Source organism: Methylophilus luteus (assembly GCF_042676265.1).
GTDB lineage: Bacteria > Pseudomonadota > Gammaproteobacteria > Burkholderiales > Methylophilaceae > Methylophilus > Methylophilus luteus.
In genome coordinates this window covers 343,657-401,055 of sequence record NZ_JBHTKB010000002.1, presented here as the reverse complement: position 1 = coordinate 401,055, position 57,399 = coordinate 343,657, and the positions used below count along the sequence as shown (strand labels likewise).

The following is a 57,399-nucleotide window of genomic DNA, read 5'->3' as shown; positions in this document are numbered from 1 at the left end:
CACGGTCAGCGCGAACAGCCCGACATAAAACAACAGAGAACGTAGATACAGCAATGCATGACGCATCATCTGTCCCCCGCGATGATATCCTGCACCGCTGCTGCCAGGTCGGCCACCACTATGGTATTAGGCGGCACGGTTGAAAGGTTATTGGTTTCTTCACCCTTGCCGGTGCGCACCAGATATGGCTGGCAACCGGCCTTGGCAAAGGCCTGCAGATCACGCAGGGCATCACCGACACCGGGGACTTTGTTGAGCTCAAGATTAAAGCGCAAACCTATCTCTTCTATCATGCCGGTTTTCGGTTTGCGGCAGTTACAATTGTCATCGGCCGCATGCGGGCAATAGAATACCGCATCGATACGGCCACCCACCTGGGCCACGGCTTTGTGCATTTTTTCGTGTATGGCATTCAGGGTAGCCATATCGAAATAGCCGCGTGCGATGCCGGACTGGTTGGTGGCGACAGCCACGCGGTAACCGCGCTGGTTCAGCAAAGCGATCGCTTCCAGGCTGCCGGGGATAGGGATCCACTCGTTGGGATTTTTAATAAAGGTCGCACTGTCCTGGTTAATCACACCATCGCGATCAAGGATAACGAGTTTCATCTGGGCTCTCCGGCATTCCCGCTGCACGGGAATGACTTACATTAACTGGCTAATTTCGACAGGTCTGCCACGCGATTCATGGCCTGGTGCAAGGTCGCCAGCAAGCCCAGCCGGTTCGCTTTCAGGGCCGGGTCATCGGCGTTGACCATGACCTGGTCAAAGAAAGTATCCACCGGTGCTTTTAGCGCAGCCAGCGTCTGTAGCGAAGCGGCGTAATCGCCGGCCTCAAATAACTGGTCGGCTTTTGGCTTGCTAGCGGCCAGCGCCTGATGCAGTGCCTGTTCGGCGGCTTCCTGCAGCAGTTCTGCCTTCACTTCGGCTTTGACTTCGCCTTCGACTTTTTTCAGGATATTGCTGACGCGTTTGTTGGCAGCCGCCAGCGCCGGGGCTTCCGCCAGGCTGGCGAATGCCTGCACCGCTGCCAGACGGCGCGGTACTTCTGATAACTGTGTGGGCGACAGCGACAGCACGGCATCGACTTCCTGCGCACTGGCACCCTGGTCACGCAGGTTCACCGCCAGTCTATCAAAGCAGAAAGTCTGGATAGCCGCGGCCACTTCAGTATTCCCATTGGCATTGAATACGCTCAGGGTCTGCGCGATCAGCTGGTCAAAGGCCAATGGCAGATCGGTTTCCATCAGCATGCGCAAGATACCCAGTGCCTGGCGGCGCAGGGCGAACGGGTCTTTATCGCCAGTTGGTTTTTCACCTATGCTGAACAGGCCGACCAATGTTTCGAGCTTATCGGCCAGTGCTACCACTACACCGACCTGGCTGCGCGGCAGCTCATCGCCGGCAAAGCGCGGACGGTAATGGTCTTCAATCGCATAAGCCACATCATCAGCCAGGCCTTCGTGTTGCGCGTAGTAACGTCCCATGATGCCTTGCAGCTCGGGGAACTCACCGACCATATCGGTCAGCAGATCCACTTTAGATAAACGTGCCGCTTGCGCCACTTTAGCGACAAACCCATCGCCACCAATGTGCTGCGCAAGCGCAGAAGCGATAGCCACCACCCGCTCGTTACGCTCACCTTGCGAGCCTAGCTTGTTGTGGTAAACCACTTTTGCCAGGCCAGGCAAACGGCTTTCGAGTGACTTTTTGCGGTCCTGATCAAAAAAGAATTTGGCATCGGCCAGGCGTGGACGTACCACGCGCTCGTTGCCGCCTATCACCTTGCTGGCATCCGCAGGATTGATATTGGAAACAATCAAAAATTTATTGGTCAACTTGCCACTGGCATCCAGCAAGGGGAAATATTTCTGGTTGGCCTTCATGGTCAGGATCAGACACTCTTGCGGCACCGCCAGAAACTCTTGTTCAAATTGGCCGAGCAACACGTTGGGGCGTTCCACCAGCGCAGTTACTTCATCGAGCAAGGCATCATCTTCGATCGGCTTCAGGTTCTGTGCCGCCGCTGCTGCCTGCAGTTGCCTGACGATCTCGGCACGCCGCGCATCAAAGCTGGCGATCACCGCGCCCTCGTCCGCTAACTGTTGTGCGTAGCTGTCGGCAGAACTGAGCGTCACCACTGGATTCTTTGCCTCAAAGCGGTGGCCCTGCGTGGTGTTACCCGCCGTCAGGCCCAGGGTGGTGACAGCCACCACTTCAGCACCGTGCAAGGCGACCAGGCCATGCGCCGGGCGCACAAAGTTGACACTCTGCCAGCCATCGTTGATCTGGTAAGTCATCACTTTAGGAATAGGCAATCTGGCCAGCGTTTCATCCAGGGCTTTCTGCAAGCCTTCCTGCAGGCTGGCCCCAGCCTGGGTCACATCCAGAAACAGGATATCAGCCTTGCCATCATGCTCTTTGCGAAGCCTGGCGACCGCAGACTCATCCTCACCCAGCGCCTGCAATTTCTTTAACAAGGCCGGGCTGGCCTGACCATTAACATCCAGGCCTACCGTGGCAGGCATCAGCTTTTGCGCGACCTGCTTATCGGCCGCTTTGGCAGAGACATTCTCAATGTGTGCAGCCAGGCGGCGCGGCGAAGCAAAGGTAGTGACGACAGCACCTGCAGCCAGCAAGCCGGAAGCCTGCAGGCTTTCAGCCAGTACGCCGCTGAAAGACTCTCCGAGCTTGCGCAGCACTTTAGGCGGCAGTTCTTCTACAAATAATTCAACTAACAGGTTGCGGGTACTCATGCGGCGGCTTTCTTGTTTTGTTCGGCTTTATCGCTGGCCAGTTTTTCTATGACTTCATCGGCCCAGGCTTTTGGTGCCATGGGGAAACCCATGCGGGCGCGGCTATCCAGGTAGCTGGCAGCCACTGCGCGGGCCAGGTTACGAATACGGCCTATATAGGCAGCGCGCTCGGTCACCGAAATAGCGCCGCGTGCATCCAGCAGGTTAAAGGTGTGTGCGGCTTTCAATACCTGTTCATAGCCAGGCAAGGCCAGTTTTTCTTCCATCAGGTGCTTGGCCTGTTTTTCGTGCGCGTTAAAGGCGGTGAGCAGAAAATCGACATCGCTATGCTCAAAGTTATAGGCAGACTGTTCTTTTTCATTCTGCAAGAACACGTCGCCGTATTTCACGCCGGGCGAGTATTCAAGGTCATAAACGTTTTCAACGCCTTGCAGGTACATGGCCAGGCGCTCCAGGCCATAGGTGATCTCGCCGGTGATAGGCTTGCAATTGATACCACCCACTTGCTGGAAATAGGTGAACTGCGTGACTTCCATACCGTTGAGCCAGACTTCCCAGCCCAGGCCCCAGGCGCCCAGGGTAGGGTTTTCCCAGTCATCTTCGACAAAACGGATATCGTTCTCTTTGAGGTTGAAACCCAAAGCTTCCAGCGAACCCAGGTATAGCTCGAGAATATTGGCGGGTGCCGGTTTCAGCACCACCTGGAATTGATAGTAGTGCTGCAACCGATTGGGGTTCTCACCATAACGGCCATCCTTGGGGCGGCGGCTAGGCTGTACATAGGCGGCTTTCCATGGCTCGGGGCCTAAAGCGCGCAGGAAGGTGGCAGTGTGGCTGGTGCCGGCACCGACTTCCATGTCATAGGGTTGCAGCAAGGTACAGCCTTGTTTATCCCAGTATTCTTGTAGTTTTAAAATGATTTGTTGAAAGGTCAGCACCATTTTGCCTGATCCGATGAAATGCAAAAGGCAGATTTTACCTGAATAAGGGGCAGGTACGAAATGATTCGCCCTGCCGCAGTAGCGGATCAGCTGCCTACAACAGCAGGTGCAGCCTGATGCCGGCTGGCGGCGACTACCCCTGCACTACAGCGCGCCATGGCTATTGTTTAGCGCCCGCTCGCTGACCATGTACTTTATGCCTGGTCTTTGTAACGAAAGGCGACAGCCAGCCCTATCACGCTCAACAGGATAAACAGATAGTTGCCCCAGCGCACATAGGGGGTGGTGCCCTGATAACTTTGCGCCTTGCCAACCAGGATCAGGCCATCATCGTGTGGCGCATGCTGCCTGACTTGTCCATCGTGGCCGATAATGGCAGTGGCGCCGGTATTGGTGCTGCGTAACACCATGCGCCCGGTCTCTATCGCCCTCACCTGGCTGAACTGCATATGCTGCTCTGCCGCAAACGACCTGCCATACCAGGCGTCGTTGCTGATATTCACCAGCAATTCAGCCTCTGGCAACTGGAGGGCGATCTCTTCGCCAAACACATCTTCATAGCAGATATTGACCCCGACTTTTTGCCCGGCGATCTGCAACGGTTTTCTGGAAGTTCCGCGTGACAGGTCACTGAGCGGCATATGCAACCAGTCCTGGTAGATCCAGCCGAACACGCTTTTTAGCGGAATATACTCACCGAACGGCACCAGATGGCTTTTAGAATAGGCTTGCCCGGGAGAGGAACCTATGCTGATGGCACTGTTGTAGTAACTGTTATTTTTAGCCTCGACCACCCCGAGCAAAATATCGCCGTGCTGACTCAGCGCATGCTGTTCCAGCGCGGCCATATAAGAAGGATCGACCTGCTCGGCCAATATGGGTAATGCGGTTTCCGGCAGCACGATGAGCTTGGCTTGCGCCATGCGCACCATATCCAGATATTGCCTCAGGGTGCGCTCGGCCTGATCAGGTGACCATTTAATGGTCTGGCTGATATTGCCTTGTAACAGTGCGACAGCGATGGGCTGGCCGACCGGGTGGCTCCATGGAATAAACGCCAACAGGCTGCCACTCACCAACAGCCCTACCGTCAGCAGCAATGCGTGCAGACGCTGTGCGGCATTCAGCCAGGCACAGACCAGGCTGGCGGAGATGCCAGCTGCTAATGCCGACACCCCATAAACACCTATGACAGGCAGAAACCCCACCAAAGGACTGGAGGGCGCCTGCGAGTAACCCAGGGTCAGCCAGGGGAAGCCGGTAAATATCCAGCTGCGCACCCAGTCTGAAACTGCCCATAACACCGGCGCGGCCCACAACAGATTGCCCAGCCGTTTTGCCAGGTAGCCCGCCAGGGCCGGAAACAAAGCCATAAAGGCACACAGGCAAAAGGTACTGAAACCGGCAAACCACCACGGCATGCCGCCAAAATCATGCAGGCTGATATAGATCCAGTAAATGCCTACGCAATACAGCCCCAGGCCGAAAGCCAGGCCTATCCTGAACACCTGGCCTGAGGTCGGGGCCACTTGCCACAAGCCCAGCAAGCCTGCCAGTGTCAGCCATGGCAACCAGAACAGATAATAAGGGGCAAAGCCCAATACGGTCAGCGCGCCCAGCAAGATGGCCAACATAGCGCGCTGCCAGAGTGGCGCATGCTGCGCCCAATGTAGTAATGTTTTAAATGGCACTGGATTAGATGCTGATGGATTTAATGCAGGTGGATTCAATGCGAGCCTTTCACGGGCTGAATATCGGCTTGTGCTAGCCAGGTTGAAAAATCCGCTGATTGCATGACTTGCCACTCTATGACCCTGGCGCTGGCGATGGGGTCACTCTCATCCACCAGCTCTGCCGGCATCGCCGGATGGCACATCAGCACCGGCGGCAGGCTAGCTGCGCTGGCAGGTGCCAGCTGCTTTAATTGCCTGGCCCAGTGCAGCCAGTGCGCCTGATAAGCCGCAGCATCAGCCTGAAAATCGTAGACCCCGAGCAGACGCGGCGATACTCTGAAGCCCAGTTGCTCGGCTTTTGCACGCAACGCGCCTGCGCCCAGCCAGTGGATCACTCGCGCCTTTAAACCGCTGCGCTCAGGCGGGCTGGAGATGCGTAGCCAGGGCCGCTGCGGCGCAGGCAACCTGGCATAGCGCTGCTGCATTTCTGCCAGCAGCTGCTCGCGTATGCCGGCCAGCTGATGCACATGTAAATGCCCATCCACATAATCGGGCGGCGTGCCCAGCGCCTGCTCAAACGCATCCAGTTGCTGGCGGATATTATCGCGGATAGCGCGCTGATCAAGCAGCCCGAACAAACTGCGTAACACCAGTGCCGGATGCGATAAGCGTATGGTCTGGGAGAACTGGGTGAAGTCGAGGTGCAAGCCTATATCTGCCCGGGCACGGATCTCAGGGCTTAGTTGCGCGGCACTTTGCGGCCAGGCAGGGCTGAGCGTCATGCAGGAAGTCGCGGTCAATACCCCGCGTGTGATCAGATCCAGGATGGCGGCATCGATAGCGGCTGACTGTGCATAATCATCGGCACAAATAATGACTTTAGCCATGCCTGCTCCTATCCATGCCCGCCTTAGCCATGATGAAAAGCCCAGAAGCGGCTGAGCAGCCAGGTGCTGATCGCCACCAGCACCATCACCACGCCCAACACCAGCCAGAAAGGCAATGGCGTGTAAGTGAGTGCCAACCACAATAGCAGCTGGTTAGCGAAAAACCCGAGCAGGGCCACAGCGAAAAACCTGGGGAAAGCCTGGCGGTGATTAGCCAGGGTGCCGCGAAACGACCACCATCTATGGCCTATATAACTGACAGGAAAAGCCAGCAGAAAACCCAGCCAGTTGGCATTGGCCGGCTGCCAGCCCAGGGCATGCGCCAGCAAGGCGACCACATAATGTACGCCGGCGGCCAATGCGCCTATGCTGACAAATCCTAATAGCGAAGCCTGCATGCTGGATCAGGCGTCACTGGCCGGTTTACGGCGGCGTGGCGCTGGTTTTTTTACTAATGTCGGGCTTTTTACTGGCGCAGACTGGCTGTCGGCAGAGGTGAGCGCGGCTGTTTGCGCGGCAGAGGCCGCTGACGGTTGCACCACATCAGCCACAATAAAGGGCGGCCGCCCTTTTACTTCATCATAGACGCGCGCCAGGTATTCACCGAGTATGCCTATAAACAGTAATTGCACCCCCGCGAAGAACATCATGCTGGCGACCACGGTAGGCCAGCCCGGAATAGATTCGTGGAAAAACAGGGTATCGACCACCACCACCGCGCCATAAGCGAAGGCGATCAGCGCCAGCACCACTCCGGTCAGACTTGCCAGTCGCAGCGGCAGTACCGAAAAACTGGTGATGCCAGTCCAGGCCAGTGCGATCAATTTGAGTTTTGAGTAGGCGCTCTCGCCATGTAGCCTGGGCAAGGGCGTATAAGGGATACCGACAGACTTGTATCCCACCCAGGCATAAATACCTTTCATAAAACGGTTACGCTCAGGCAAGGCACATAAGGCGTCGACCACTTTGCGGTCCATCAGGCGGAAATCACCGGCATCGCGCGGGATCTCGATATGACTGCTGGCACTCATCATGCGGTAAAACGCGCGCGAGCCCCACAGTTTGAAAGAGGACTCCTGCTCGCGGTCCTGGCGCACCGCATAGACCATGTCATTACCCTCGCGCCATTTTTCCAGCATGCTCAACATCAGTTCAGATGCGTGCTGGCCATCGGCGTCCATACAGATCACGCAATCGCCCTTAGCATAGCTCAGTCCGGCGCTGATGGCGTTTTCCTTGCCAAAATTCCTCGAGAACCTGACCAGGGTGACATGATGGATATCCACCAGCGTCTGCACCACTTGCGCCGTGTGGTCACGGCTGCCATCATCGACCACGACGATATCCCAGTGCGGCGACATTTGCTGCAACACGGCACTGATATTCTGCAGTGTGCTGGCGATATTCTTTTCTTCGTTATAAGCCGGCACCATCACCGTGATGTGCGGCTGGGCGGTTGGGCGTGCTGAATCTATGATAGTCATGGCATTACATCTGGTAATGAACTGATGGGATTGTAGCGGATTAAGCTAGTTTTTGGCGGGTGTCGCCAACCTATCCTTGCCTTGCAGCTGGCGCCGGTCTTTCACCACCGCCAGCGACATGCCCTCGCGCTGGATATTGATGATCACTTTGCCCTGCATGACTTCATGGCAGTGCATATTGGTGGTGGACAGGTAAAAATCGGCTTCTTCCCACTTGCGTGTGACGCTGAAACGGCCGTCCAAGTATGGCTCTATCTGTGGCGTATCCACGCATGCGCCTACCCAGTAAGGTCCGGGTCGTGCCGGCAATTTCATATCCAGCAACTGATCGGCCGCTGCCCGCAGGGCGCTGGACCAGTAATCGTCTTCCCACTTGAACTGCGCCTGCTTCTGGTCGCCTGCCAGCCGGTTGAGCCGCACATATTCATATGGATGCAGCTGCACGATATCGACCAGGGTGACCAGCATCAAACCCGTCAGCACCCCTGCCCACAGCCCCTGGTAAATGGCACGGCCTGCCATCCTGCTATCGGCCAGCGCCTGCCAGACGGCCACCAGCGCCCAGGCGGCGAGGATAGCCAGCAACGGCAGCAGGAAAGTGAAGTGGCGCACGCCGTTGTAGAGCGCGGGCTTGTCGTTGAGCACAAAGGCCAGAGGAAACCCTATGCCTAATAACAGCGTGTGCAAGGTGATGCGCGTTTGCATATCTGCCGCTGTGCAAGCTTTGCGGCATAGCAGCCACAGCGCAGGCAAGGCGGCCAAGCCCAGCAAGGCGGCTTCCGGCAGTTTCACCGCCAGGTACTGGAACAGATAGCTGCGCGGTACGTCACCGATGTTGTACATGACGCCGTTAGCCATGGTTTGCATATTGAAATCAAAATGCGAGAACGACTCAGCGGCTTCCAGCATATTGTCTACATCGATCACGCTCCAGGGCCAGCAGATGGCCATAAACACGAACGCCAGCACTGCGGCTGGCAGCAACACCAGCACCATACGCAATAAACGCGAGAATACCGGCGAGCCGTTGTGCTTATGATCCAGCCAGGCGCGCCACACCACCAGCAGGATCAGGTAGATGACAGCAAAGGCACCACCCACGCGCAAGCCCAGGGCGCCGCCTACGGCAAACCCGAGCAACACGATGGCTTTGCCACTGACGTTTTCCATATCGCGCACCACCAGTGCCGTGGCATACAAGGCCCACAGCATGCAGGTGGCAAATGGCACATCCTTGGTATGGGTGAACATGGTGCCAGACCAGGAGACGGTCAGCAGCAACAGCGCCATAGCCAGCAAAGCCAGGCGCTGGCCGCCCAGCAGATGGGCAAATCGGGCAACACCATAGAAACCAAGCAGGCCGAACAAGGCGGAGAGCAGGTGGCGTATATCCCAGATCATGATCGGGATATACGGGTCCAGCGCGGCGGCGATGATATCGAACAGGCCACCATACAGGTAAAGATTGCGGTAATGAAACGCGTCCTGGTCAGTAAAGCCGGAGCGATACCAGTCCAGCAACATCTGGCCGTAAGTATGCTGCACATACTCGTCGTTACTGATGCCATGCTGCCTGAAGGTCAGCGCGACCCAGCCTATCAAACCCAGCCAGAACAGACGCGTCAGCCAGGTCAGCGTAGAGGCAGAAAAAAAGTGGGCAGGCGCAGGTTTCATAGGCACGACGAACATGAAAAACGAACTCGCAAGCGTATCACGACGCCCGGCCTTAGGATAGAGCGCGCCCACCGCTACACCCAAAATTCATTTAAACAATGTGGGCGGCAGGCGGTTTTACTAGTTGCCGGGGTCTGTGTGTACCGAAAAGCGGTAGCCCGAGCCACGCACGGTTTGTATCATGTCCTGATGGTTAGACGCCACCAGTGCATTACGCAGACGACGGATATGCACATCGACTGTGCGGTCTTCTACAAACACGCGGTCACCCCAGACTTTATCCAGCAACTGGGTGCGGCTGTGCACGCGTTCAGGGTTGGTCATGAAAAAGTGCAGCAATTTGAACTCGGTCGGGCCCAGCGGGATATGCACATTGTGGCCGGTGACGCGGTGGGTGGTAGGGTCCAGGTGCAGGCCGGCGATCTCTATCGGGTCATCCGTCATCTGCGGTGCACGTCTACGCAACACCGCCTTGATACGCGCATTCAATTCACGCGGGCTGAACGGCTTGGTCACGTAGTCATCAGCGCCGACTTCCAGGCCGCGCACTTTATCAAACTCGTCGCCCCTGGCGGTGAGCATGATGATGGGCACTTCCTTGGTCAGGCTGTCGGATTTCAGGCGGCGCGCAAACTCTATGCCGCTCATGCCTGGCAACATCCAGTCGAGCAGGATCAGGTCCGGCATGGTTTCGCGCAATAACATCTGCGCATGTTCAACACTGGTTGCACGAATCGCGTGATGTCCGGCCTGCTTGATGTTCAATGCAAGCAATTCCTGAATCGCCGGCTCATCTTCTACAACCAAAATATTTGCTGCTGCCATGACACTCCCTTTTAAGCAATATTCAACAAAAGTACTTCTGTATTTGCTCGCCAGTTTATGAATGTATTATGACATTTTAATGACATACTCACATAAATTTAAATTCTGCCGCATTGCCTTTTGAGCCAAACTGTAACAAGATGTAACCGCTAAAAATTTAAGGGGTGTTTCATGTTGTTTAATCTGTCAAAAGAACATATCACGGCAGGTAAAGGATTCAATCGCTGGCTGGTACCACCAGCCGCGTTAGCAGTACATTTATCTATAGGCATGGCATATGGTTTCAGCGTGTTCTGGAAACCGCTGGGCACCGCCCTGACTGGGCCAGATGGCGCCCCTCTCGCGGCCTGTGCCGCAGGTGCCACGACCTTTGCCGATAAACTGGCTGGCACCGGCGAGGCGCTGTTTGCCACCGATTGCAACTGGACCCAGTTCGACCTCGGCTGGATGTATACCCTGTTTTTCGTGCTGCTAGGCTGCTCGGCGGCGTTATGGGGTGGCTGGCTGGAACGCGCAGGCCCGCGCAAGGCCGGCCTGGTCGCCACGCTTTGCTGGTGCGGTGGCTTGCTGATCTCGGCACTTGGTGTGTATCACCACCAGTTATGGATGATGTGGCTGGGCAGTGGCGTCATAGGGGGTATAGGGCTAGGCCTGGGCTATATCTCGCCGGTGTCTACCCTGATCAAATGGTTTCCTGACCGTCGTGGCATGGCCACCGGCATGGCCATCATGGGCTTTGGCGGCGGCGCCATGATAGGCTCACCACTGGCGACCAAGCTGATGAGCATATTCGCCACGCCTAGCGCGCCTGGGGTCTGGCAAACCTTTGTCGTGCTCGCCATCGTCTACACCATCTTCATGACTTGCGGCTCTTTAGGCTACCGCATTCCGGCCGCCAACTGGAAACCGGAAGGCTGGACACCGCCGGACCAGCAGCATAAACGCATGGTGGTGAACAAGCATGTGCACCTGAAAAACGCGCATAAAACACCGCAATTCTGGCTGCTGTGGCTGATCTTGTGCATGAACGTGTCGGCGGCGATAGGCATCATAGGCGCCGCCGCGCCCATGTTGCAGGAGACGTTTGGCGGCAAACTGATAGGACAGCCAGACTTGAGTTTTGCCGATATCAAAGCCGATGAAACGCTGACGGTGGCCGCTGCGGCAGTAGGTGCTGGCTTCGTCGGCCTGATCTCGGTGTTTAACATTTTTGGCCGCATAGGCTGGGCCACTTCTTCAGACAAACTCGGGCGGCGCAACACCTACTTTATCTTTTTCGTGCTTGGCGCATTGATGTATATCACTGCCACTTATGCTGCCAACCATCATCAGCTGGCGCTATTCCTGGTCGCCTTCTGCGTGATCGCCTCCATGTACGGCGGCGGTTTTGCCACTATCCCGGCCTATCTGGCTGACCTGTTCGGCACCCAGTTTGTAGGCGCTATTCATGGCCGCCTGCTCACTGCCTGGTCCACCGCCGGCATCGTCGGGCCGGTGATCGTCAACTATATGCACGATGTGCGCCTGGAAGCGAAAACACCGTTTGCAGATATTTACGCACCTATCTTCCTGACACTGGCCGCGCTACTCGGCATAGGCTTTATTGCCAACCTGCTGGTGCGGCCGGTCGCCAGCAAATACTTTATGACTGACGCCGAGCTGGCAGCCGAGCAGTCGCTGGGCAAAGCTAAAGAAGTGAATACAAAAGTAGTTAAGCTTGCCGCCGATGGCAAACCCAGCCCGGCATGGCTGGTGGGGCTGGCCTGGCTGGTGGTACTGATACCCATCACCTACGGTATCTGCATGACTGTGCAAAAGGCCTGGGCGCTGTTTGCCTAGCGCAAACCACCCTAGGGCTTGATAGCATACCCGGTCTGAAAAGTGCCGCCCAGGCACACTTTTTAGACCGGCCTGCATACAATCAAACGCGAGCTGGGCCGTTTGGGTTAAAATAGCGGTTTCAAGTTTTAGCCCACGGATTCCCAAGTGAACAAAATCTCCCCAAATCTGGATGGTACCGGCAAAAAAATCGGCATCGTTCTCTCCCGTTTTAATGACAATATCGGTGCCGGTCTGCTGCAAGCCTGCGAGCAGGAACTGCTGAAACTGGGCGTGAAAGCTGAAGATATCACGCTGGCAACAGTGCCAGGTGCACTGGAAACGCCGCTGATATTGCAACACATGGCACTGACCGAGTCGTATGACGCCCTGATCGCACTGGGTGCTATCATCCGCGGCGAAACCTATCACTTTGAAGTGGTTTCCAATGAATCCGCACGCGGCATTTCTGAAGTACAGCGTGACACCGGTGTACCGGTCGCCAATGCCATACTCACTACCGAAAACGATGAACAGGCCGAAGCGCGTATCGCAGTTAAAGGCGCTGAAGCAGCACAGGTCGCGATCGAAATGACCAACCTGGTAAATGCACTATGAGCCAGGACCAGACCCCAGCGCCAGATAATCCACAAGCGTCGGCTAAACCACAAGAGTCGGCTAAACCACAAGCCTCGGCGAATAAGGGCAAAGGCAGCAAGAACCGCCGCAAATCGCGCGAACTGGCGCTGAAAGCGCTGTATCGCAACCGCATGAATGCCGGCGATGTGAAACAACTACGCCTGGATAGCCTGGATGACCCGGATTACAACAAGGCAGACGAAGGCTACTTTAAACAATTGCTGACCGGTGTACTCGACCACACCGCTGATGTAGACAATATGATCAGCCAGTTTATAGACCGCCAGCTGGACGAACTCAGTCCTATAGAACATGCCATTCTGCGCATTTCTGCTTATGAGCTGATGTTTGATGTCAGCATCCCCTACCGCGTGGTGATCAATGAAGGCGTAGAGCTGGCCAAGACCTTTGGCGGCATCGATGGCCACAAGTATATCAACGGCGTATTGGACAAGATCGCCGCGCAGGCCAGGCCCCAGGAGTTTGGTCAGCAACTGCGCAAGTAAGGTAGTAAATGCAGTCCGCAGTGTGCATGCTGCAAAATGACGCAAAAAAAAGCGCCCACGGTTAACTGGGCGCTTTTTTTTAATTGAGCCTGGCAGTATTTGCCTCAGCCCTACAATTGCAATGTGACCAGCGCCATGCCTTCATCGTCCAGGCGGCAAACAACGGCGCTGTCATGCCAATCACCCAGCACCCAGCGCTGGCAAGCATGCCCATCCACGGTGAGCGCATGTATCTCCGGCCTGTGCGTATGCCCGTGTAGCAACACCTCAGGATAGTCATTTTCACGCACCAGCTGCAGCACTGCGCTTGCATTCACATCCATGATCGCTAGTGGCTGCATGTTTTTGTTTTGCGTGCTCTGGCTACGCGCCTGCTCGGCGAAAGCGATACGGGCAGCCAGCGTTTGTGCCAGAAAAGCCTGCTGCCACTGCGGGCTGCGCACCTGGCTGCGAAACTGCTGGTAAGCCACATCATCAGTGCACAAGGCATCGCCATGCGACAGCAGTATGCGTTTTTCACCAAACTTTATCATGGTGGGGTCGGCCAGCAATTGCAGGCCACAGGCTTGTGCAAACTGTGCGCCTATCAAAAAGTCGCGGTTACCGTGCATGAAATACAGTTTGACGCCGCTGTCTGACAGGCGGCGCAAGGCGGCTACCACTGGCCGGAATTCGGCGCCATGTTCAGCGTCATCCAGCACATCGTCACCCACCCACGCCTCAACAAAATCGCCTAGGATATACAGTGCTTCAGCCTGCATCACCTCAGTCTGCAGCCAATGCAAAAAAGCCTGCGTTACCGCAGGCCTTTGTGCGCACAAGTGCAGATCTGAGATGATCCAGGTAGCCATCAGGCCAGGACCACTGCCTTTTCAATGATCACAGGCTCAACCGGCACATCCTGGTGACCGGCACGGTTACCGGTGGCAACGGTCTTGATCTTATCAACGACCTCAGTGCCTTCAACTACTTTAGCAAACACACAGTAGCCCCAGCCCTGGGTAGTCGCCGAGGTGAAATTGAGGAAATCATTGTCTTTCACGTTGATGAAAAACTGCGCAGAAGCAGAGTCAGGCACCATGGTGCGGGCCATTGCCAGCGTGTATTTGTCGTTAGATAAACCGTTATCTGCTTCGTTCTTGATAGTGGCATCGGTTGCTTTTTGCTTCATGTTGACATCAAAGCCACCGCCCTGGATCATAAAGTCATTGATCACGCGATGAAAGATCACGCCATCGTAAAAGCCTTTTTCAACATAGTTTAAAAAGTTAGCCACTGTGATGGGTGCTTTGTCTGCAAATAATTCGATAGTGATATCGCCAAAGTTGGTAGTGAGTTTTACCAAAACATTCTCCGTTAATTGATTTGAATAGCCGCTTTAGTGCCGTGCTGCAACACTTAAGCGGCTTGAATAGAGTGAGTTACTTGCCGCTGACTATGGTCGCGCGCTTGATGATCACAGTGCGTATAGGCACGTCAGACATACCACGCTGGTTGCCGGTAGGCAGATTGCTGATCTTGAATACCACGTCCATGCCGGAAACTACTTTACCAAATACGCAATAGCCTATCATGCTGGCTTCCGGGCTGGTGTAATTCAAAAACTGGTTATCAGCCACATTAACAAAAAACTGCGCCGTGGCAGAGTTAGGGTCCTGGGTCCTGGCCATGGCTATGGTGCCGGTCTGGTTGATCAGGCCATTGTTGGACTCATTGACGATAGGCGCGCGGGTAGGTTTTTCAACAAAATCACGGTCAAAACCGCCACCTTGTACCATAAAGCGGCTGATCACCCGGTGAAACACCGTATTGGTATAAAAGCCTTCTTTCACATATTGCAGAAAATTCTCTACCGTCTTCGGCGCTTTGTCGGCATAGACTTCCACCGTGAAATTGCCCTGGTTGGTTTCAAATGTGACCTGCGTGGCAGCAGTCGCGGACGACATCGCTGTCATGGTACACAGTAAAAATAAACCTATCAGTTTATGCATCAGGCTGACCCTTCATATAAGATTTTCCATTGGCCGTTTTCCTGCACCCAGTACTGGCGTTTTTTCATGACGTTGCGTAAAGCCGGGCTGATATATTCCTGCTCAAAATCGACCACCACCATGTTTTTGGCCGAATTAGGATAAGTAAACATACTGACTTCTGACAGGTTGACACTTACCTTAGGCTTGTTCGCCTGTATCTGCCGCTTGTAACCTGACCACTTGCTTAAGCCACCCTCTGAATAAAAGAAATCGCTGGCATAATGCGCCAGGTAGGCATCGGTGTCCTGCGACACCCAATCCTTACGCCAATTTTCCAGTGCCACTTTCAAGGCAGATTTTGCCTGCGCCTGCTGTTTGAGCGACTCTGGGCTGATCCACTGAAAGTCTACCCCTATCACCACCGGCGTATTGCCCAGCTGCAAAATGTCCTGCAAGGCTTTCATATCCGGATTGGAAAGCACCACACAACCATCACTGGCGCGTGGCGGGCGACTGTAAGTATCACGCGGCGTGCCATGTATCCAGATGCCGGAACCGGTCTTGCGTTCGTAGCTGTCGATCTCGTTCGGGTAGTTGAGCGGGTAAGCAGCGTCACCGTATAGATCAGGCAAAGGACGATTAAGTTTCCGCGAGGCGAAGTAAACGCCTATAGGGGTGCGTTTATCGCCCTGGTCTTTTTTACCTATGCCGTTCTTGCCGATAGTGACATAGTAATCGGCCAGATACTTGAGTGTGTCTTTGTGGCTTTTTTCGTAGACATACAAACGCGAGCGCGCAGTATCAACGAATAACACATGTGTTTGCTTTTCAGACAACTCTACCAGCAGGTTAGGCTGGGTCAGGCCGCGATTCTGGTCGAAATAATTGCGGATGCGGATCTCGGCCTCATCTTTGAGGTCCTGTATGCGATTGAGATTGGCCGCATTCGCATCACCAAAGCCATTGAGTATGCGTGCTTTGGCAGAGAGCAGGTCGCCATGTATGAGGTGGGCAAGCGCGAAGTTCGGTGAGATGGCCAGCAACTGGTCAACGTAATCCAGCGCCTGCTGCAGGCGGCCTTCCTTGATGGCCTGCAGGGTTTGCACCAGCATGCGTTCTACGCTGCCGGTGTTTTTATTTTGTATGAACAGGCGCGTGGTCAACGCCTCATGGTTCACCGCGGTTGCGTTCCACGGCAATAGTGCAGCGCTTACAAATGCGATACAGCAATATTTTCTCAAACTTCTCATGCCGATATTATACATTCGTTAATTCAAAAACTGCGCGCAACTCGCTGAATTCGCTGGAGATTCCTGTTTTTTACCTCTTAATTCAGCGCACATATGCCTTAAAACTTGCCTACCCGCTCCTGCTTGATCAACCAGCGTGAACCTTCTTTGACCAGATTAAGGGTCTTATTGGAGTTGGCATCCAGGCCAGTCGCCTTGTAAATCTGCCTGAAAGTGACTTTCGCCGCAGTCTGGCTTTCCATTTTCACAGAAATATTCTGCAATTTCACCGAGATCTTGGCCGGACGGCTGACACGATCACGCCTGGTGGTTTCCCACTGTTTGCGCGTCTCACCGGCTGGTGTTTTGAAATCGCGGGCATAACTATCCAGGTAGCGGTCCACGTTTTGCGCTGCCCAGGCATCTGCCCAGGCATTGACTGCCTCTATGACAGCCTGCTCCTGCTGGTCCACAGCTGGTTTGGATTCAGCTGGTTTGGACTCAACCGACTTGGTTTCAACCGGTTTGCTTTCCACCACGGCAGGTTTTTTGCTCTCGACCACAGCCGGCGGGGTGGTCACCGTTGGCGCCGTATTCGCTGGCGGCGTCACCGTCGGCGTGCTGCTACCCGGCGGCATGACAGGGGCGCTGGCCGCTGGCGGGTTGCCAGGCACGGCGGTGGCCGGACGGGCCACGGCACGCTTGCCACCGAACAGATCGGTGATCATGGCCAGTTTATTTTGTGCACGGCTGTTGGAAGTATCCAGTTTGAGCGCCTTGTCATACGCTTCAGAAGCCATGCGCGCATAGATATCACCCAGGTTCTCATGGGCAGTGGCATAGCTGGGGTGGGTTTTTATGGCAGACTCAAGTGCTTTACGCGCTTTGTCATACTGGCCCTGGTCAGCATATAAAACGGCCAGGTTATTGTAGGGTTCCGGCAGGTTGGGGAACTTCTCGGACAGGTCTGTAAATGCTTTGATGGCCTCATCACGCTTACCCAGTTCGACCAGAATGACGCCGCGCATAAACATGGCTTCAGCATTCTTGGGATTAGCCGACAGGTAGGTGTTGACTTTATCGAGTGCCGCCGCCTGGTTACCCTGCTCTGAAAGCTGATTGATTTCGCGAAGTTCGACGTTGGTTTGACCGGCCATCACTACATGCGACACAGCGGCCTGACTGAAAATGACACTGAATACCAGCAAGTATTTTTTTAATGTTGCATTCATGAGTTAATTACCTGAGCAATCGTTGATTTTTAGCAGTATGTTATACTTGAATTGTACAAGAGACAGTGCAGATTTAGGTGATTATTACGCAATGATTTCTATATCTATTCGCGTTTTAACCATTTGCCTGACAACAAACAACCGGATTGTCACAATGTTAAGCCAGGCACAAAAAAACATTTGCTTAACGCTGGCCGGACACTCCCTTATTTCAGCTGATTTTATCACGCATTCACCTCATTACATTTGTTAGCATGTTAAAACTACACAACACCCTGACCCGCAGCAAGCAAGAGTTCCAGCCTATCCAGCCCAATAAAGTACGCATGTATGTCTGTGGCATGACTGTGTATGACTTTTGCCATCTGGGCCACGCACGGGTGATGGTGGTGTTTGACATGGTGGCCCGCTGGTTGCGCGCCAGTGGTTACGAAGTGACTTATGTGCGTAACATCACCGATATTGATGACAAAATCATTAAACGTGCCAGCGAAAACAACGAATCCATACAAAGCCTGACCCAGCGTTTTATCACCGCCATGGACGAAGATTCAGCCAAGCTGGGCATCATACGCCCGGATTTAGAGCCGCGTGCCACCGAGCACGTGCAAGGCATGCTGGATATGATCAGCCAGCTGATCGCCAAAGGCTTTGCCTACCAGGCCGACAATGGCGACGTGTTTTACAAAGTGCGCAGCTTTAATGATTACGGCAAATTATCCGGCAAGACACTGGATGACCTGCGCGCCGGCGAGCGGGTAGACGTGGACGGCCACAAACACGACCCGCTGGATTTTGTATTGTGGAAATCAGCCAAAGCAGGCGAACCTTACTGGGAGTCTCCGTGGGGCAATGGCCGCCCGGGCTGGCATATAGAATGTTCGGCCATGAGCGCCGAGCTGCTGGGCCAACACTTTGATATCCATGGCGGCGGCCAGGACCTGCAGTTTCCGCACCACGAGAATGAGATCGCGCAATCCGAAGCCACCCATGGCTGCACCATGGCTAACTACTGGCTGCACAATGGCTTTGTGCGTGTAGATGACGAAAAAATGTCCAAATCGCTGGGCAACTTTTTCACCATCCGTGAAGTACTGGAAAAATACGACCCTGAAGTAGTGCGCTTTTTCATCCTGCGTGCTCATTACCGCAGCCCGCTCAATTACTCTGACAAACATCTGGACGATGCCAAAGCTTCATTGACGCGTTTATACACTGCTTTGCGTGGCCTGCAAGTGCCATCCATAGACATAGACTGGCAACAGCCACCAGCCGCCAGATTCAAAGCTGCCATGGACGATGACTTCAATACCGCTGAAGCACTGGCTGTATTGTTTGAACTGGCCAATGAACTGAACAAGGACAGATCGCCGCAGACCGCCGCATTACTGAAACAATTAGCCGGTATCGTCGGTTTGTTGCAACGTGACCCGCAAGCGTTTATGCAGGGTGATATACAAGGCGACGATGCAGCCGGCGAACTGGATATAGACAGCCTGATCACGGCGCGCATCAACGCCAAAAAAGCCAAAGACTTTGCCGAAGCCGACCGTATCCGCAAAGCCTTGTCCGACGCAGGCATAGTACTGGAAGATACCGCACAAGGCACCACCTGGCGCCGCGCCTGACATGATTAAAACCCTGTTCTTTTGAGAGTGAAGGAAAACGGATGCCCGTTAAATTAAGCGCGCCGCTGGCGCAAGACCTATTAGCTGTTGCAGGTGTACAACTCGGTTTCACGCAAGCACATATACGCAAACCCAACCGCAAGGACGTGCTGGTCATCACCGTGCCTGAGGGCAGCAGCGTATCCGGCGTGTTCACCCTGAACCGCTTTTGTGCCGCACCGGTGACCGTGTGCAAAGAGCATCTGCAGCTGGGCAACGGCATACGCGCCTTACTGGTGAACACCGGCTGTGCCAATGCCGGCACCGGCCAGCAAGGGCTGGATGATGCGCGCGCCAGCTGTATCGCCGTCGCCCAGGCACTGAATATCAGCCCCACCCAGGTATTGCCATTCTCGACCGGGGTGATCCTGGAAACCCTGCCTATGGAAAGATTACTGGCCGGCATCCCCAATGCAGTGGCGAATCTGCAAACCGATAACTGGCTGAATGCTGCCGAAGCCATCATGACTACAGACATCGTCGCCAAAGGCAGCTCGCGTACACTCACTATAGGCGGCAAGTCGGTGACCATCACCGGCATCAGCAAAGGCTCAGGCATGATACATCCCAACATGGCCACCATGCTGGGTTACATCGCGACTGACGCTGCCATCAGCCAGGCTACCCTGGACAACATCATCCAGCACGCGGTGAATAAGTCATTCAACTGTATCACCGTTGATGGCGACACCAGCACCAACGACAGCCTGATCCTGATAGCGACCGGCCAGGCCGGCAACGCCGAGATCACTGAACAAAGTGCCGACTTCAGCAGCCTGCGCGATGCACTGACAGAGGTAGCCACAGAACTTGCACAAGCCATAGTGCGTGATGGCGAAGGTGCGACCAAGTTTATGACTATTCAGGTCCAGGCAGGCAAAGACGAAGAAGAATGTCGCAAAGTCGCTTACGCCATTGCACACTCGCCGCTGATCAAGACTGCGTTCTTTGCTTCTGACCCTAACCTGGGGCGTATCCTGGCAGCCATAGGCTATGCCGGAGTGGATGATCTGGATGTGAATACCCTGCAGCTTTACCTGGGCGATGTACTGGTCGCGGAAAAAGGTGGCCGTGCGGCGGCCTATGTGGAAGAACAGGGCGCAGCGGTGATGAAAGAAAGCGATATTCTGGTGCGTGTAGTGCTGAATCGCGGACCGGCAGATGCCACGGTATGGACATGCGATTTTTCGTATGACTATGTCAAGATCAATGCGGATTACAGATCGTAATCTTTATTCTTTAAATTGTATTTAAGCTGGGGGCTTTTTGCCTGTAGGCGGGTTGATTTTCCTGACTTGCCAAAAGTGGCCGACCTCGCAGAGTGAGGAATGCACTATCTGCTTGTGAAGTTCTAATCGGTATTTCTTTGGGTGGTTTAGTGCTCTGTTTCAGCGCTTTCTTTCGCCTCTAGGCGAGTTACTTTTCTTTGCTTGCCCAAAGAAAATGTAACCAAAAGAAATGCACCCTAGCTTCCGCTTGTTTCCTGCGTTGCTCGTCAGCGTGGGCGTCTAACGAAACTCGCCCTGACAAGCCACACAGAACGTGGCTTGTTGCGGAACTCGGACAGACGCTGGCCGACCCCTCCCACGCTGACTGCGCTACTCGGCGCGTCAGATAGGGGCCCAAAGTCAACACCACCACGATGAGTCATTAGTGAACCGCCATGTGCAGTGGGCCGCTTAGTAACTTAGTATTTGTATTATTGCGCCAGTCGAGCGGGATACGACGTGAAAAGACCCACCTAAACCACCGCGTAGTGCCTTTCCGGGTCCCCTATCTGACGCGCCGAGTAGCGGAGTCAAAATAAGGAGGAAGGGAGCGACTGTCTGAGCTCCGCGGTGGCCTGCGTCCTGTGCAGGCCGCTAGGGCGAGTTTCGCGACCGCTTATTTTGACGAGCAACGCAGGAAACAAGCGGATGCTAGGGTGCCCTTTCTTTTGGTGTCTTTTCTTTGGGCACGCAAAGAAAAGACACTCGCCTACAGGCGAAAAGCAGCTGAGAAATCATCCAAAGAACTACCTAAATTACATCTCCAGCAAGTGCATCATTCGTCTGCACGAGTCCGTCAGTTTGGACAAGCAAAGGAAAAGTAACCCGCCAAGTGGCGAAAGAAAACGCTGAATCAGCGCGCAGAACTACCCAAAGAAATACCTATTAACTACTCATCCAGCCAGGCACGCATCAGCTTTCGCAAAAGCAATCTCAGGCGATTCAGCACAGGATTTATTGCTAATGATCCTCAACCACTTTCCCGCGCCCCCGCTTGATCTCCCCCCGCTGCAACTTTCCCGCCACCCTACGTTTCTGTGAGGCCCGCGTCGGCCGCGTCGCATACCTCGTGGCATGCACATGACAAGCCGCCTCCACGATCGCCTGCAAGCGAGCGATCGCATCCTTTTTATTCGCCTCTTGCGTACGATATTGTTGCGCCTTGATCACCAGCACCCCTTCGGCGGTGATGCGCTGGTCTTTACTATTGAGCAATCGGTGTTTCACCGCATCACTCAGGCTGGAGGCATGGATATCAAAGCGCAGGTGGATGGCAGAGGATACTTTGTTCACGTTCTGCCCGCCCGCGCCTTGCGCGCGGATAGCGGTCAACGTGTACTCATTTGCAGGCACTATCAGCATGTCTGAATCGGGGCGGATCAACCAGCAGGTGGGTCTTCAGCTACGCGCTCGAAAAATGCCTGCACTTCATCCAGTTTTCGGGTGCGTTTGAAAGGCGGCAGACTCTGCCAGATGCGTCGCCCGTAAGGTTTATCTACCAATCTCGGATCGCAGATCACCAGTACGCCGGAATCGCTCTCGTCGCGGATCAGGCGCCCGGCACCCTGTTTGAGGGTGATGACGGCATAGGGTAGCTGATATTCCATAAAGGCGTTTTTGCCTTCGGTGTTCATTTTATCTATGCGCGCTGACAGCACCGGGTCATCTGGTGGTGCAAACGGCAATTTATCGATGATGACGCAGGAGAGCGCTTCGCCACGCACATCTACGCCTTCCCAAAAACTCTGTGAGCCAACCAGCACCGCATTACCATGTGCGCGGAACCTGTCCAGCAGCTCGGTACGGTTGCTTTCGCCCTGCATCAGCAACGGATATTCCATGCCCTGCTCGGCAAAGGCCTGTTTGAGTAAGGCATGCACTTCGCGCATGGCGCGCAGCGAGGTGCACAGCACAAAAGCCCGCCCACGGCTGGCTTGCAGCACCGGCAAGGCGATGGCGGCCACCGCGGCCGGGTAGGCGATGCTGTTGGGTTCGGGCATGCCTTCGGGCACATATAAAAGTGCCTGGCGGTCATAATCGAACGGGCTTTGCCAGTGCCGGGTTTGCGCAGCCAGCAGGCCCATCTGGCCCTGGTAGTGATTGAAATCGTTTTTTACCGCCAGAGTGGCGGAGGTGAAGATCCAGGCGCGTGGCTGCGCGTTCAGCTGCTTGCCAAAGCCGTCTGCCACACTGAGCGGGGTCGCATGCAGTTGTACGCTTTGGCTGAATACTTCTACCCAGCGCACCAGGTTTGCCTGGTTGCCTTTGTGCCAGGCTTGCAGCAAGGCGAGCAGGGCCTCGCCACGTTGCCAGCATTTTTCCAGCAAGGGGTCGCGGGCGGCCTGGGTCTCGAGCACTTTGGTCAGCGTCGCTAGGGTTTCCAGCATGTGCTGATAGGCATCAGCGAAATTCTTCAATGCCTGGGCTTTTTGCACCGGCATGCGCGCGCCTTCAAACTGGAATACCAGGCGGAAATCGCGGCAGGCTTTTTCCAGCGGCGTCACCGCTTCAGCCAGGGCGACACAATCCTTGACTATGGTCAGATAGGCCATCTGGCTATCCCTGGCCAGGTCCATCAATTGCGAGGTGGAGATATCCTCGCCAAAGAACAGCCCGGCCACTTCGGGCAACTGGTGCGCCTCGTCGAAGACCACGGTGTTGGCACTGGGCAACAGTTCTGCCACGCCTTCGTCCCTGAGCATGACATCGGCAAAGAACAGGTGGTGATTGACCACCACCACATCGGCCGCCAGCGCCTGTTTGCGCGCCTCCATGACAAAGCATTGTTTGTAGAACTGGCAATCCTGGCCTACGCAATTGTCGCGGGTCGAGGTCACCTGTTGCCAGACCGTCGCCTGCTCCGGCACTTCGATCAGTTCGGCCTTGTCACCGCTGGTGCTGTTCTCGGCAAAACTTTGCAGAATGGGGATATATTGCGCGTCTTCGCGCGATTGAAAACGGCCTTCCTGGCTGGCGCGTAACAAATGGTAATGGCAGATATAGTTGGCCCGGCCTTTAAGCATGGCGACAGAGACCGGCACTTTGAGTGCTTCGCGCACGGCTGGCAGGTCGCGCTGATAAAGCTGGTCCTGCAAGGTCTTGGTGCCGGTGGAAATGATCACTTTGCCACCGGACAACAGCGCTGGCACCAGATAGGCATAGGTTTTACCGGTGCCAGTGCCGGCCTCAGCCACCAGCTGTTGCTGCTGCTCAATGGCGTCGGCGATCGCCTGCGCCATTTCCTGCTGTTGCGGGCGGCTTTTAAAGCCCGGCATGGTCTGTACCAGACTGCCGTGCTCTGAGAATGCTGTCGTGACTTGCTGCATTAAGGACATCTGATAATTATCCCATGAGCGCCCCTAAATGATGCAGATTTTTAATCATGGCCTGGCGGGCGCTGCGTATAAAAATAGCTGAAAACTTGCATCTGCGATTGAAGTATGGCAAGGTTTAGGCCGTAATACATATCTCTGACACAAAAATAACCTAAGCCAACCTTTTGATTGAGATGAATAAATCAGTTCTTAGCTTTGCTGTAATCATGATCAGCACACTGCTTTACCAATCGCAAAGCCTGGCTGCGCCTGGTGATGACAAGCGTTGGCAGAACGCCTACAGCTATACGCAGGAGCAGGTGCTGGAGAACCAGTCCGGCCTGTCCGGCACATGGTCTGAGAAAGTGGAAGAGATCATGATACGCGCGCTCAGCCTGACCGGCGTCGGCTATAAATATGGTGGCCGCAGCCCTGAAACCGGTTTTGATTGCAGCGGTTTTGTGCAATATGTGTTCAAGCATGCGGCACAGATCTCGCTGCCGCCTTCTGCCCGCACCATCAGCGAACTCGGCGATACCGTCAAACGTGACGACCTGCAGCCTGGCGACCTGGTGTTTTTCAACACGCTGAAATCAGCTTTCTCGCATGTGGGTATCTACGTAGGCAATAACCAGTTCATTCATGCGCCAAGAGCCGGGGCTAAAGTGCGCATTGAGAATATGGACGAGCGCTACTGGAGCAGCCGTTATAACGGTGCCAAGCGCATGGAAGTCGAAGCCGCCAATTAAAACTGTTGGCTCACCGCTACAACCAGCCTAATCGCCCGCACTCTTAACCGGGCTGTCACTATGCCCCAGCGAACGTTGCGGGTCGATTAAATCTCTGATCAGCTGCTTTAACTCTTTGGCTTCAGGAAACCGCCCTGCCTGCTTGCGCGAAAAGATCAGCTGACCATCACAACGCACTTCCAGGACCCCGCCGGTGCCAGGCACCAGGTTGACCGAGCCTAGATCAGTGTCAAAAGTCGTCAATAACTCTTGTGCCAACCAGGCGGCACGCAGCAGCCAACGGCACTGTGTACAAAACTCGATTTCTACGATAGGCTTTTGCATATTGCACTCTAATAACTTATTTGCGTTGAGAGTATAGTCAATTTTACTGAAATAGCGGAAAATGAACTTAACACTATACTTTCCACTCTCTGAAAACAGGCTGTCATCAACAGATGCAACTTGACTCTGAATACAGTAATATCCCAACTGTAATCTTCTTCGCTTAATTGATCACAAGGCATTGTATGCGTTCCAAATTTGAAAAGTTCAGCTTGCTTGGTGCAGGCGTGTTTGTAGGTATTCTTGTAAGTATCAATATTTCTGCCTGGGCTGACCGCACTTCGGTCTCCCAATTACCGATTGATGAACTACGCGTTTTTGCCGAAGTGTTTGCCAAAGTCAAATCTGACTATGTAGAACCGGTTGAAGATAAGAAACTGATCAACGAAGCACTGGCCGGCATGCTGCAAGGCCTTGATCCGCACTCCACCTTTATGGATGCCGATGCCTATAAAGAGTTGCAGGCCGGCACCCAGGGCGAATTTGGCGGCCTGGGCATAGAAGTGGCCATGGAAGATGGCCTGGTCAAAGTAGTGACGCCTATCGAAGACAGCCCGGCTTACAAGGCAGGCCTGAAATCCGGCGACCTGATCATGAAACTGGATGACACCCAGGTGCGTGGCCTGACACTGAACGATGCCGTAAAACGCATGCGTGGCGTGCCGGATACCAAGATCACGCTGACCGTGGTGCGTAAAGGCGAGGACAAACCGCTGACCTTTACCCTGACCCGCGCCATCATCAAGGCGCAAAGCGTGAAGAACAAGCTGATAGAGCAGGATTATGGCTATGTGCGTATCACCCAGTTCCAGGAACGTACCGGTGAAGATCTGGCCAAGGCACTGAAAACCTTGCGCGCTGAGAACAAAACACCATTTAAAGGTCTGGTATTAGACTTGCGTAATAACCCTGGTGGCCTGCTCGATGCCGCAGTGGGTGTGTCGGCTGCTTTCCTGCCTAAAGATGACCTGGTGGTGTACACCGAGGGCCGTGTGGCGGATTCTAAAATGCGTTTGAATGCGACGCCTATGGATTATGCACGCCGTGGCAAGTCTGACTACCTGAAAGACCTGCCGGAAGAGTATAAATCTGTGCCTATCGTGGTGCTGATCAATGCAGGTTCTGCCTCGGCTTCTGAGATTGTGGCCGGTGCACTGCAAGACCACAAACGTGCCACCATCATGGGTATACAGAGTTTTGGCAAGGGCTCGGTGCAAACCATACTGCCTATGAACAATGGCAGTGCGATCAAGTTGACCACTGCACGCTACTTCACGCCTAACGGCCGTTCTATCCAGGCCAAAGGCATAGTGCCTGATATTCAGGTCGACGATGGTTCAGACCCTAGCCTGAGCCTGCACGAAGCAGACCTCAAACGCCATTTGTCTAACCCTAGTGACATTGCAAAAGCCAACGCCGAAAAAGCGACTGAAGATGCAAAAGCACGTGTAGGCGGCGATAAACCTAAGGATGAGAAATTCGCCGAGACGCGCGGCCCTATAGAACCGGCCAGCAAAGACGACTTCCAGTTTGTGCAGGCGATGAACCAGCTGAAAGGCTTGCCAGTGCAAAAAGCACCCGCAGCTGTAAAAGCCAGTGCCGACAAACCGGCTGGGTCTGACAAAACGACTGGTTCTGAAAAACCAGCTGCAGAAAAACCTGCTGACAAACCAGCAGTGACTGATAAACCAGCAAAAACCAAAAAACCATGATGACCATGCCACTGCCTGCATTATGCACAAGCGCCTGCAGGCAGTGGCCATTCACCGGGAGTAAGCAATGACTTTGCCACCACTGACACTGGACAAGGCGATTGCTGTGCTGGACATGGGCTTACGCACGGTGTTCAGCCAGGCGATCCCTAGCCGGCCTTATCCGCAGGCAGAAAGCGCAGACGATAGCACCCTGTCTGACAGCGAGCGCAAGCACGCCGCCGCGCTGATGCGCATCAACCACGTAGGTGAAGTCTGTGCCCAGGCCTTATATAGTGGCCAGGCGCTGGTTTCACGCGACCCGGCCAATGTAGCAGCGCTTAAACAAGCCTCGCGCGAAGAAGTCGATCACCTTGCATGGTGTGAGCGACGCATAGGCGAGCTTGGTGGCCGTAAAAGCCTGCTCAACCCGTTGTGGTTTGGCGCCAGCTTTGGCATGGGCGTGACGGCGGGCCTGCTGGGCGACAAATGGAACCTGGGTTTTCTGGCCGAAACCGAGCACCAGGTTTCCGCGCATCTGGGCGATCATTTGCATGAACTGCCTGCGCAAGACCACGCTTCACGTGCCATAGTCACGCAGATGAAGCAAGATGAGGAGCACCATGCCGAGACGGCGGAACATCTGGGTGGCGCTACGCTACCGGCCCCGGTTAAACTGGCTATGCGGCTCGCTTCCAAAGTGATGACGCGTACCGCGTATCATTTATAGTATTCCCATATAGTATTCGAAGTCACCTAGAGTCAACCATGCAAAAATTTAGTGATAACTTACTCACCCTGGACAATGCCGATCATGTGAAACGCATTGAGCTATTCGATGAGAAAAGCCAGCCTGCGGGCCAGATAGAGAACAAACCCGGCACCCAGGGTTCTATCAAGGTCTACCACCATTTGTTCAAGATCTACGGTGAGATCAACAGCGATGCCGCTGTTGAAGGCCTGGCCCTGTATGCAGAACATACTGAAGACGCCGAGAATCATCCTGGCAAACATCCCAACATAGACCGCTTGCTGACGGTGCTGGATAAAGAACAGACACTTTCCATCAAACTGGTCACCGACTAAGTACAGATAGTCAAAAAAATAGCCTCCATCACGGAGGCTATTTTTTTGGCAGCGCATGCTGTTCAGGCTATCAGTTCAGACTATCAATTCAGGCCTGCGCTGACGGCAGTGTGCGGGCGATCGGCGGATGGTAAATAAACTCCAGCAGATGCCCTACGCTATCCAGGCAATAAAAACCGCGTGAGCCATCCCTGTGTGTTTTTGGTGCTTCGGTGATGCGTACGCCATGCGCTTGCATATGGCTGAACCAGCCATCTACGGCCGCCTGCTCGGTCAGGGCAAAACCGATATGGTCCAGGCGTTGCAAAGGGTCGGCCTTATAATCGACCCGGTGCAATGCAAATACATCGCCATGATTGCTGAGGTATACATTGTCGGGGTCAGGTTGCCATTCGATATGCATGCCGACCACGCGCGTGTAAAAATCTATCGCAGACTCCAGGTCCTGGATAAACAGCGCCACATGGCGTATCCCTATCATGCCGGCTGGAATGGTCATCGCTTACTCGGTAGTGGGCGTTCTGATTTCGAAATCGTGCGTAATCTCGCAGGCTTTTTGCAGCATGATGCTGGCAGAACAATATTTTTCGGCCGACAGGCTGACGGCACGCGCGACTTGCTGTTCGTTGAGGTTTTCACCAGTGACCACAAAATGCACGTGGATCTTGGTAAATACTTTGGGGATAGTCTCGGCGCGTTCAGCGGCGATTTCAGCCACACAATCGACGATAGGCTGGCGTGATTTTTTTAAAATCGTCACCACATCGAATGCGGTACATGAGCCCATGCCTATCAGCAGCATTTCCATAGGCCGCATGCCTATGTTACGGCCGCCATTTTCCGGCGCGCCATCGAGCACCACCGCGTGACCGGTTTCAGACTCGCCGACAAAGCTGACGCCGTCTATCCATTTCACTGTGACTTGCATTGTGACTTTCCCATCGCTTTATTCAGTTGTTGCGGTGCGTATGCGCAAAAAATTCTACGCATACGCATGCTGATCTTTATTTGACGTTGAGCAGCTCAACATCAAACACCAGGGTCGCATTCGGCGGGATCGCACCACCGGCACCACGGGCGCCATAACCTAATTCAGAAGGGATGATCAGGGTACGTTTGCCGCCTATCTTCATGCCTTGCACGCCTTCATCCCAGCCTTGAATGACCTGGCCACCGCCGAGGAAAAAATTGAACGGCGAGTTGCGGTCCAGGCTGCTGTCGAATTTCTGGCCTTTGAAGTCTTTTGCATTGGCGTCGTACAGCCAGCCGGTGTAATGCACGGTGACGTTAAAGCCGACTTCGGCTTCGCGGCCATTACCGACAACGGTATCGATTTTTTGCAGTTCGGTGATATTGGCAGACACTGGTGTATTTTCCTTAGTGTTAGTTGAGTTTGATTGCGCCTGGCAACCGGCTATCGCCAACAGCAACAGCATGCCCAAGCTTATTTTTTTCATTCCTGATTTCACATTAGCTCCTAGAAAACGACCATAATCATACGCGTTTTTGCGTAAAAACACTTGTTAAAATACTGGCGGCCGCGGCTGCTAGCGGCCTTCTATCACTGCCTTGATCAAGCCATCCTGGATAGCGCGCGAGGCGGCTGCCTGCGGATGATTCACCAGCATGACCACCACATAACGCTTGCCCTGGGTGTCCTGCACATAGCCGGCAACACTGCTGACGCCTTCCAGCGAACCGGTTTTCAGGTAGGCCATGCCCTGGCTGGCCGGGTCTGGCAGACGGTTTTTCAGTGTACCATCCAGGCCCAGCATAGGCAGCGAAGCCATCAGCACCGGCATCAGCGGACGCTGATAGGCTGTGATTAGCAATTGTGCCAGATGTTCCGCACTGATGCGTTCATTGCGCGACAGCCCGGAACCGTTCTCCAGCACCAGCTCAGCAAACGACAGGCCCTGTTTTTGCAATACTTGCTTTAGCGCCAGGGCACCACGGCTTTCATCCACGGGCGTGTAACCGGCCTGCATGCCTATGGTCAGCATCAGCTGCCGCGTCATGACATTGTTGCTCCATTTATTAATGTCACGCACCACCGCATCCAATGGCGCGGACCACCAGGTAGTGACCAGACTGGCGCTGGCGGGCAATACTGCGGCCTGCACCTGGCCATCCAGCCGCCCGCCCAGTTGAGCCCACAACTTTTTAAAGGTGTAGGCCGCATATTGCTGCTGGCTAAACACACTTAACTCAAGGTAGCGTTCATCGCATTGTTCCGGCAGGCTGCCGCTAAAAGTCACCGTTGCACCGTCAGCGGTGGCAGCCACCGCATACTGCAAGTTGCTGCGCCAATCTGCGCATGGGCCTTTGCTGACCTGCACTGTATTCACCAGTTTGATCTGCGGCAAGTCGAATTCCGGCGTGATATTCACCAGCGGCTTGCTATCTTGTTTGACTACGCCAAACCTGAAACTGCTATGTGCGCCATTCACCAGCAACGCATAGGGATTGACGTTGTAAGCGCGCCATGGCTCGTCATCCAGTATGGGCCGCTGGCTAAGCTCAGGCACATACACGCTGGCGTCCAGCAGCAAGTTACCTTTGATATGCCTGACCCCCTGTTGCTGCACCTGCTGCAACAAACGCCAAAGCTCGGCATTATTCAGGGCCGGGTCGCCATAACCTTTGATGATCAGGTCGCCTTCCAGCACGCCCTGCCGGACTGGCCCGTTGCTGTAAACCTCGGTTTTCCAGCGATAGGCGGGGGTCAGTGCTTCAAGCGCGGCATAGGTGGTCACCACTTTCATCACACTGGCCGGGTTCATGGCCTTGGCCGGGTTATGGCTGATCAGCGGCGGCTCACCGCTCAGCGGCTGGACAACGATGGCGACACTATCGAGCGGCAATTGTGCTTTGCTCAATGCTTGTTGCAGCGAAACCGGCAAAGCCGCCTGCACTACAGCTGCCCACAGGCTGCACAAGAACAGGCATCCCAATAACAGATGACGGCGTAGATCTAGCTGCATGCGAGCGTTTCCAGTATGGTGGTTTTTGTCGCCTGCAGCAGATGGTCTATCTCTGCCGCCTCCAGACAATAAGGCGGCATCCAGTACACGGTGTTGCCTATGGGGCGGAGCAATAAACCATGCCGCAATGCGGCCGCATAGCAATCGCGGGCGAAGTGCGGATTGCCGCTATCGACCTCAAACGCAGTGATCATGCCGCGCTGGCGTATATGTTGCAGCGGCAGGTCATAAGCCTGTACTGCGGCCCAGAGCTGCTGCGCTGTTTGCTGGTTACGGCCCAGCACATCAGAGCTCTCGAACAGCGCCAGCGTCGCCAGTGCCGCACTGCACGCCAGCGGGTTACCGGTGTAACTGTGGCTATGCAAAAAACCTTTACCGGTCTGCTCATGGTAAAACGCCTGGTAAACCTGATCGCTGGTGAGCACCGCGGACAACGGCAGATATCCGCCGGTAATGCCTTTGGAAAGGCAGATAAAGTCAGCGATATCACTGACCTTGCCACCCGCCTGCTCACAGGCGAACAAGGTGCCGGTGCGGCCAAAACCCACCGCGATCTCATCGGCGATCAAGTGCACGGCATATCGGCTGCAAACCTCGCGCGCTCTGCGCAGGTAAAGCGGATGGTACATAGCCATGCCTGCTGCCCCCTGCACCAGCGGCTCGATAATGAATGCCGCCAGTTCGGCATGGTGTTCGGCAACATAGGCTTCCAGCGCTTCGGCGCAGCGCAAGGCATAGGCCTCTGCAGACTCCCCCGCTTCAGCCAGGCGGCTATCGGGGCTGGGCATCTGTGCCGACTGGCAGATCAGCGGCGCATAAGTGTCTTTGAATATCGCCACATCGGTGACGCCCAGCGCGCCCAGGGTCTCGCCGTGGTAACTGTTTTGCAGACTGATGAACCTGGTTTTGTGCGGCTGGCCATGATTGCGCCAGTAATGAAAACTCATTTTGAGTGCGATCTCAGTCGCACTGGCCCCATCCGAGCCATAAAAGGCATGGCCCAGGTCAGTCAGTGCAGACAGCTTTTCTGACAGCTCCACCACAGGCGCATGGGTGAACCCGGCCAGCATCACGTGCTCCAGCTGGTCTAACTGGGCTTTGATCGCGTCTTTGATCGCCGGCTGGTTATGCCCGAACAGATTGACCCACCAGCTGCTGACGGCATCCAGATAGCCTTTACCGTCACTATCAAACAACCAGGCACCTTCACCGCGCGCGATAGGCAGTAGCGGTGTGCGTTCGTGATGCTTCATCTGTGTGCATGGGTGCCAGACCGCTTGCAGGCTGCGTTGTAATAAATCCTGATTTCCGTTCATGCCGCTATTTTAAACCAAGCGCAAACCGCATGCTTGGTTTAAAATAGCGCCTTAAATCAAGTTGTTACACTGTATATAGCCCCTCTTTCATGCAAAAGACCCGCAAACACCTAGAACTGCTCGCCCCGGCCAAAAATGCTGATTTTGGCATAGAGGCCATCAATCACGGTGCCGATGCCGTGTATATCGGCGGCCCGGCATTTGGTGCGCGCGCCAAGGCACCTAACACGGTGGCGGATATCGCCAGGCTGGTGCAGCATGCGCACAAGTTCCATGCCGAAGTGTTTGTCGCGCTGAATACGATTTTTCATGACAACGAGTTGGAGGGCGTACGCCAGCTCGTGCATCAATTGTATGACTCCGGGGTAGATGCGCTGATCGTGCAGGACATGGGCCTGCTGCAACTGGACCTGCCGCCTATACAACTGCATGCCAGCACGCAAACCGATATCCGCACCGTGCAAAAGGCGCAGTTTCTTGACCAGGTAGGGTTCAGCCAGATAGTACTGGCGCGCGAGCTGGATATCGCCACCGTGAAAAAAATCGCCGATGCCACCGCTGCCAATCTGGAATACTTTATCCACGGCGCCTTGTGCGTGGCCTTTAGCGGGCAGTGTTTTATCAGCCACGCGCACACTGGCCGCAGTGCCAACCGCGGCGAGTGTTCACAGGAGTGTCGCCTGCCCTACACGCTGGAAGACCAGAAAGGCCGTATCCTGGGTAAAGACAAACATTATTTATCCATGAAAGACAACGACCAGAGCGCCAACCTGCGCGCCCTGATAGCCGCCGGCGTCAGCAGCTTTAAGATCGAAGGCCGCTACAAAGACTTGCCGTATGTGAAAAATGCCACCGCACATTACCGCCTGCTGCTGGATGAGATTCTGCAGGAAATGCCAGACTACGCGAAATCTTCTGCCGGGCATGCCAGCTACACCTTTACACCACAACCGGAAAAAACCTTTAACCGTAGTGCGACCGACTACTTCGCCAATGGCAGACAGGCAGATATCGGTGCCTTTGATACGCCAAAGTTTTCCGGTGAAGAGCTGGGAAAAGTGCGTAAGGTGGGTAAGGACTTTATCGATGTAGCGACTGACATACCCTTGCATAACGGCGATGGCGTCTGTTTTTTTGATGTGCATAAAGAACTGGTCGGCCTGCGTGTGAATACGGTACAAGCGCTGGATCATCATACTCAACGCCTGTTCCCGAATGAGATGCCTGCGGATATCCGCAACAACACCCAACTTTACCGCAACCGCGACCATGCTTTTATGCGCTTGCTGGAAAAAGATTCAGCCGCACGCAAGATCGCACTGGATGTTGTGCTTTACGAGACTGCTGATGGCTTTGCACTGACACTGACAGATGAACAAGGCTTTAGCGCGACCACCCTATGCGTCGCCGACAAGCAGACTGCCAACGACGCAGAAAAGGCCGCGGTATCGCTACGCGAAAATCTGGCAAAACTCGGAAATACCGATTTTATAGCCAGAGAGATCAGCCTGGAACTGACCCAGCCGTGGTTTATGCCCGCCTCAGTTGTGAATCAGTTACGCCGTGATGCCGTGCAAGAGTTGATCGCCATCAGAACCTTAGGCTATGACCGCCCGCCATTACGCGCAGCTGTAGAACCACCTGCGACCTATCCGCAAGACAGCCTGAGTTACCTGGCCAACGTTTACAACCAGAAAGCGCGTGATTTTTATCACAAGCACGGTGTAAAGCTGATCGCCAGCGCTTATGAAGCCAACGAGACCCTGGACGAAGTGCCGGTGATGATCACCAAACATTGCCTGCGCTTTAGCCATGGCTTGTGCCCCAAGGAAGCAAAAGGGGTGATAGGCGTGCAGGGCACAGTCACCGCCGAACCCATGACCCTGATCAGCGGCAACGACAGATACACACTCAAATTCGACTGCAAACCGTGCGAGATGCATGTGATGGGCAAAGTGCGTAAAAATATACTGCAAATGGCACCACCGCAGCCGATCGCATTTTTTGACAAGCGTCCGGCATAAACGCGGTAGCCAGTGCAAATTGCCAGGGCGATCTTTTTCAGGCAATCTCTGCAACCAGGACTGCTACTAAAAAGTGATGGCCATGAACGAATATACCTACCTGCTTAAAGTCGCGATCGCCCTGCTGGCCATCGTCAACCCCATAGGCAGCCTGCCTATATTCATCAGCGCCACCAGCGGCTGGAGCAAAGCCGAACGCGCGCGCACTGCACGCACAGTGGGTACCACAGTCATGATAGTGCTATGCGTTTCGGCGTTTATCGGCGACAAAGTGCTGGATTTTTTTGGCATCACCATCCCCTCATTCCAGGTCGGTGGCGGCATCTTGCTGTTACTGATCTCCATCTCCATGATGCATGGCAAGCAAAGTGGCACGCGCCAGACCGTAGAAGAAGCGCAAGACCTTTCCGAACGTGAAGTGATCGCCATCGTGCCGCTGAGCATCCCCTTGCTGGCCGGGCCAGGCGCGATCTCCAGCATGATACTCACTGCGCAACAACACCCCGGTTTCTGGGGGCATCTGAGCCTGATCATCCCGGTCGCGCTGATTTCATTGTTTATTTGGGGCCTGTTATTGCTGTCTGATGCCATCACCGATTACCTGGGCGTCATAGGCATCAATATCGTCACCCGCCTGATGGGGCTGATCCTGGCGGCCATGGCGGTGGAATTTATTGCGCACGGATTGACAGGCCTGTTTCCGCAGCTGGCAGGCTGAAACATACCAACAGCGACCTATGGCTTAACTTTAAGTTAATTACCGCAATCAATCACTTAGCGTTAAAATAGCGCTTTTAACGAAACCCGCGCATGTTGAATTCTCCCGCCTCTTCCAAGTCATCCCTGCAGTGGAAACCCAATGTCACCGTGGCTTCTATCATAGAGCTGGAAGGCAAGTTCTTGCTGGTGGAAGAAACCACAGAGCGTGGCAACCGCTTTAACCAGCCGGCCGGTCATCTCGAAGAAAACGAGACCATCATTGCAGCAGCGATCCGTGAAACGCTGGAAGAAACTGCCTATGATTTTACGCCGCAGGCCCTGGTAGGCATCTACCACTGGCAACATCCGGTCAATGGCATCACCTATCTGCGTTTTGCCTTTAGCGGCCAGCTTGGCGCTCACCACCCGCAGCGGCAATTGGATGACGGCATACTGCGCACAGTGTGGAAAAGTGAAGCCGAGATCGCCGCGGATGGTGAGCTGATGCGTAGCCCGCAGGTGCTGTTATGCGTGCAGGATTATCTCGCGGGTAAACGTTATTCTTTAGACATTTTGCAACATTTGGGCCAGGTATTATGAGTAAGCCACATGTGATCGTCGGCCTGTCCGGCGGCGTTGATTCTTCAGTCACTGCTTTGCTGTTAAAACAGCAAGGCTACCAGGTAACCGGTTTGTTCATGAAAAACTGGGAAGACGACGACACCGATGAATACTGTTCTTCCAAGCAGGATCTGATCGATGCGGTGTCTGCTGCCGACAAGATAGGCATAGACATCGAGGCCGTGAATTTCAGCGAAGAATACAAAGAGCGAGTATTCACTAACTTTTTGCAGGAGTACCAGGCCGGCCGCACCCCCAACCCGGATATCCTGTGTAATGCCGAAATCAAATTCAAAGCTTTTCTTGATCACGCCATGAGCCTGGGCGCAGATCTGATTGCCACCGGCCACTATGCGCAGGTGCGTGAAAACCCGATTCAAGCGGGCAATTACCAGTTGCTGAAAGCCGATGATGGCACCAAGGATCAAAGCTATTTTCTATCGCGCCTGAACCAGGCACAGTTGTCAAAAACGCTGTTCCCGCTGGGCACTTACCTTAAGCGTGAAGTGCGTGAGATCGCACGTCAGCATGGCCTGGCCAATGCCGAGAAAAAAGACTCTACCGGTATTTGTTTTATCGGCGAGCGGCCGTTCCAGGAGTTTTTGCAACGCTACCTGCCACGGCAGCCCGGCATCATGCGCACGCCGGAAGGCAAAGTGGTCGGTGAACATGAAGGCCTGATGTATTACACCTTGGGTCAACGTCAGGGCCTGAAGATAGGCGGCAGCCGCGACAGCAACGGCGAGCCCTGGTTTGTCGCCGCCAAACTCATGGCAGAAAATGAACTGATAGTCGTGCAAGGCCACGACCACCCGCTGCTACAAAGCGATGGCCTGGTCGCCGGGCAGTTACACTGGATCAGCGGCCAACAGCCACGCACCAACTGGGTCTACGCGGCGAAAACCCGTTATCGCCAGCCTGATGCGCCATGTGAAGTCGATGCAGTCAATGACGAAGAAGCGACCATACGTTTTGGCCAGCATCAATGGGCGATCACGCCTGGGCAAAGCGTGGTGGTTTACGAAAGCAATGTCTGCCTGGGTGGTGGTATCATTAATGGCGCAATTTAACTAACCCAAAGGTATAGTTATTGCTTATATTTTCCTAATAAACAATCACTCACTGCGAAGTGACAAGGAATGACACCTGATGGCCTATATACTCAAAAATAAAGAAGGTGCGATTATTGCCGCCAGCCCGGATACGCAAGTCTCCGCTGACTGGGTACTGATAGAAAATTCAGATACCGAGTACCTGAGCTTTCTCGACGAAGAACTCAAAAAGAATCATACCTTCCGTGAGAGTGATATCCAGTTAGCCCGGGTGCTGGAAGACCTGATCAGCATACTGATAGAACGCAGCCTGATCAGCTATACCGATTTCCCGAGTGCGGCGCAAAAACGCCTGAATGAACGCCAGACTTTACGTCACAAAAACAATCTGCACACCCTGCTAGGCGACGATGATATCGCCCAGCTTTAAACCTGCCCTCCATTAAAACAATAGCTGGCGCCGGACTTTTCCAGTGCCAGCGATTTAACACGCCGCGGCAAATTCGCCAGCCACAGTTCACCAGCCAATAGTGCGCCAACCATTTGTAATCACTCACTGATACAGCAGGTTTATTGCTAGCGATGCCCGCTCATGCTATAGCGGGTGTTTAGTACGTCATCTCAACAAAAAATTTGATATTCCTACCTGCAGCAAACATACCAAGACCGCCAAGTGAACCAGCATCCAGGCGATATTGTTTGTTCGTCAGGTTTTCAGCGATCAATCTCATGCCTACGGTGGGTGCCGCTTGCCAATGTACTCCGGCACTCCAAACTTCATATCCATCTTGCGTACCAAAAACAAAAGGCGAAATTGCGCTAGTTCGGGTTGCAATAACTCGCTCACCAACTTTTCGATATGTAAGATTCACATCTAATGTCTTAGTGAGTTCTGTCCCAATATTAATATTCAATGTATTACCGGGAACGGTATACAGAGGCACAAATGCACCACCATCGAATAACTTACCATTGATCCTAGAATAAGACCCTCGCATGAACCAACTGTGGTACTGCACAAAACTCTCAAACTCGACACCGTTACGTCTTTCCCAGCCATCTTGAGTAATTGTGCGATCAGCATTTTCACGTAACGAGCTCAATAGATGTGAGGTATAGATATGATAGAAATTCAGCTTACTCGTTATCCCTAGATCAGTATTCAACAAATGCGGGTTTTGATAACTGATTCCTGCTTCGGTAGATTCTGAGGTTTGTGGCTGATAAAGATCCCCACAGATACCAGATGCGGGGCCGTCTGCCATAGTGATCCCCGGGATCAAAACAGAGGATCTTAGGCATCTGGAGAATGACCTCGGACCTTGCGAAAACACCTCGTCAATCAAGGGAGGACGAAACCCTTGGCCATAATTGCTATACAAGGTTAATTGCTGTGCACTAGCACGTGGGAAAAAGTCATACGCCAGGCCTAAACTCAGAGTTTCTTGCGTAAATTCGTAAGTACTGGATTGATTAAAGGGACTAAGTAAAGCTAATGTCTGGCCGGCCGCCTCCACTTTATAATCATCCCGGCGGTAGCCAGGCTTGATACTCACCTGACCCAATTGAAAGTGAGGCTGCACATAATAAGCATTGTATGACTTTGTTCCTGGTGGGGCACCTGGATTAAAACCGTTTGGAAAACCTGCAGCTTGTGGGCTGTTTGGATCATCAAAAAAGCGCTCTATTGTTCGCTCGCTCTCATTGTACTGATAGCCCGCTAATAGCGAGACTTGTGTAGACGCCGACTTATACAAAACAGAGGTGTTATTTAAATCTATGGTTTTAGTTTTGTAATTATAGTAATCATTCAAATTGCCTGGACAAGGTGAAGATGGCGTAGGCGTGCATACAGGATTTATAGATGACATACCCGGTTTTATCAGATCGTGTAGTTTGGTATGACCTCCGCCAGCGGTTGCTTTAAAATTAACCCACGGATGATCGGGTCTGTACGCGAATGTTTGCGTCCAACTAAAGTCATCTATACTACGAATCACATTGCCAAAAGTCCCCGGCTGGCCCCCAGTTGTGTCGTAAGGCTGCAAACCAGTATCATCAAACGAAACCAGCGAGGTACTCAGTTCGATATCTTCAGTCGGGAAAATACTGACTTTCAATAATTTCGATATTGATTCAATTGCTGAACTATCTAATTTAGTACCATCAGCCAAGGTAATGTTATTAGACTGGCGATTTGAATAGTTATATAAAATGTCTATCCGTTCATCTGGTCTAGCGAACAACATGTAGGAACGCGAATATTCATCGTTATTATTGCCATAACCAAACTTGGCTTTGGCACCTACGGTTTGACCTGGCTTCAGAAAGTCGGCTGCGTTCTTTGTCTGAGCAATAATTGTCCCCCCCAGTGAGCCTGAACCACTGGTAATTTGCGGGCCACGTTGAATTTCAATACTTTTCAATAGCTCTGGCTCAACAAATGTGCCGCCCATACGGTACTTCTCAAAACCCTTTTGAGCACCGTCTACTCTTACCATCACATCTTCGTTGTCAGAATATCCACGTATACTAAAAGTCATCCCGCTCGCACGAGGCCCTCCGGTAACAGAAACACCCGGAGCTGATTTGACCGCTTCAAATATATTACTTGATTGACTACGCTCAAGTTGTTCCGAAGTAATAGTCGTAATCGGCAATGCAGGATCGATACCAGATTCTTCTTTAACCCTTTTATCAGTCACTGAAACCTCAGGCAAAACATCAGCATCTTCGGCATCTGGCTTTGTTTTTTGTGAGGCTTGTTTATTTTGTTTATCGGTTGATTCAGACGCAACAGGATGCGCTTGAATATCTGCTTCACTGGTTTCGTCTGCCGCTTGCGTATTACGTCCGCATATCATAAAAGATATAAACAAAAGAAATGCCAACGCCTTACCTACCTTAGATAAGGAGCAATACACTTTTCTTGTTGTGTGTAACCAGACGCGGTCAAAGCCTGCCATTTTGACAATTCTATTTTGGATGAAGATATATAGGACAAAAGGGCTTATTCAGCCCCTTTGTTATGAACATGCTGTCTGATTAAGCTTGATTTTTTCTGGAGCGACGAGCAACAAAAGCCATCAGACCTAAACCTAATGCCATCATGCTATAAGTTTCTGGCTCTGGAACAGCAGTAACAGCTACAGTTGCCAACGCCAGTTGATCAAGACTCATGCTGGAGGAAGACGCGCTGAAGTTAAATGTATACAAGGAAGCGCTGGAGACACCAGCCCATTTCCAATAAACCTCTTGCTCAGCACTGACTCCACCCATGACAATGGTAGTCTCCCCTATCGTTTGCACACTTGTTGCAGCTGCTGAAACGCCATTTAGAGTGGCGGTGACATTAGCTACTGAACCTAAAGTGCCAATGCGCAGATAAACGTCAAACAGACCTCCGGTAGCACCGCTACCACTTAGGTTTGCCGTAAATGAAGTGGGTGCCTGCCAGCTATAAATATTGCCGCCGGTCAAAAATGCCAAACCCGTATTTTCTGTTACAGAAGCAGTAGTCTCTGCAGATAATGAGACTTCTGGACTGTTGTCACTCGTGCCATTAAACACATTCCATTCAGCGTATTGCGTAGTGGTGGCAGAACCCCAAGGTGCTGCTGTATCCCATACGGCTGTTGCAGCAAATGCAGAACCACTGAATGCCATACCCAAAGCGATAACCAAAGCTGATAATTTCATTTTATAAATCTCCTCTTAAGGCGCATGAGCCCCTTCCTCTTGAAGGTGATACGCCATATACCTCAAAAATAAGTCTCACGGACTCACACCGTTGAGTATTCAATTTCCATGCTTATGCGGCATGGACAAACACCTTTACCGCTTTTGTAAATGACTAGCGGCTTGCGAAAGTTGCCGGTAGCGAGATAAAGGCCCTGAGTGAATCACAGGGCCTTTATCGCTTAGCATAGGTTCAAGCGTTAAACCTTACGGCGGCGTGCGGCAAAGCCGATCAAGCCTAATCCGGCCAGGATCATGGCATATGACTCAGGCTCAGGCACTGCTGTGACTGCGACCACTTGATTGAAAGTGTCGCTTTGTGTCAGACGGGCTGCATAAGTCTGGCTGTGCGCGACCACATTAAAAGTAACATTAAAGGCAGAGATATTGCTGTAGCTACTCAAATCCCACTGGAATGCGTACAGATTGATAGAAACAGGTTCGTTACCAGTTGGTGTGCTCATGAATCCGTTATCTGTCTTGGCAACGAGCTCTGCCCAATTTGCAGTCAAGGTGCCCTGCTCATTATTGCCATAGGTGAAATTGAGTACCGGAAAGTAATTTGTACTAGCTAGCGCACCCACTTGCTGAGCAGATGCACCACCAGAAACGCTGGTACCTGCAGCGTCAGGCTGGTAGAAATCGTAGCCATACGCGCCACCGATTTCTACTTGGAAAACCACATTAGCCAGGTTTGCAACCGGAGTCGTCTCGTACACACCTAACTTACCACCGTTAATATTGTAGCCATCGGCAAAAGTACCGGCATACAGACTGTCACCAGCCACAAAAATACCACCCACGGCACCGTTAGCGACTTTTCTCAAATATGCCGAATTATCAGTGTCAGATTTAACTTGGGAAATGATGTTTGGGGTTGCCCAAGGAGCGGTCCCTGGAAAGCTTCCGCCACCAGTCACGCCAGCAATAGTCACCGGGCTACCATCGACGTCTTTAGTCTTGGCAGCACTACTCAGGTTATACCAGCCATCATCCTTTTGATTGCCGCTGAGTGTTTTAGCCACAGGAATAGCATCCTGAATTGGATTAGCTGCGTATGCAGTCGCTGTAGTGAAACTGAATGCCGCCAGTGCAACGATAGCGAGTGGTTTAAAACTTATTTCTTTAATCATTATTGCCTTCTCCATAGAAATACGGGCACAAGCCCATTAATCCAGCTACCCCCCTTCTCCTAGTTAAGGGTAGCTGGGATGTTCGTTTGCAGCAGATGCTGTTCGGCAGACACAAGCTGCCGATAAACGAATCTTTTTTAATGTCTTGTTGAGTATTTAATCGAAGGCGAGACCATGCTTGTGAATCAAGCATGTGATACCACGTAGGAACCTGGGTAGAAAACCAAGTAGAAACCCTAGTAAAAACCCTAGTTAAAACATGGTGCCATGGATAATGCCGTTGACCCTTCCTCATGAAGGCGCTGTCAGGCGAACTACTCAACTCAACATTTCCACGGCCCCATGCCGTCGGAATTTTTTTGGGGAAAACTCCCCGGGTTAAAACAAATGACTAGCTGATGTGGTGTTATTTACTATCAACTAATTCTGCAGCAGGCTGAAAGTCAACTACAAATCGATACTGCTTACCGCAATCAATAATGACTTCTTTCTGACCGCGTTTTAAAAGACGTATATCCACCCTGATGCTGCCAAAACCGTCATGCGCTATCAGCTCATCAACGAGTTCAAGCAATCTTTTTTTTACCGGCATGCTGGCATCTGACATGTATGTTTTACCATTGATGGACATTTTATTTTCTAAATGATAACAGTTATCATTTAGATTATCAATGCATTTTGGGGAATTTGTTGTAATCGATGTATTTTTTACAACGTTTAACGATTGGGTTTGTTAGTGCTTGTTTGGCAAGGCAAAATTGAAAAAACAAGCCTGCAATTTTGCCATCTATGATTGCGGTTTTGCCGCAACACTGGAGGGGGTCAGCGCTGGAATAGCACCTTTGGTACGGAAATCAGCCAGATCAGGGCTGTGGCATAGTCTGTTTAAAGCTGGGGCGTTTGATCAGCACGCCATAATGTTTGGCCAGGCTGGGAAACTTCTCCTGCCAGTATTTACCCTCCAGCTGCGTGCTCTTGAAGCGCAAATCGATGTAACCCAGCGTGGTGCCTAGGGCGATATCGGCCAGGCTGAAGGTTTCGTTGACACACCATTTTTTCTTGAGCAGGTCATTATCCAGTGCGGTCAGGCCGGCAATGACTTTCTCCATTTGTTTCTGTATCCAGGCACCGGACTGTAACGGTTCCGCCTTGCGCTGCTCCTGCATCACTGCCACTGCGGCATCACAGACACCATCCGCCAGTGCCTCCCAGCGACGCACCTTGATCTTGGCCAGCGGGTCCTGCGGGATCAGATGAGCGACCGGCGTCCTATGATCCAGGTATTCGACGATCACGCGCGAGTCATACAGCGCTTCGCCATCATCGAGCACCAGCACAGGCACTTTGCCTAAGGGGTTATATAGACTCACCGGGCAATCCGCTGCCGAAAGCACCACACTGGTCAATGTCAGATCAACATGTTTTTCGATAGCGACAATGCGTACCTTACGTGCATAAGGACTGTTTACCGTATATAAAAGCTGCATAGTGAGTTAACCAGTGTGTATGGAGATAGTTGAGGAAAATAGCCCGTAACGAAATACTGCTGTTTTTCGGTCGCTATTTATTATAATAGCTTTTGGCATGGGCTTAGAATGGCACATGCAGAATTTTTCAAATCATACAGATACCCCCATGGCCCTATCCACGCTTTATTCAACCTTGCCCGGCTACCTGAATGCCAGTTTGATCGCAGCACAGGTCAACACCGCACTGGCGGAAGACATAGGCAAAGGTGACCTCACCGCTGCACTGATACCCGCCGGTACGCGTGCCTCAGCCACTATCATCAGCCGTGTAGAGGCCACCATTTGCGGTTGCGCCTGGGTACAGCAATGTTTTGAGCAACTGGACCCTGGCATCAGCCTGGACTGGCTGGTCAGCGATGGTGACCGCGTGCAAGCCAACCAGCCACTGGTGGTGATCAACGGTGACGCGCGCGCCATGCTCAGTGCCGAGCGCCCGGCTTTAAACTTTTTACAGACACTTTCGGCCGTTGCCACCCACACCCGCCACTATGCAGATGCCATCAGCGGCTTGCCAGCGCAGATACTCGACACCCGCAAGACCTTGCCCGGGCTCAGACTGGCACAGAAATATGCAGTCCTCACCGGTGGTGGTGCCAATCAGCGACTAGCGCTCTACGACGGCATACTCATCAAGGAAAACCATATTGCCGCCGCCGGCTCTATCGCCGCCGTGCTGCAAGCAGCGTTTGCACTGCAGCAGACCAATAATATCCAGATCGAAGTCGAAAACCTGGATGAGTTACAACAAGCCCTGGATGCAGGTGCAACAAGCATACTGCTGGATAACTTCAGCCTGGATGATTTAAGACTGGCGGTCAAGACTAACAAACGCCGCGCCCTGCTGGAAGCCTCAGGCAATGTAGACCTGAGCAGCGTACGCGCGATCGCAGAAACCGGCGTCGACCGTATCTCGATCGGCGGATTGACCAAACATATACAGGCGATCGACTTAAGCATGCGCATACAGATGTCGCTATAGCTTTTAAGGCACTAAGCGCCCTGAATACAAATCCGGTTAAACCACACGCTCTCAGTAAAGTGAGGCTACTCACATTCATTACCGCGCAGCCATTGCCATAGAATTGGTGTATTTGTTTTGATGGGTCAGTGCTCTATTTCAGCATTTTATTTCGCCTCTAGGCGAGTTACTTTTCTTTGCTTGCCCAAAGAAAACGTAACCAAAAGAAATGCACCCTAGCATCCGCTTGTTTCCTGCGTTGCTCGTCAACGTGGGCGTCCAACGAAACTCGCCCTGACAAGCCACACAAAACGTGGCTTGTTGCGGAACTCGAACAGACGCTGGCCGAAAACTCCCACGCTGACTGCGCTACTCGGCGCGTCAGATAGGGGCCCAAAGTCAACACCACCACGATGGACCATTAGTGAAACGCCATGTGCAGAGGGCGCATAGCGATTGCTTTTCTCAATGGTTAAGCGGGATGCGTTGTGAGCAGATTTACTGAAATAACCGCGTAGTGTCTTTCCGGGTCCCCTATCTGACGCGCCGAGTAGCGGAGTCAAAATAAGGAGGAAGGGAGCGACTGTCTGAGTTCCGCGGTGGCCTGCGTTCTGTGCAGGCCGCTAGGGCGAGTTTCGCGACCGCTTATTTTGACGAGCAACGCAGGAAACAAGCGGATGCTAGGGTGCCCTTTCTTTTGGTGCCTTTTCTTTGGGCACGCAAAGAAAAGACACTCGCCGAGGGGCGAAAAAGAACGGTGAAATAGAACGCTGAACCATCCCAGAAAAAATAACTCGCCGAGGGGCGAAATAAACTGGTGAAACAGAGCACAGAACCCTCAGCACCGAACCATTCAAAGAAATACCGATTTGAACTACCAGCACGTGCAGCACTTGCTCTCCATAGCAGCCAAGCTCAATATTTACCTCGCCTAGATGGCCGTCCCTCGATACTTCGCTACGCTACGTTTTCCGGCCTCCGCCGGAATAACGGCCCGTAACAGAATTCACCATTTGCGCATGACCTAGCCTTCAGCTGTGTTGCTACACGCACGACATAACAAAGTGACCATTCCTGCCACTTTTCAATGGCATGAGTCTTGCATCACCTGCAAGTCCCCCTGCCTATATGTGACATGAATAGTCCAACCAAATTCTTACTGCCGAAAGTGATCCATAGCCTGCGCCTGTCTGACTTGCTGCGTTTGCTGGTCACGCATGGCCGCGTGGAAAAATCACTGGCAGAAAAACTGCACCAGGACCGCAAGCGTGACAGTTCTCGCATACACCCTATCGTCATCGTCGCAGACCAGAAATGGCAGGACCTGCAGCAGCCATCGCAGCTGCTGACCATAGACGCTCTCAGCCGCTTTGTCGCTGAGCAGGCTGAAGTGCCTTTCTACCAGATAGACCCGCTGAAACTGGATTTCAGTGCCGCCGCGCAGATCGTGTCACAGGCTTATGCCGAGCGTTTGCGCATCATGCCTATCACAGTCAAGGCAGGTGTCGCGACCATAGCCACGGCAGACCCTTTCCATCAGGAGTGGCTGCCTGACCTTGAGCGCATGCTCAAGCTGCAGATCCAGGTGGTGATGGTCAACCCGCTAGATCTGCAGCGTTATTTACCCGAGGTCTATCAACTTTCTGCCGCCATCAACTCGGCCAATGCGGCCAAAGCCGGGCAGATCGTCGGCGTACAAAACTTTGAGCAATTGATAGAGCTGGGTAAAGACCGCCAGCTGGATGCCAACGAGCAGCATGTGGTCAACATTGTGGACTGGCTATTTAAATATGCCTTTGAACAGCGCGCCAGTGATATACACCTGGAACCACGCCGCAATCTGGGGCTGATGCGTTTTCGCATTGATGGGGTGTTGCACCAGGTGTATCAGCTGCCCAGCAATATCATGAACGCCATCACCAGCCGTATCAAGCTGCTGGGGCGTATGGATATGGTGGAAAAACGCAGGCCGCAAGATGGCCGCCTGAAAACCGTGAGTAGCGATGGCAAAGAGATAGAGTTGCGCCTTTCGACCATGCCGACGGCTTTTGGCGAAAAACTGGTGATGCGTATCTTCAAACCGGATGTGTTGGTACAGGATTTCCAGTTGCTTGGTTTCTCCAAACGCCAGAGCGAGCTCTGGGCGCAATGGACGCACCAGCCTAACGGCATCATTCTGGTCACCGGGCCTACCGGCTCGGGTAAAACCACCACGCTGTACACCACGCTCAAACAATTGGCGACCGATGAGGTCAACGTGTGCACGGTGGAAGACCCGATAGAAATGATAGAACCGGCATTTAACCAGATGCAGGTGACACAGAATATAGGGCTGGGCTTTGCCGAAGGCATACGCACACTGATGCGCCAGGACCCAGACATTATCATGGTCGGCGAGATCCGCGACCAGCAGACAGCGGATATGGCGATACAGGCGGCACTGACCGGCCATCTGGTGCTTTCTACCTTGCACACTAATGACGCGCCTTCAGCCATCACCCGCCTGCTGGATCTGGGCGTGCCGGCTTACCTGATACACTCCAGCCTGCTAGGCATTATGGCGCAGCGCCTGGTGCGCACCTTGTGTCCGCATTGTAAAACTGAAGGCGCGATCTCTGATGACGAATGGACCAGCATCACGCGGCCGTTCAAAGCGGCCAAACCGCACAAGGTCATGAAAGCCGTCGGCTGCCAGGAGTGCCGCAACACCGGCTATCGCGGCCGCACCGGCATTTATGAGATGCTCACCCTCACGCCAGCCATACGTAAACTGATCACACCAGAAACCGATTTGTTACAGCTACGCCAGGTGGCGACCCAGGCCGGGTTGCAGCCATTGATGCTCAACGGCGCCGAAAAGGTAGCCGCAGGCATGACCACGGTGGAAGAAGTGTTAAAAGTCGCGCCCCCTATCGAAATGGATTAAGCAGAAATGGATTAAGCATTTCTTGATTTGCCGCTTGAGTGCCTGTCACTGATAACGTAATGCTTCTATCGGGTTTAACCGGGCCGCTTTTCTGGCCGGATAAAAACCAAAGAATATCCCTATACTCACTGCCACGCTAAAGGCGATCAACACCGACTGGCTGGAGACTATCACCTCGGCCTGCGTGAACACGCTCACCAGTACCGCCCCGGCCACGCCTATGACTATGCCTATCAGGCAGCCGACGGTGGAGATCATGATGGCTTCGAGCAGGAACTGCATCAGGATATCGCGCTCGCGCGCGCCTATGGCCATGCGCACGCCGATCTCGCGCGTGCGCTCAGTTACCGAAACCAGCATGATATTCATGATGCCTATCCCGCCGACCAGCAGTGAGACCGAAGCGATCGCCCCCAGTAATAAAGACATGGTACGCGCGGTTTCAGCAGCCGAATTAGCGATGGCGGTCAGGTTGCGCACAGAAAAATCGCTATCGGCACCCTCGCGGATATTATGGCGCTGATTCAGCAGGCTATTCAGCGCATCTTCAACCATGCCCATCACTGCGTCTGATTCTGCCTGCACCATGATCTGCCGCACCGAGCCGGGCAGCTGGTTACCAAATAACTTTCTCTGCGCAGTGGTCAGCGGCACGATGATAGTGTCATCCTGGTCACGCCCATCCAGGGTCTGGCCCTTGCTTTCCAGCACGCCCAGCACCACGAATGGGCGCTGGTTGATGCGTATGGTTTTGCCAACCGGGTCTATATCATCATCGCCAAACAGGTTCTGCACCACGGTTTTACCCAATAGCGCCACCCGGGTGGCAGAGCGGGTATCCGAATCCAGAAAGGCATAGCCGGCGGTCAGATTCCACGACCTGACGTCCAGGTAACTGGCGGTGGTGCCTATGATATCGGTATTCCAGTTGTTGCTGGCATAGACTACCTGGCCTTTGCCGGTAGTCACCGGTGCCACGCCTGTCACCCCATCCAGCTCGCCTATCGCATTCGCGTCTTTCACATTCAGCGAAGGCGCATTACCGGTGGCAGAACGTGCGCCCCCTATGCGCGGCGGCCCAGACAGTACCACGAACAAATGGCTACCCATGGCATTGATAGAGCGTTTCACCGAGGCTTCGGCACCCTGGCCTATCGCCATCATCAGCACCACCGCTCCCACCCCTATCACCATGCCCAGCATGGTCAGAAAAGTGCGCAAGCGGTTAGCACCCATGGCGTGCCAGGCCTCGCCCAGCATCGCGCTAAACATGGCTAGCTCCGCTAAATGCATGATCTATGGACTGCGCTGGCATCACCCCACCCGCCCGCTCTGTGCCTGATGGCTGGTATCTTCTACCACCTTGCCATCCAGAAAGCGGATCTGCCGTCTGGCATGCTCGGCGATATCCGTCTCGTGCGTGACCAGCACTATGGTGATACCTTCCTGGTTCAGGCCATCAAAGATCGCCATGATCTCCTCACTGGTGGTGCTATCGAGATTGCCGGTAGGCTCGTCGGCGAGTATCAGGCGTGGCTGATTGACCAGCGCACGGGCTATCGCCACCCGTTGCTGCTGGCCGCCGGAGATCTGGTTGGGTCGCGATTGCATATGTTTGCTCAGGCCCACCTTTTTTAATAGCTCACTGGCGCGGGCATGGCGCTCCTCTTTGCCCAGCCCGGCATAGACCAGCGGCAGGGCGACGTTATCCAGCAAGCTGGATCGCGCCAGCAGATTAAAACCCTGAAAAACAAAGCCTATGGTTTTATTGCGCACCCTGGCGACTTCGTCTGCGGCCATGGTGGCGACTGCATAACCATCCAGCACATAGCTGCCGGCGCTGGGCATATCCAGGCAGCCCAGTATATTCATAAAGGTCGATTTACCAGAGCCGGAGGGCCCCATGATGGCGACATAATCACCCTGCGCCACTTGCAGGTTCACATCTGCCAGCACCGGGAAAGGCCCGGCCGGCGTTTGATACGCCTTGTAAAGGTGGCTCACTTCTATCACATGCGGTTGCATGATACGTGCGGCCTAAAACATTCTTGGGCCGCGCGGGCCATTATTGCCGGGGGATGCCTTGCCCTGGCCCTCAGCCTGCAGTTCGCTGACTATCACCTGGTCACCTGCCGCCAGCCCTGGGCCGGTCACCACCGTGTAGCGGCCATCTGTCATGCCTATATGCACACGCACCATTTCCGGTTTGCCGGCTTTTAACAGATACAGTTTTGCGCTGGCTAGCTCACGGCCACCGCGCTCGCGGCCGCCTTTGCCTGAGCGCCTGTCCGCGCCCTCCCGGCCCGCTCCATCGCGCCCAGCCCGGTTTTTCCAGTCTTTTTTACGCTCACCCGCGCCAGCTGCAGGCTGTTGTTCCTGTGCTTTCTGCTCCAGTGCTTTCTGCTCAGCCTCGGCCAGTTTTGGTTTATAGCGCAAGGCTGCATTTGGCACCAGCAAGGCATGGCGCGCACGGTCTACAATGATATTCACATAGGCGGTCATGCCGGGCAGCAAAGTCAGGTCGCTGTTATCTACCGACACCACCGCGTTATAGGTGACCACATTGGAAGTATTGGTCGAATTCAGCCTGAGTTGCTTGACCACGCCATCAAAATTGCGGTCAGGGAAAGCGTCTACATTAAAACTCACTTTCTGGCCTTCTTTGATCTTGCCTATATCGGCTTCGGCAAAACTGGTATCTATCTGCATCTTGGCCAGATCCTGTGCGATCTGGATCAAAGTCGGGGTCTGGAAACTGGCGGCCACCGTCTGCCCGACATCGACCACGCGATTGACCACCACGCCGGATACCGGCGAACGGATAATGCTGAAATTCAGGTTGGTCACATCACGCGCCAGCAAGCCGCGTGCGGTTTGCAGCTGCGCCTTGGCCGACTTGAGTACCTGCACCGCGGTATCCAGCTCCTGTTTGGAGACGTATTCCTGTGCATATAGCTCGCGCATGCGCTTTTCATTGGCCACCGCCAGTTCTACCGCCGCCTCGTTATTTCTCACACTGCCTTGTGACTGCGCGATCTGCGCGTTGAAGATCGCATTATCCAGCTCCATCAACACCTGGTCTTTTTTTACCACATCATTAAAGTCTACATAGATCTTTCTGACGATACCGGAGACCTGGGTACCGACGCTGATCAGGCTGACCGGGTTCAGCGTGCCATTGGCGGCCACAGTCTGCTCGATATTGCCTTCGGTGATTTCATCCAGCCTATATAGGTCTTCAGGCCGAGGTTGATGGGTGTGCTTGTAATACAGGTAAGCGGCAACCGCAATGACTAGCAGCACTAGCACAAACAGTATTTTTTTGATGCTTTTCATAGTGTTAGATCCACTTAATTATTAGAGGCCGCCGTGCCCGGCAGTGACTGGATCATGGCATGATCAAGCCCGCCCATCGCCTGTGCCAGCGTTGCGCGCGCCACATTCGCGTTGAGTGCGGCCTGGATATTCTGCTGACGTGCGTTTGCCAGCGCGCTCTGGGCATTCAGCGTATCAATAATATTGCCTACGCCGGCTTTGTAGCGCCCCAATGCAACGCGGTAAGACTGCTCGGCACTTTCCAGCAAAGTCTTGCTGGCAGTCATCGCTTGCAAGGCGGTGCGCAGATTCTGGTAAGCACTCCACACATCCAGCGAGATCTGCAAACGCAAGCGGTCACGCTGGGCTGTGCGCAGATCAGCCGTCGCCTGGGCCGCGCGTATGCGGTAAGTCGGCGCGTAGCCGGCAAAGATCGGGATAGCCACCGTCACCCCCAGTGTGGTTGAACTATTGCCGGCCAGCTGTGAACCGTCCTGCAAACTGTTGGCAACACCGATTGAAATCGTCGGCTTGCTCAATGCCTTGCTGGCATCTATGCTTGCCTCCGCCGCTTTCACCTGCGCCTCACTGGCGACCAGGTCAGGCCGCCGCTGCCCGGCTTGCTCAATAAACGATTGCACATCTTCAAGAATATGCGGCGGCGCTTCACTCACACTGTTGGCCAGCACTATGCCACGGTTAGCAGGCAAACCCATGATATTGGCCAGGTTGCCATAAGCGATTTTAAGGTTACCCTCAATGGTGATGCGCTGCAGGGTCAGTTGCGCATAAGCGGTTTGCGCCTGCAACTTATCAGCCGGAGTCGCCACGCCTGCGGTATAGCGCGCATTGGCTGCCTTAAAGCTTTCTTCCCCCGCCCGCTCGGCCTCACGCGCAGCAGCCAGGGCCGCAATATTGGCTTGCACCTGGTAGTATGAAACGATAGTCGTCAGCAATATATTCTGCACCACGCTACTTTGCGTGGCACTGGCTGCCAGCAGCAATTGCCGCGCATTTTCGAGATTGGCTTTACGGTTGCCAAAATCGTACAGCAAATAACTGGCCACCAGGTTATTAGACACCGTCATATTCGGATTGCTGCGGGTAGCCAGTTGCGGGCTCAATACGCCGACGTTGCTACCCAGGGTATCGGTCACCACCGGCAGATAAGCCGACTTTGCCACCCCCAGTTGCGCCGCCTGTATACGTGCGCTGGCCCAGACCTCATTGGTCTGCGGATTATTACACAGGCTGATATCCGCCACGTCCGCCAGCGTCAACGGCTGATCCAGACGCACTTGTGCACACGTGTCACCCGAGTAAGCTCCAGGGATCTTAGGCAGCGTATCGATCTGGGTTTCCAGCGGATCGCCATCGTCGTACCACAACGACTCCTGCGCCTGTACCCACCCGGCCAGGCATAAGCATGCTAGAAATAAAAACCTGCTCGCATTATTCAAAACATGACTCAATAAAATAAGGGATGGATGTTGCCATGACAGGTGATGTCCCGTAACAGCAGAGATGCGTCATCATAATGGAGAGGAATGACGACTTAAATAGCGCGATACATTTTGATACGTTACTGACCGACCGATCAGCTAGTTGTTACGACCTGGCGTATGTGCAGTCGTCGCAGCGGCTGCTGCACATTAACCTGGCCTGAACGTTGAGCCACCAGCCATGCAGCAGCTGGTTGATTGGTGATTGAGCAGAGTAATGGCTTACTTTACTGCGCCCTTACGTTTCAATTGCGCATATCTGCCATGTATCATTTGTGACAATAAATGTTGCCCGGATAGTTTTGAAATACAGAAAATAGCCAGCACATGCACAGCAACCAGCCCCATCAGGCAATAACTCAGCATCGCGTGCGCCTCTAACGGCCAATCTTCGCCCCAGAATGCATCGGTACGGCTCAGCCAGCCGGTGGTAGCCAATGCTGCAATCAAAAACCACATCAGATAGACTGCCCATTGCCCTAGCGGGTTGTGGCCTCTATGCGGTTGCACCTGCCCACTGCGTATCTGTGCGAGATGCAGGCTGATGGCAGCCATGCCTGGCCAATAAAACCTTGCCGGTTTGAACTGCGTGATACAGCCCAGCAATATGCGCCCCAGCACCACCGCCACGATCGTGTAGCCAAGTGTACGATGGACCCAGTCTGTTTCGTACCATAGGTAGCTCATCAGCCATAAGGCAATCACGCCGCTGGCCACCAGCCAGTGACTGAGGCGGACCCACCATGGCCATACCGTATTTGCATCCATGGCTGTGGCCTGGGCCTAGTCTTTCAAACCTATGGCTTTCACGATGGCCAGCGTTTTCATATCGAAATAGATCTCGACTTTTTTGCCTTCTTTATTGCGCCCGTAGATCTCGTAACAACTGCCATCGATCTTGAATTTCTTGATAGTGTAGCCTTCTGCCTCCAAGGCTTCTTTAAGGCTTTCTTCAGAAGCCCATTCCTCTTTCGGGTAAGACTTGCAATCGGCGGCTGCATAGGCCGAAGTGGCAGTCAGTAACAAAGCCCCTACGAGTAAAGCTAAGCTTGTTTTTTTCATTGTTTTTTCCTTTTATGATTGATACAACGCTAACTGACGGATGTCTTGCAGACTGGATGCACCAGTCAATGCCATCGTCATTTCCAATTCATCACGCATCCAGCGGATCACTTTTGCAACGCCCATGGCGCCTTCAGTGGCCAGCCCCCAAATATAAGGGCGACCTATGCATACAGCGTCCGCACCCATTGCCAGTGCTTTAAACGCATCCTGCCCACTGCGGATACCACTATCAACCAGGATTTTGCACTGCCCACCGACTGCGGTCACGATCTGCGGCAACACCGCAGTGACTGTGGGCGTATTGTCCAGTACCCGCCCACCATGGTTGGAAACTACGATACCTTCACAGCCAGCATCAACAGCGCGTTTTGCGTCATCTACATGCATCAATCCTTTTAGCAACAAAGGCACTGTCACCTGTTGCCGTAACCAATGCACATCTTCCCAGGTAGGCGCTTGTGACATCCAGCCATCAAACACGGTACTTTGTCCGGGGGCTATGGGTAGAGGGGCCAGCGCTTGCGCAAGATTGACGGCCGACACGCCCTCAGGCAGATCCATCAATGACTGCTTTACTGGCGCATCTACCGTAAACACAATGGCACTGGCGCCGCTGGCTAGGGCTTTCTCAAGCAGCGGTAATGTGCGGGCACGATCACCCTGCCAGTAGAGTTGAAACCAGAGCGGTTGTTGTGCCTGTTGAATGATATGTTCTATGGTTTGGCTGGCAAGACTGCTGACCATCATTTGCCCTTGCTGCGCATTACAGGCAACGGCAGTGCCTATTTCACCATCGTCATGAAACAGTTTTTGATAGGCCACCGGTGCCAGCAGGATAGGGTGCGCCCAACGCTCCCCGAACATTTCGCATGCAGTACTGGCATTGTGCAGCTGCTGTAGCGGCCTGGGCATGAGTTTCTGTGCCTGCCAGGCCAGTGCATTGGCATGCAGCTGATGCCCATCACCCGCATCAGCTTGCAGGTAATGCCAGATGGCGGCGGGCAGTTTAGCCTGCGCTTGTTGTAGGTAATGGGATAAAAGTGGCAACGATTGCATGACGTATAGCCAAAAATGCAGTTAATAAAATGCTGTCATTTTAACAGCGGTTTCATAGAGACATATGACGCATATTGCATAAGCTCGAGCGCCCTGCTGCGCATTATACATCCTCGTTAATATTGATAATAATTCTCAATTAAAATAAAATCCCGCCTTTATAAGAATAGTGATTCTTAACAATTTTTATAAAAAAACAAAACATAATATTTATAACTAGGGATACACATGAAGAAAACGTTAACACCATCACACGCACGTGATGCATTAGGGCTTAAGCCCATCTCGCAAGCCGTTTTTCAGGCTTTCGGGGTGTTGGTCAGCGCCCAGATGCTTTCATTCAATGCCTACGCAGCAGAGCCTATCAGCCAGCTGCCTGACGTTGAAGTCACCGACAAGGCCCTGGCAAAGGAACCAGCGGCAACGGGATACAACCCCAAGAAATCAGCGAGCCAGAAATTTGTTGCGCCGCTGATAGACACACCAAAATCTGTCACTGTCATCACCAAGGATGTGATTGAAGACACCGGCTCACTGAGCATGCAAGATGCACTGCGCACCGCACCAGGCATCACCTTTGGTGCAGGTGAAGGCGGCATTGCAGTTGGCGACCGCCCCTATATTCGTGGTTTTGAAGCCATGGGCTCGATTTATGTCGATGGCCTGCGCGATATCGGCCCCCAAGTACGTGAAGTATTTGCCATTGAGCAAATGGAAGTGATCAAAGGGCCAAGCGGCGCTTATGATGGCCGCGGCTCAGCTGGCGGTAGCATCAATATCACTACCAAACAGGCCAGAAAAGGCGACTTTGTCAAAGGCTCTATCGGCTGGGGTACAGATAGCTTCAAACGCGCTACGGTTGACGGTAACTTTATGCTGGGCGACAACTCAGCATTACGCCTGGTAGCCATGGGGCATGATGCAGATGTGCCTGGCCGTGATCACGTAGAAAACAAACGTTTTGGCTTTATGCCATCCATCACTTTGGGGCTGGATGGCCCTACCCAGTTGAACGCTAGCTGGTACCACATGGAAACAGACGACACACCTGACTGGGGCAACCCTTACTACCAACCAGGCGGTTTCCCTATCGGCAAACCAGTAGGGGATAAAGACAACTGGTATGGTGTGAAAGGCCGTGATTTCGCAGAGTCCACTGCAGATATAGGCACGCTCAAGATTCAGCATGCATTCAATGAAAATGTCACTCTGCGCAACACCACCCGCCTGGCAAAAACCAGAAATGATTATGTCGCGACGCGCCCGACCATCAGCACAGCCCTGCTCATGCAAAACAGGCAGGTCACGCGTGATTTAAGAGGCCGTGATGCAAGAGTGGACACCATTGCCAACCTGACCGATGTGACTGTGAATTTTGATACCGGCTCACTGAAACACCATCTGAATGCGGGCATAGAGTTTTCACGCGAAAAGCTTGATAACTACACCTATGCCGGCGGTGTGTTACCTGCAACCACCACCAGCCTGGATAACCCGGATGCAAACACCGCATCCACACCCACCTCCAGAAACAACCATCCTTCTTTTGAAGGCAGAACGATCAACCGGTCAGCGTATGCTTTTGACTCTATCGATCTGTCTGAAAACTGGATCCTTAATGCTGGTCTGCGAATCGACAGCTATCGCACTGAAATTGAAAACAATAACGTTGTGACCGGCGCGCAGACATCACAGTTTAAAAATGACAACACCTTCAAAAACTACCAACTGGGTGCAGTTTATAAACTACAAGCCAATGCCAACATTTATGCCACCTATGCAACCTCCAGTTCACCTGTAGGATTAAATCTGGGCATGTTTGATTATGCCGGTGGCCAATTAGTAGCAGGCACGCAAAGTCTTTCACCTGAAAGAAGCAAAACTGTTGAGCTGGGTACCAAATGGATAGTGCTGGATGATTTATCTGTGAATGCCGCCATCTTTAAAACGGTGAAGGATAATGCACGCGTCCCTGTGTCCACTGGCTTTGATAACTCGGGCGAAGTCGAGGTTAAAGGCTTTGAATTCAGTGTGGCAGGTAATATCACAGAGCAATGGAAAGTCTTTGGCGGCTACACCTACCTGGATGCAGAACAGACCAAGGCGGGAACGGTTGGTGATGCAAACGCGGCAGGCGGGCCAGCTTCCGCGGGCAAACAGATGTATGGTATTGCAAAAAACAGTGCCAGCTTATGGACGACTTATCAGCTACACCCTGATGTGACCATAGGTGGTGGTGCGTTCTATGTAGACAAAATCTATGCTGATCCGGCTAATGCAGGTTACATTCCATCCTACGTGCGCTGGGATGCGATGGCCAAGTACAAAATCAACAAGCACTTTGATTTGCAACTAAACCTGCAGAACCTGACAGACGAAAGATACTACAGCGCAACCTACTTCAGACACAATGCCATTCCTGCACCTGGCAGGCTGAGTTTCCTGACTCTCAATATTAAATACTAAGCTGCATGGCTTAAACTAAAATCCCTCATGGGTTTCCATGAGGGATTTTTTTACATCTTCTAGCTGACTTGACTCAGCTGGCGGCTTAAAACAGCACGGTTACAAAGCCCATTCTCGCAGCAAGTTGTGATAGACACCGGTCAGCTGCACCACTTCTGCCAGCTCACCATGCTGCTGACGTAATTTCACTAAGGCCATATCCATATCAAACAGCATACGCCTGTGAGCGGCATCGCGCACCATGCTCTGGATAAACATAAAGCTGGCCAGGCGCTCACCGCTTGTCACTGGCGTCACCGCATGCACAGAAGTGGAAGGGTAAATAACCATAGACCCGGCCTTGAGTTTCACGCGCTGCTCACCAAACACATCCTGGATCACCAGCTCACCACCTTCGTACTCTTCAGGGTCATTCAGGAACAATGTCGCTGACACATCCGCACGCACCCTGGCACTGCCGTCCGGCATGCTGCGCATCGCATTATCAACATGGAACCCATAATGATTGGTGCCGCCGGCATAGCGATTCACAAACGGCGGCAAGATCTTGTCCGGGAGCACCGCAGAAAAAAATAAAGGATCGCGATGCAATGCCTGCATCACGATCCTGCGGATTTGCGCCAGCAACGGGTCTGGTTCGGCCAGTTGCTGGTTATTCTTAACGGTTGCTGCCTGTATACCGGCGGTTGTACGTCCATCCACCCATTGCGCCTGTTTCAACAGGCCACGTATGGATGTTACTTCATCGTCAAGTAAAACACCCGGTAAACTCAGCAGCAAATCAACTCCTAGAACTTATATTCAGTGGTCACGATAGCCTGACGACGGTTTCCTGGAGTGACCAGACCACCGTTGTCATATACCGCGTCATAATACTCTTTATTCAGCAGATTTTTGACATTTAAACGCACCGCCCATTTGGGTTGCTCATAGGCAGCCATCAAATCTACACGTGCATAACCGGGAGCAGAGTTAGGGTTGAAGTGACCACCAGTAAAGGATCCACTAAGATTTGCTGAGCTTGGATTGTAAGCATAACGCTCACCCTTAACCTCTACACCACCACCGACCTTCCATGCATCGGTCAATGCATACGTTGTCCAAACATTTACCGTTGCAATTGGCGTATTGCGAGCTCGCTGTCCTTCAACACGAGCATCTGCGTAGGAGTACACATTACCAGCTGCAACGTTTTGTGCTGCCTTCAGTACACGCGCATCCAATAAGGCGATACCTGCAAATACATCCCAGCGGTCAGTAACTTTACCCGTCACCTCCAA

54 protein-coding genes (2 of these 54 cut by a window edge) are annotated in these 57,399 nt (G+C 53.3%); 17 read left to right on the top strand and 37 right to left on the bottom strand.

Features of this window, described 5'->3' with window-relative positions; genetic code table 11:
* The 10 genes from ACFQ1Z_RS11425 to phoB all read right to left on the bottom strand — a co-directional run.
* Positions 1-66, bottom strand: the 5' end (the start) of a protein-coding gene (locus tag ACFQ1Z_RS11425; protein ID WP_379058008.1) for a lysophospholipid acyltransferase family protein. Its footprint begins 651 nt before the window's first position; the window shows 66 of its 717 coding nt (coding positions 1-66); its start codon is at positions 64-66; the stop codon falls past the left edge of the window.
* Positions 66-608, bottom strand: coding sequence for a D-glycero-beta-D-manno-heptose 1,7-bisphosphate 7-phosphatase (gene gmhB, locus ACFQ1Z_RS11420; RefSeq protein WP_379057730.1), 543 nt, complete (start codon positions 606-608; stop codon positions 66-68). The genes ACFQ1Z_RS11425 and gmhB overlap by 1 nt, the downstream gene beginning before the upstream one ends.
* Positions 609-649: 41 nt before the next feature.
* The gene (glyS, locus tag ACFQ1Z_RS11415; protein ID WP_379057728.1) at positions 650-2,755 is read right to left on the bottom strand and encodes a glycine--tRNA ligase subunit beta; all 2,106 of its coding nucleotides are present in this window, start codon (positions 2,753-2,755) and stop codon (positions 650-652) included.
* Positions 2,752-3,693, bottom strand: a complete 942-nt coding sequence (gene glyQ, locus ACFQ1Z_RS11410; RefSeq protein WP_379058007.1) for a glycine--tRNA ligase subunit alpha — start codon at positions 3,691-3,693, stop codon at positions 2,752-2,754. Before glyQ ends, glyS begins: the two co-directional genes overlap by 4 nt.
* A 197-nt stretch (positions 3,694-3,890) precedes the next feature.
* Complete coding sequence (gene lnt, locus ACFQ1Z_RS11405; protein ID WP_379057727.1) at positions 3,891-5,330, bottom strand: apolipoprotein N-acyltransferase; 1,440 nt, start codon at positions 5,328-5,330, stop codon at positions 3,891-3,893.
* Positions 5,331-5,422: 92 nt separating this feature from the next.
* Positions 5,423-6,256 carry a ChbG/HpnK family deacetylase gene (locus ACFQ1Z_RS11400; RefSeq protein ID WP_379057726.1) on the bottom strand — a complete coding sequence of 278 codons (834 nt, stop codon included), beginning with the start codon at positions 6,254-6,256 and terminating at the stop codon, positions 5,423-5,425.
* Between the two features lie 23 nt (positions 6,257-6,279).
* A complete protein-coding gene (locus ACFQ1Z_RS11395; protein ID WP_379057725.1) occupies positions 6,280-6,654 on the bottom strand; it encodes a GtrA family protein in 375 nt (124 codons plus the stop codon).
* Between the two features lie 6 nt (positions 6,655-6,660).
* Complete coding sequence (locus tag ACFQ1Z_RS11390) at positions 6,661-7,740, bottom strand: glycosyltransferase family 2 protein (RefSeq protein WP_379057723.1); 1,080 nt, start codon at positions 7,738-7,740, stop codon at positions 6,661-6,663.
* A 45-nt stretch (positions 7,741-7,785) separates the two neighbouring features.
* Positions 7,786-9,414, bottom strand: a complete 1,629-nt coding sequence (locus ACFQ1Z_RS11385) for a glycosyltransferase family 39 protein (RefSeq protein WP_379057722.1) — start codon at positions 9,412-9,414, stop codon at positions 7,786-7,788.
* A 120-nt stretch (positions 9,415-9,534) separates the two neighbouring features.
* Positions 9,535-10,239 carry a phosphate regulon transcriptional regulator PhoB gene (gene phoB / locus ACFQ1Z_RS11380; RefSeq protein WP_379057720.1) on the bottom strand — a complete coding sequence of 235 codons (705 nt, stop codon included), beginning with the start codon at positions 10,237-10,239 and terminating at the stop codon, positions 9,535-9,537.
* 171 nt (positions 10,240-10,410) lie between these two features.
* On the opposite strand from phoB, the gene ACFQ1Z_RS11375 reads away from it, so the two are divergent.
* The 3 genes from ACFQ1Z_RS11375 to nusB all read left to right on the top strand — a co-directional run bounded on the left by ACFQ1Z_RS11375 (position 10,411) and on the right by nusB (position 13,202).
* On the top strand, positions 10,411-12,078 hold the full coding sequence (locus ACFQ1Z_RS11375) for an OFA family MFS transporter (protein ID WP_379057719.1): 1,668 nt from the start codon (positions 10,411-10,413) through the stop codon (positions 12,076-12,078).
* Between the two features lie 147 nt (positions 12,079-12,225).
* Positions 12,226-12,675 carry a 6,7-dimethyl-8-ribityllumazine synthase gene (ribH, locus tag ACFQ1Z_RS11370; RefSeq protein ID WP_379057718.1) on the top strand — a complete coding sequence of 150 codons (450 nt, stop codon included), beginning with the start codon at positions 12,226-12,228 and terminating at the stop codon, positions 12,673-12,675.
* The gene (gene nusB, locus ACFQ1Z_RS11365) at positions 12,672-13,202 is read left to right on the top strand and encodes a transcription antitermination factor NusB (protein ID WP_379057716.1); all 531 of its coding nucleotides are present in this window, start codon (positions 12,672-12,674) and stop codon (positions 13,200-13,202) included. The genes ribH and nusB overlap by 4 nt, the downstream gene beginning before the upstream one ends.
* Before the next feature lie 110 nt (positions 13,203-13,312).
* On the opposite strand, the gene ACFQ1Z_RS11360 is transcribed toward nusB, so the two are convergent.
* The 5 genes from ACFQ1Z_RS11360 to ACFQ1Z_RS11340 form a co-directional block, all read right to left on the bottom strand.
* Positions 13,313-14,053: a UDP-2,3-diacylglucosamine diphosphatase gene (locus tag ACFQ1Z_RS11360; protein ID WP_379057714.1), complete on the bottom strand. Its 741-nt coding sequence runs from the start codon at positions 14,051-14,053 to the stop codon at positions 13,313-13,315.
* A complete protein-coding gene (locus ACFQ1Z_RS11355; protein WP_379057713.1) occupies positions 14,053-14,547 on the bottom strand; it encodes a peptidylprolyl isomerase in 495 nt (164 codons plus the stop codon). The genes ACFQ1Z_RS11360 and ACFQ1Z_RS11355 overlap by 1 nt, the downstream gene beginning before the upstream one ends.
* Before the next feature lie 76 nt (positions 14,548-14,623).
* Entirely contained in the window at positions 14,624-15,193 is a 570-nt protein-coding gene (locus ACFQ1Z_RS11350; RefSeq protein ID WP_379057711.1) for a peptidylprolyl isomerase, read from the bottom strand.
* On the bottom strand, positions 15,193-16,440 hold the full coding sequence (locus ACFQ1Z_RS11345; protein WP_379057710.1) for a L,D-transpeptidase family protein: 1,248 nt from the start codon (positions 16,438-16,440) through the stop codon (positions 15,193-15,195). Before ACFQ1Z_RS11345 ends, ACFQ1Z_RS11350 begins: the two co-directional genes overlap by 1 nt.
* An 83-nt stretch (positions 16,441-16,523) precedes the next feature.
* Positions 16,524-17,636 carry a tetratricopeptide repeat protein gene (locus ACFQ1Z_RS11340; protein WP_379057709.1) on the bottom strand — a complete coding sequence of 371 codons (1,113 nt, stop codon included), beginning with the start codon at positions 17,634-17,636 and terminating at the stop codon, positions 16,524-16,526.
* 254 nt (positions 17,637-17,890) lie between these two features.
* On the opposite strand from ACFQ1Z_RS11340, the gene cysS reads away from it, so the two are divergent.
* Positions 17,891-19,264: a cysteine--tRNA ligase gene (gene cysS, locus ACFQ1Z_RS11335; RefSeq protein WP_379057708.1), complete on the top strand. Its 1,374-nt coding sequence runs from the start codon at positions 17,891-17,893 to the stop codon at positions 19,262-19,264.
* Positions 19,265-19,305: 41 nt separating this feature from the next.
* Entirely contained in the window at positions 19,306-20,532 is a 1,227-nt protein-coding gene (argJ, locus tag ACFQ1Z_RS11330) for a bifunctional glutamate N-acetyltransferase/amino-acid acetyltransferase ArgJ (protein ID WP_379057707.1), read from the top strand.
* A gap of 999 nt (positions 20,533-21,531) precedes the next feature.
* On the opposite strand, the gene arfB is transcribed toward argJ, so the two are convergent.
* Both arfB and ACFQ1Z_RS11320 read right to left on the bottom strand, forming a co-directional pair.
* Positions 21,532-21,933 carry an alternative ribosome rescue aminoacyl-tRNA hydrolase ArfB gene (gene arfB, locus ACFQ1Z_RS11325; RefSeq protein WP_379057706.1) on the bottom strand — a complete coding sequence of 134 codons (402 nt, stop codon included), beginning with the start codon at positions 21,931-21,933 and terminating at the stop codon, positions 21,532-21,534.
* 17 nt (positions 21,934-21,950) lie between these two features.
* On the bottom strand, positions 21,951-23,906 hold the full coding sequence (locus ACFQ1Z_RS11320; RefSeq protein WP_379057705.1) for an ATP-dependent DNA helicase: 1,956 nt from the start codon (positions 23,904-23,906) through the stop codon (positions 21,951-21,953).
* A gap of 206 nt (positions 23,907-24,112) precedes the next feature.
* On the opposite strand from ACFQ1Z_RS11320, the gene ACFQ1Z_RS11315 reads away from it, so the two are divergent.
* Positions 24,113-24,634: a C40 family peptidase gene (locus ACFQ1Z_RS11315; RefSeq protein WP_379057703.1), complete on the top strand. Its 522-nt coding sequence runs from the start codon at positions 24,113-24,115 to the stop codon at positions 24,632-24,634.
* Positions 24,635-24,661: 27 nt separating this feature from the next.
* Here the strand turns inward: ACFQ1Z_RS11315 and ACFQ1Z_RS11310 are convergent, their stop codons facing one another.
* Positions 24,662-24,958, bottom strand: coding sequence for a SelT/SelW/SelH family protein (locus ACFQ1Z_RS11310; RefSeq protein ID WP_379057701.1), 297 nt, complete (start codon positions 24,956-24,958; stop codon positions 24,662-24,664).
* A 185-nt stretch (positions 24,959-25,143) separates the two neighbouring features.
* Here ACFQ1Z_RS11310 and ACFQ1Z_RS11305 point away from each other — a divergent pair, with 185 nt between their 5' ends.
* The 3 genes from ACFQ1Z_RS11305 to ACFQ1Z_RS11295 all read left to right on the top strand — a co-directional run bounded on the left by ACFQ1Z_RS11305 (position 25,144) and on the right by ACFQ1Z_RS11295 (position 27,735).
* Positions 25,144-26,670 (top strand): S41 family peptidase, encoded by a 1,527-nt coding sequence (locus ACFQ1Z_RS11305; protein WP_379057700.1) that lies wholly within the window; start codon positions 25,144-25,146, stop codon positions 26,668-26,670.
* Positions 26,671-26,737: 67 nt separating this feature from the next.
* Positions 26,738-27,379, top strand: a complete 642-nt coding sequence (coq7, locus tag ACFQ1Z_RS11300) for a 2-polyprenyl-3-methyl-6-methoxy-1,4-benzoquinone monooxygenase (RefSeq protein WP_379057698.1) — start codon at positions 26,738-26,740, stop codon at positions 27,377-27,379.
* Positions 27,380-27,417: 38 nt separating this feature from the next.
* Positions 27,418-27,735, top strand: coding sequence for a DUF2322 family protein (locus ACFQ1Z_RS11295; protein ID WP_379057697.1), 318 nt, complete (start codon positions 27,418-27,420; stop codon positions 27,733-27,735).
* A gap of 88 nt (positions 27,736-27,823) precedes the next feature.
* Here the strand turns inward: ACFQ1Z_RS11295 and ACFQ1Z_RS11290 are convergent, their stop codons facing one another.
* The 5 genes from ACFQ1Z_RS11290 to bioA all read right to left on the bottom strand — a co-directional run bounded on the left by ACFQ1Z_RS11290 (position 27,824) and on the right by bioA (position 32,035).
* A complete protein-coding gene (locus ACFQ1Z_RS11290; protein WP_379057696.1) occupies positions 27,824-28,234 on the bottom strand; it encodes a VOC family protein in 411 nt (136 codons plus the stop codon).
* 3 nt (positions 28,235-28,237) lie between these two features.
* Positions 28,238-28,663, bottom strand: a complete 426-nt coding sequence (locus tag ACFQ1Z_RS11285; protein ID WP_379057694.1) for an OsmC family protein — start codon at positions 28,661-28,663, stop codon at positions 28,238-28,240.
* A gap of 76 nt (positions 28,664-28,739) precedes the next feature.
* Entirely contained in the window at positions 28,740-29,192 is a 453-nt protein-coding gene (locus ACFQ1Z_RS11280) for an FKBP-type peptidyl-prolyl cis-trans isomerase (protein ID WP_379057693.1), read from the bottom strand.
* 90 nt (positions 29,193-29,282) lie between these two features.
* A complete protein-coding gene (gene dacB, locus ACFQ1Z_RS11275; protein ID WP_379057691.1) occupies positions 29,283-30,719 on the bottom strand; it encodes a D-alanyl-D-alanine carboxypeptidase/D-alanyl-D-alanine endopeptidase in 1,437 nt (478 codons plus the stop codon).
* Positions 30,710-32,035: an adenosylmethionine--8-amino-7-oxononanoate transaminase gene (gene bioA, locus ACFQ1Z_RS11270; protein WP_379057690.1), complete on the bottom strand. Its 1,326-nt coding sequence runs from the start codon at positions 32,033-32,035 to the stop codon at positions 30,710-30,712. The genes dacB and bioA overlap by 10 nt, the downstream gene beginning before the upstream one ends.
* An 89-nt stretch (positions 32,036-32,124) precedes the next feature.
* Between bioA and ACFQ1Z_RS11265 the strand changes: the two genes are divergently transcribed.
* The 5 genes from ACFQ1Z_RS11265 to ACFQ1Z_RS11245 all read left to right on the top strand — a co-directional run bounded on the left by ACFQ1Z_RS11265 (position 32,125) and on the right by ACFQ1Z_RS11245 (position 36,861).
* Entirely contained in the window at positions 32,125-34,059 is a 1,935-nt protein-coding gene (locus ACFQ1Z_RS11265) for a peptidase U32 family protein (protein ID WP_379057689.1), read from the top strand.
* An 82-nt stretch (positions 34,060-34,141) separates the two neighbouring features.
* On the top strand, positions 34,142-34,777 hold the full coding sequence (locus tag ACFQ1Z_RS11260; protein ID WP_379057688.1) for a MarC family protein: 636 nt from the start codon (positions 34,142-34,144) through the stop codon (positions 34,775-34,777).
* Between the two features lie 92 nt (positions 34,778-34,869).
* The gene (locus tag ACFQ1Z_RS11255; protein WP_379057687.1) at positions 34,870-35,358 is read left to right on the top strand and encodes an NUDIX hydrolase; all 489 of its coding nucleotides are present in this window, start codon (positions 34,870-34,872) and stop codon (positions 35,356-35,358) included.
* Positions 35,355-36,449, top strand: a complete 1,095-nt coding sequence (mnmA, locus tag ACFQ1Z_RS11250; RefSeq protein ID WP_379057686.1) for a tRNA 2-thiouridine(34) synthase MnmA — start codon at positions 35,355-35,357, stop codon at positions 36,447-36,449. Before ACFQ1Z_RS11255 ends, mnmA begins: the two co-directional genes overlap by 4 nt.
* Before the next feature lie 79 nt (positions 36,450-36,528).
* Positions 36,529-36,861, top strand: a complete 333-nt coding sequence (locus ACFQ1Z_RS11245; protein ID WP_379057685.1) for a hypothetical protein — start codon at positions 36,529-36,531, stop codon at positions 36,859-36,861.
* Between the two features lie 178 nt (positions 36,862-37,039).
* Here the strand turns inward: ACFQ1Z_RS11245 and ACFQ1Z_RS11240 are convergent, their stop codons facing one another.
* From ACFQ1Z_RS11240 to ACFQ1Z_RS11220, 5 genes are all read right to left on the bottom strand, one after another.
* On the bottom strand, positions 37,040-39,397 hold the full coding sequence (locus ACFQ1Z_RS11240) for a TonB-dependent receptor plug domain-containing protein (protein ID WP_379057684.1): 2,358 nt from the start codon (positions 39,395-39,397) through the stop codon (positions 37,040-37,042).
* 79 nt (positions 39,398-39,476) lie between these two features.
* Positions 39,477-40,130, bottom strand: a complete 654-nt coding sequence (locus tag ACFQ1Z_RS11235; RefSeq protein ID WP_379057682.1) for a PEP-CTERM sorting domain-containing protein — start codon at positions 40,128-40,130, stop codon at positions 39,477-39,479.
* Positions 40,131-40,369: 239 nt separating this feature from the next.
* Positions 40,370-41,302: a PEP-CTERM sorting domain-containing protein gene (locus ACFQ1Z_RS11230; RefSeq protein WP_379057681.1), complete on the bottom strand. Its 933-nt coding sequence runs from the start codon at positions 41,300-41,302 to the stop codon at positions 40,370-40,372.
* A 406-nt stretch (positions 41,303-41,708) separates the two neighbouring features.
* Entirely contained in the window at positions 41,709-41,933 is a 225-nt protein-coding gene (locus ACFQ1Z_RS11225; protein ID WP_379057680.1) for a hypothetical protein, read from the bottom strand.
* 232 nt (positions 41,934-42,165) lie between these two features.
* Positions 42,166-42,789: a glutathione S-transferase N-terminal domain-containing protein gene (locus tag ACFQ1Z_RS11220; protein WP_379057679.1), complete on the bottom strand. Its 624-nt coding sequence runs from the start codon at positions 42,787-42,789 to the stop codon at positions 42,166-42,168.
* Between the two features lie 148 nt (positions 42,790-42,937).
* Here ACFQ1Z_RS11220 and nadC point away from each other — a divergent pair, with 148 nt between their 5' ends.
* Entirely contained in the window at positions 42,938-43,810 is an 873-nt protein-coding gene (gene nadC / locus ACFQ1Z_RS11215; RefSeq protein ID WP_379057677.1) for a carboxylating nicotinate-nucleotide diphosphorylase, read from the top strand.
* 1,114 nt (positions 43,811-44,924) lie between these two features.
* Complete coding sequence (locus ACFQ1Z_RS11210; RefSeq protein ID WP_379057675.1) at positions 44,925-46,715, top strand: GspE/PulE family protein; 1,791 nt, start codon at positions 44,925-44,927, stop codon at positions 46,713-46,715.
* Positions 46,716-46,760: 45 nt separating this feature from the next.
* On the opposite strand, the gene ACFQ1Z_RS11205 is transcribed toward ACFQ1Z_RS11210, so the two are convergent.
* The 7 genes from ACFQ1Z_RS11205 to ACFQ1Z_RS11175 all read right to left on the bottom strand — a co-directional run bounded on the left by ACFQ1Z_RS11205 (position 46,761) and on the right by ACFQ1Z_RS11175 (position 53,653).
* Positions 46,761-47,987 carry an ABC transporter permease gene (locus ACFQ1Z_RS11205; RefSeq protein ID WP_379057673.1) on the bottom strand — a complete coding sequence of 409 codons (1,227 nt, stop codon included), beginning with the start codon at positions 47,985-47,987 and terminating at the stop codon, positions 46,761-46,763.
* A 42-nt stretch (positions 47,988-48,029) separates the two neighbouring features.
* Positions 48,030-48,740 (bottom strand): ABC transporter ATP-binding protein, encoded by a 711-nt coding sequence (locus tag ACFQ1Z_RS11200; protein WP_379057672.1) that lies wholly within the window; start codon positions 48,738-48,740, stop codon positions 48,030-48,032.
* 12 nt (positions 48,741-48,752) lie between these two features.
* The gene (locus ACFQ1Z_RS11195) at positions 48,753-50,051 is read right to left on the bottom strand and encodes an efflux RND transporter periplasmic adaptor subunit (protein WP_379057670.1); all 1,299 of its coding nucleotides are present in this window, start codon (positions 50,049-50,051) and stop codon (positions 48,753-48,755) included.
* Between the two features lie 14 nt (positions 50,052-50,065).
* Positions 50,066-51,418: a TolC family protein gene (locus tag ACFQ1Z_RS11190; RefSeq protein ID WP_379057669.1), complete on the bottom strand. Its 1,353-nt coding sequence runs from the start codon at positions 51,416-51,418 to the stop codon at positions 50,066-50,068.
* 336 nt (positions 51,419-51,754) lie between these two features.
* A complete protein-coding gene (locus ACFQ1Z_RS11185) occupies positions 51,755-52,300 on the bottom strand; it encodes a cytochrome b/b6 domain-containing protein (protein WP_379057668.1) in 546 nt (181 codons plus the stop codon).
* A gap of 15 nt (positions 52,301-52,315) precedes the next feature.
* Positions 52,316-52,594, bottom strand: coding sequence for a PepSY domain-containing protein (locus ACFQ1Z_RS11180; protein WP_379057667.1), 279 nt, complete (start codon positions 52,592-52,594; stop codon positions 52,316-52,318).
* Positions 52,595-52,606: 12 nt separating this feature from the next.
* Complete coding sequence (locus ACFQ1Z_RS11175; protein ID WP_379057665.1) at positions 52,607-53,653, bottom strand: alpha-hydroxy acid oxidase; 1,047 nt, start codon at positions 53,651-53,653, stop codon at positions 52,607-52,609.
* Positions 53,654-53,881: 228 nt separating this feature from the next.
* Here ACFQ1Z_RS11175 and ACFQ1Z_RS11170 point away from each other — a divergent pair, with 228 nt between their 5' ends.
* The gene (locus ACFQ1Z_RS11170) at positions 53,882-56,119 is read left to right on the top strand and encodes a TonB-dependent receptor (protein WP_379057663.1); all 2,238 of its coding nucleotides are present in this window, start codon (positions 53,882-53,884) and stop codon (positions 56,117-56,119) included.
* 99 nt (positions 56,120-56,218) lie between these two features.
* Here the strand turns inward: ACFQ1Z_RS11170 and ACFQ1Z_RS11165 are convergent, their stop codons facing one another.
* Positions 56,219-56,899: a Fe2+-dependent dioxygenase gene (locus tag ACFQ1Z_RS11165; protein WP_379057662.1), complete on the bottom strand. Its 681-nt coding sequence runs from the start codon at positions 56,897-56,899 to the stop codon at positions 56,219-56,221.
* 8 nt (positions 56,900-56,907) lie between these two features.
* On the bottom strand, positions 56,908-57,399 hold the 3' end of the coding sequence (locus tag ACFQ1Z_RS11160; protein WP_379058005.1) for a TonB-dependent receptor. 1,725 nt of this gene lie beyond the right edge of the window; only the last 492 of its 2,217 coding nucleotides appear in the window; the start codon falls outside the window, past its right edge — the gene reads right to left on this strand; its stop codon occupies positions 56,908-56,910.

What these genes read in the sequence shown, in the direction of transcription:
- ACFQ1Z_RS11285 (WP_379057694.1), bottom strand. Translation starts at nt 28,663, where the DNA reads ATGCAAGTCACAGTGAAATGGATAGACGGCGTCAGCTTTGTCGGCGAG.
- nusB (WP_379057716.1), top strand. Translation starts at nt 12,672, where the DNA reads ATGAGCCAGGACCAGACCCCAGCGCCAGATAATCCACAAGCGTCGGCT.
- ACFQ1Z_RS11260 (WP_379057688.1), top strand. Translation starts at nt 34,142, where the DNA reads ATGAACGAATATACCTACCTGCTTAAAGTCGCGATCGCCCTGCTGGCC.
- ACFQ1Z_RS11230 (WP_379057681.1), bottom strand. Translation starts at nt 41,302, where the DNA reads ATGATTAAAGAAATAAGTTTTAAACCACTCGCTATCGTTGCACTGGCG.
- ACFQ1Z_RS11400 (WP_379057726.1), bottom strand. Translation starts at nt 6,256, where the DNA reads ATGGCTAAAGTCATTATTTGTGCCGATGATTATGCACAGTCAGCCGCT.
- ACFQ1Z_RS11245 (WP_379057685.1), top strand. Translation starts at nt 36,529, where the DNA reads ATGGCCTATATACTCAAAAATAAAGAAGGTGCGATTATTGCCGCCAGC.
- ACFQ1Z_RS11395 (WP_379057725.1), bottom strand. Translation starts at nt 6,654, where the DNA reads ATGCAGGCTTCGCTATTAGGATTTGTCAGCATAGGCGCATTGGCCGCC.
- ACFQ1Z_RS11170 (WP_379057663.1), top strand. Translation starts at nt 53,882, where the DNA reads ATGAAGAAAACGTTAACACCATCACACGCACGTGATGCATTAGGGCTT.
- argJ (WP_379057707.1), top strand. Translation starts at nt 19,306, where the DNA reads ATGCCCGTTAAATTAAGCGCGCCGCTGGCGCAAGACCTATTAGCTGTT.
- ACFQ1Z_RS11175 (WP_379057665.1), bottom strand. Translation starts at nt 53,653, where the DNA reads ATGCAATCGTTGCCACTTTTATCCCATTACCTACAACAAGCGCAGGCT.
- ACFQ1Z_RS11210 (WP_379057675.1), top strand. Translation starts at nt 44,925, where the DNA reads ATGAATAGTCCAACCAAATTCTTACTGCCGAAAGTGATCCATAGCCTG.
- ACFQ1Z_RS11320 (WP_379057705.1), bottom strand. Translation starts at nt 23,906, where the DNA reads ATGTCCTTAATGCAGCAAGTCACGACAGCATTCTCAGAGCACGGCAGT.
- nadC (WP_379057677.1), top strand. Translation starts at nt 42,938, where the DNA reads ATGGCCCTATCCACGCTTTATTCAACCTTGCCCGGCTACCTGAATGCC.
- ACFQ1Z_RS11385 (WP_379057722.1), bottom strand. Translation starts at nt 9,414, where the DNA reads ATGAAACCTGCGCCTGCCCACTTTTTTTCTGCCTCTACGCTGACCTGG.
- ACFQ1Z_RS11295 (WP_379057697.1), top strand. Translation starts at nt 27,418, where the DNA reads ATGCAAAAATTTAGTGATAACTTACTCACCCTGGACAATGCCGATCAT.
- ACFQ1Z_RS11200 (WP_379057672.1), bottom strand. Translation starts at nt 48,740, where the DNA reads ATGCAACCGCATGTGATAGAAGTGAGCCACCTTTACAAGGCGTATCAA.
- ACFQ1Z_RS11390 (WP_379057723.1), bottom strand. Translation starts at nt 7,740, where the DNA reads ATGACTATCATAGATTCAGCACGCCCAACCGCCCAGCCGCACATCACG.
- ACFQ1Z_RS11225 (WP_379057680.1), bottom strand. Translation starts at nt 41,933, where the DNA reads ATGTCCATCAATGGTAAAACATACATGTCAGATGCCAGCATGCCGGTA.
- gmhB (WP_379057730.1), bottom strand. Translation starts at nt 608, where the DNA reads ATGAAACTCGTTATCCTTGATCGCGATGGTGTGATTAACCAGGACAGT.
- cysS (WP_379057708.1), top strand. Translation starts at nt 17,891, where the DNA reads ATGTTAAAACTACACAACACCCTGACCCGCAGCAAGCAAGAGTTCCAG.
- lnt (WP_379057727.1), bottom strand. Translation starts at nt 5,330, where the DNA reads ATGTTGGCCATCTTGCTGGGCGCGCTGACCGTATTGGGCTTTGCCCCT.
- bioA (WP_379057690.1), bottom strand. Translation starts at nt 32,035, where the DNA reads ATGAACGGAAATCAGGATTTATTACAACGCAGCCTGCAAGCGGTCTGG.
- ACFQ1Z_RS11305 (WP_379057700.1), top strand. Translation starts at nt 25,144, where the DNA reads ATGCGTTCCAAATTTGAAAAGTTCAGCTTGCTTGGTGCAGGCGTGTTT.
- arfB (WP_379057706.1), bottom strand. Translation starts at nt 21,933, where the DNA reads ATGCTGATAGTGCCTGCAAATGAGTACACGTTGACCGCTATCCGCGCG.
- ACFQ1Z_RS11255 (WP_379057687.1), top strand. Translation starts at nt 34,870, where the DNA reads ATGTTGAATTCTCCCGCCTCTTCCAAGTCATCCCTGCAGTGGAAACCC.
- ACFQ1Z_RS11195 (WP_379057670.1), bottom strand. Translation starts at nt 50,051, where the DNA reads ATGAAAAGCATCAAAAAAATACTGTTTGTGCTAGTGCTGCTAGTCATT.
- ACFQ1Z_RS11235 (WP_379057682.1), bottom strand. Translation starts at nt 40,130, where the DNA reads ATGAAATTATCAGCTTTGGTTATCGCTTTGGGTATGGCATTCAGTGGT.
- ACFQ1Z_RS11185 (WP_379057668.1), bottom strand. Translation starts at nt 52,300, where the DNA reads ATGGATGCAAATACGGTATGGCCATGGTGGGTCCGCCTCAGTCACTGG.
- ACFQ1Z_RS11345 (WP_379057710.1), bottom strand. Translation starts at nt 16,440, where the DNA reads ATGTATAATATCGGCATGAGAAGTTTGAGAAAATATTGCTGTATCGCA.
- glyS (WP_379057728.1), bottom strand. Translation starts at nt 2,755, where the DNA reads ATGAGTACCCGCAACCTGTTAGTTGAATTATTTGTAGAAGAACTGCCG.
- ACFQ1Z_RS11315 (WP_379057703.1), top strand. Translation starts at nt 24,113, where the DNA reads ATGATCAGCACACTGCTTTACCAATCGCAAAGCCTGGCTGCGCCTGGT.
- coq7 (WP_379057698.1), top strand. Translation starts at nt 26,738, where the DNA reads ATGACTTTGCCACCACTGACACTGGACAAGGCGATTGCTGTGCTGGAC.
- ACFQ1Z_RS11240 (WP_379057684.1), bottom strand. Translation starts at nt 39,397, where the DNA reads ATGGCAGGCTTTGACCGCGTCTGGTTACACACAACAAGAAAAGTGTAT.
- phoB (WP_379057720.1), bottom strand. Translation starts at nt 10,239, where the DNA reads ATGGCAGCAGCAAATATTTTGGTTGTAGAAGATGAGCCGGCGATTCAG.
- ACFQ1Z_RS11290 (WP_379057696.1), bottom strand. Translation starts at nt 28,234, where the DNA reads ATGACCATTCCAGCCGGCATGATAGGGATACGCCATGTGGCGCTGTTT.
- ACFQ1Z_RS11180 (WP_379057667.1), bottom strand. Translation starts at nt 52,594, where the DNA reads ATGAAAAAAACAAGCTTAGCTTTACTCGTAGGGGCTTTGTTACTGACT.
- mnmA (WP_379057686.1), top strand. Translation starts at nt 35,355, where the DNA reads ATGAGTAAGCCACATGTGATCGTCGGCCTGTCCGGCGGCGTTGATTCT.
- ACFQ1Z_RS11205 (WP_379057673.1), bottom strand. Translation starts at nt 47,987, where the DNA reads ATGTTTAGCGCGATGCTGGGCGAGGCCTGGCACGCCATGGGTGCTAAC.
- ACFQ1Z_RS11350 (WP_379057711.1), bottom strand. Translation starts at nt 15,193, where the DNA reads ATGCATAAACTGATAGGTTTATTTTTACTGTGTACCATGACAGCGATG.
- ACFQ1Z_RS11360 (WP_379057714.1), bottom strand. Translation starts at nt 14,053, where the DNA reads ATGGCTACCTGGATCATCTCAGATCTGCACTTGTGCGCACAAAGGCCT.
- ACFQ1Z_RS11375 (WP_379057719.1), top strand. Translation starts at nt 10,411, where the DNA reads ATGTTGTTTAATCTGTCAAAAGAACATATCACGGCAGGTAAAGGATTC.
- ACFQ1Z_RS11265 (WP_379057689.1), top strand. Translation starts at nt 32,125, where the DNA reads ATGCAAAAGACCCGCAAACACCTAGAACTGCTCGCCCCGGCCAAAAAT.
- ACFQ1Z_RS11310 (WP_379057701.1), bottom strand. Translation starts at nt 24,958, where the DNA reads ATGCAAAAGCCTATCGTAGAAATCGAGTTTTGTACACAGTGCCGTTGG.
- dacB (WP_379057691.1), bottom strand. Translation starts at nt 30,719, where the DNA reads ATGCAGCTAGATCTACGCCGTCATCTGTTATTGGGATGCCTGTTCTTG.
- ACFQ1Z_RS11340 (WP_379057709.1), bottom strand. Translation starts at nt 17,636, where the DNA reads ATGAATGCAACATTAAAAAAATACTTGCTGGTATTCAGTGTCATTTTC.
- ACFQ1Z_RS11220 (WP_379057679.1), bottom strand. Translation starts at nt 42,789, where the DNA reads ATGCAGCTTTTATATACGGTAAACAGTCCTTATGCACGTAAGGTACGC.
- ACFQ1Z_RS11280 (WP_379057693.1), bottom strand. Translation starts at nt 29,192, where the DNA reads ATGAAAAAAATAAGCTTGGGCATGCTGTTGCTGTTGGCGATAGCCGGT.